Raw genomic sequence first — 57671 nt, forward strand, 5'->3', positions numbered from 1 at the left:
CACACCTTTTTGGTGCCAAAAAGTCTCTGTTTCCTCATCAAAAGCCACTTCTATCGCCTCTTCAGGGTAGGTCAACTCCCCCCGCACATACCGTGGATAAAAAGCAGTGCCAGGCTCAAAAGTGAGTTGATAGCATGACACGTGCGTGGGGGCAAAATCCCAGGCTTGCCTCAGCTCATGACGCCACATAGTACATGTCTGATCACGCAACCCATACATGAGATCAAAAGACATACGGGGAAAGATATCGCGCGCTTGTGCCAAGGCATTTTTTGCTTCGGCAGCGCTGTGTCCCCGGCCTAAAAAGGCAAGATGATCATCGGAAAAAGATTGAACACCCAGCGAAAGACGGCGAATGCCTGCATCATAAAAAGCTTGAAAACGACTCCTTTCAAACGTGGTTGGGTTCGCCTCCATCGTAATCTCTATGGTGTCATCAAAAGCAAAAAGCCTCTGCGCAACATCAATCAGACGAGCCACACCTTCAGGGGGCATCAATGAGGGGGTGCCGCCCCCAAAGAAAATGCTGACAAGATGGGCGGGGCAATCAAAACGCTGCGCTGCGCTTTTCATCTCTGTGATCAGTGCGCTGATAAAACGTTGTTCATCCATGTCACGGTTTACATGACTATTGAAGTCACAATAAGGACATTTGGATAAACAAAAAGGCCAATGGATATACAAAGACAGCGGCATGGGGGCAGTAAGTCTATGATGGGATGGGCTAAGGATTTGTTTTGTCATCATCTTGTTTAGTGAAAAAAAACCTTTCTCCCTCAATAACAAAAGGCACACACATTTTCATTACTTCACGAAAAAAGACAAAATGACGTGCCATGCAAGAGCATAACCCGAATTTCTCACGACTGCTGCCTTTTTACCAGAGAGAGATGACTTACCTGCTGAGAGTGGGTCAAGAATTCGCCAAAGCTTATCCACGAGCTGCACAAAGACTTGAGTTAAGTTCAAAAGGATCATCAGATCCTCATGTAGAGCGATTGCTTGAATCCTTTGCTTTTTTGACAGGCCGTTTGCAAATGGAGGTGGAGGATCACCAATCTTTCATCACCAACAGCCTGTTAAGCATTTTGTACCCCCAATTCACATCCCCTTTTCCTTCGTGCGTCATCACAAAGCTTAAACCCAAAGATGGTGCCGGTGAGCTTTTTAAAGGACGCATTGTGCCTGCACGCACCCCTCTCACCACCACATCTGAAGACGGCTCTACGTGTAAATTTCAAACCACCATGGAAAGCAAGGTTTGGCCCCTTGACGTCACACAGGTGACGTATGAACGGGCGCAACGCTATGACATTCCTGCCCATAAACTGAAAACACCTTGGCTTATTCGTGTACGTATTGAATCTACACAAGGTTCTCTTTCTTCTCTAGATGTTGACGATCTTGTTTTCTATCTTGGGGGTGATATCCTCACGGCCTTCACCCTCTTTCGATGGTTTAGCACCTATGATGTGCACCAAAACATGCCCCTCTTTTGGACGTCAGATCAGCCAGGTACCGGCATGTTAGTGGATGCTTTTTCTCCCATGGGGTTTGAGGAAAACCAAGGCATTTTACCCAAAGTGCACAACACATCCATGGCTCAGCAATGGTTATGGGATTTTTTCCATTTCCCACAAAAGTTTTTGTTTTTTAATGTCAACCAGCTCAGGCCCGTTTTCCAGAACACCCATGGCTCTTTTATTGACCTACTGTTTCCGCTGCCGCCTAACAGCTCACCTGAACAGTGGCCCCTTGTGGAACAAAACATTGCACTCGGGTGTGTGCCGGCTGTGAATTTATTCCCTAAAACATCCGAGCCTATCAAGCTTGACCACAAAAAAACACTTTATCGTTTGATTACCGATTATCGTTTTGAGGACACCACAGAAGTTTACAGCATTGAGAAAATCTCTTCTGCCACCAATCTCAACACCCCTGCTGAAACCATTGACCCTTATTTTTCTTATACACACCCCATCAAGAAAAAAAACAAGAGTGCCTTTTGGATGGGACACAGAGTCCAAACCATGCTCCCCAATACCCAGGGCACCGATATGCTCTTATCTTTTCTTGATTACCGGGTGGAAGAAGAGGACGACCAAGAAAAGGTGGTCTATGCCCATATGTTATGCACTAACAGAAATTTTGCTGAAAAAATACCTGTTCATGCCAATTTTGATGTGCAGGGAGATTTTGCAGGCCTGCATGCCATCACGCTTTTTAAGCCCACGCGCGTGGCAAAACCCAACTTATCGGGTGACGTTCAGTGGGATTTGATCAATCATCTGGGCCTTGATCATTTAGGGCTTTGCGCCCACACCAAAAGCATTATCCCCCTCAAGCGTTTGCTGAGCATTTATAACAAAGGTCATACGTCGCTTGGGTTTGCCATTGATGCCATTCAAGATATTCATTTTGAAAAAACACTCTCGGCATGGGGGGAAAAAGCCTGGCGCAGCTTTGTCCCCACCCTGATCGTTACGGTGAAGGTTGATGACCAAAAGGCCAATACCCAAGGCTTTTTTGTGCTGTGCACGATCTTAAAGGAGCTTTTCAAATCAACCAGCAGCTTCAACACATTGCTGGAAACCCGGTTGGTCGGGTTGTCAGATAACCTCATCAAATGCTGGCCTGCAGAACCATGTATCGCCCACGTTCTCTAAAAACCAAGCTTCTCAAAGCCCCCTTCACATTTGAATTTGCGCAAGCTGCTCATATCCTTAACCAACAATCCAATTCATCAGCGCGCACACCGCTTTTCTTTCGATCTGTCACCAACTTTTCACTCAGTGCAAGTGACATTCTCAGCATTAAGCCTGGCTCCTTATCCTCCCCTCATGGTCTTTTTATGACCTCCCCAGACAAAACCCAACCGACACATTCCGAGCTCATACGCACGGATATTTATGTCAACTTTTTTGGGCTTTCTGGCTCTCACGGCCCCCTTCCGCTAGCTTATACAGAAAAAATCATTCACAACACCAAACGGAAAGATACGGCTCTGAAAGATTTTTTAGATCTTTTTAATCACCGGTTGTTGTCCATCTTTTTTCGGATGAAACAAAAATTTTATCCTGTTTTAAGTTGGTCTGAGCCTCAAAAAAGTTTTATTGGTCAATCCCTTTCGGCGCTCACCAGTTATCACCCTATTAAAAAAGAACTCTTCCCAGAGCGATCTTTGCTCATGATGGCACAAGCTTTTTGGAAAAAACCACACACCCCTGAAGGCCTGTGTCGCCTATTAGCGCACCATTTTTCTGTAGCTGTACGCATCGTGCCGTTTCAAGGCGCGTGGTACAACATCCCGCCTCAAAACAGAACTTTGTTAGGAAACAAACACCGATCCATTCTCAGCAAAACCTTTGTGTTAGGGGCGCGCTCATGGTGCCAGGATCATGGCATGTTGATTTGCCTTGACATCCATGACGATGACCTTTTTTTTCACCTCTTACCGGGTGGTAAATATTATCAAGAGGTCCATCACCTGATCACCCTCTATATAGGCACGCGTTTTGACTTTTATTTGTCACTTGCGCTATCTACACCTTGTTCCACATCCCTAGGCCCACAAAAAAGACCCTGTCTTTTAGGATGGACAAGCTGGATTGGAAGAACGCACAAGAAAAAGATGACAAGTGTTGTGCGGGTCAAACCCACCCTTTCCTTCACAGACAATCAAGAATACACATCATCTATTGTGTAAAAACCGGATTGTTGATGAACCAACCAACCCCCAAGACGCAGGGCCCCTTCCGCAAACACCTCCCGGCTGAGCGCTTGATGTGACAACACAAGACGCTCATTATGCGTGACAAACGTAACCTCATGATCCCCAAACACCTCACCTTCACGCCAGGATGTCATGGTAATAGGCAACAGTTCAGACACCCCTTCTTGACTGGTGTTCTCAATGCAAGAAGTGCGGCCTTGTCTCACAGCCTCCGCTAACATTTTGGCGGTCCCCGAAGGAGCATCTTTTTTATGCTGGTGATGGCGGTCTGTAATGGTAATCTCAGCCTCGTGCCCCAAATGCGAGGCCACATGGTAAACGATTTTTTTGAGCAATGCGATGCCCAGCGATGTGTTCGCAGCATATAACAAAGGGGCTGTTGAGGCCAGGGGCTTCAACAAGTGCACAGGATCGTCCTCAAACCCCGTCACACACACAAGAAGAGGTTTTTGATGCTGAGCGGCCATTTTCACATGATCTATCACACAAGAGGCGTGGGACACATCAATGATCACCTGTGCTTTCTCAAACACATGCCTTGGGTCGGTGAAATTTTTGCTAGAGGACGGCGCAGATCGAGACCAACCACCCACCAAGGTGTAATGAGGGTTTTCTTCACATATGATTCTCAGCGCCTGCCCCATTTTTCCTGTGATGCCCAGCACCCCCACCTCAAGCGGGGAAGACGGGCCTTCTGAACTAAGCGGCCTGTGCACAACGTTCCATCCAGTGTTCGAGCCAATGGATATGATAGGCCCCCTCGTGAATCACGGGGTCTTCCACAAGACGACGATGGAGAGGAATCAACGTTGATGGCCCTGAAATGACATATTCCCCCAAGGCGCGTTTGAGACGCTGGAGACATTCCGCGCGCGTATCCCCATAAACAATAAGCTTGGCAATGAGGCTGTCATAATAGGGCGGCACCTTATACCCCTGATATAACCCACTGTCCACACGCACGTGAGGGCCACCCGGAGGCAAATATGCTTCAATCAATCCTGGCGCTGGCAAAAAGGTTTCGGGGTCTTCCGCATTAATGCGACATTCCACCGCATGCCCTTTCACCACCACATCCTCTTGCTTCAACGACAAAGAATCACCATAGGCCACTTTGATCTGCTCTTTGATCAGATCAATTCCTGTAATCATTTCTGTGACGGGATGCTCCACCTGAATACGGGTGTTCATTTCAATAAAATAAAATTCACCGTCCTCAAACAAAAATTCGAGCGTCCCAGCCCCCACATACCCCATGCGTTTCATGGCTGCCGCAGCCTTCTCAGACAAGGCTTCAACCAGAGCCCGATCAATGCCAGGAGCGGGAGCTTCTTCCCAAATTTTTTGGTGCCGCCTTTGGACTGAGCAATCACGCTCACCCAAGATCAAGACATTACCCGCCTGATCTGCCAACACTTGCAGTTCAATGTGCCGCGGCGTTTCTAAATATCTTTCTAAATACACCTCGTCAGAACCAAAGTTGGCAAGCGCCTCTGCACGTGTGAGACTGAGTGTTTTGGCCACGTCATCCCCCTGACGCACAACCCGCATGCCCTTACCGCCGCCACCATGCACAGCTTTCATCAAAAAAGGATAGCCAAGCTTTTTGACACATGAGGAAGCTTCGGAAGGAGAGGTCACATGGCCCTCGGAACCCGGGACCAGCGGCAAACCCATGTCATGAGCTGCTTGTTTGGCCTTAACCTTATGCCCCATCATCATCATGTGTGCAGGACTGGGCCCAATAAAGGTGATGCCATGGTCTTCGACCATACGCGCAAAATCAGCATTTTCTGACAAAAAGCCGACACCCGGATGAATCGCGTCTGCGTTGGTCAGCTCTGCAGCTGCTAAAATCGAGGTGGCATTGAGATAGCTCTCACGACTTAAGGCAGGTCCAATACACACACTTTCATCCGCAAGGCGCACGTGCATAGCATCCACATCGGCCATCGAGTGAACAGCGACAGAGCGAATGTTCATCTCCTTAAGGGCCCTTAAAATACGCAGGGCGATCTCACCCCTGTTGGCAATGAGCACTTTTTGAAACATCAGGATAACTCAATCTTCACAAGCAGCTCTCCAAATTCAACGGGCTGTGCATTATGCACAAGGATGTCTTGAATCACCCCACTTTTTTGTGCCCGCAAGGGGTTCATCACCTTCATGGCCTCAATAATAAGAAGCGTTTGGCCTTCTTGCACCACATCTCCTTTTTGCACAAAAGGCTTCGCATTCGGTTCAGGCGCAAGGTAAACCATACCCACCATAGGCGAGGTGACCGAAAAGCTATTGTCAGTTGCCTCTTCTTTAGACGAGGCGAGCTCAGGCTTTGTAGAGCTGACCACCTGTGGTGGCTGAACGGTCACGATCTCAGCAGCGGGAGCCACGGTCATGGATGTCGGTGATGGACGCACAAGGCGAATCCGTGTATCTCCTTTTTGATATTCCACCTCCACAAAGTCAGAATCGTCGAGGATCGTTTTCATTTCTTTAAATAGACTGCCAGGAGAAGACATCTTGTGCACCACGGATATACGCTTTTTCTTGTAGTTTATATTCTTTTGTGTCAAGATGCCAGCGTCTTGTTTTCTCTTGTCTTTCAAATGGTTGCCGCAATCAGAGGTATCTATGCTGCGCATCTTTTTCTTTGTTGTACTGGGAAAGATGGCTTTCTTTTCCTTTATGGCACCCTTGTCAGCGAAGCAGGTACCAAAACAGACACCCTCTCCCCCCCCCATCCAAACCAATCATGGCCATGCACGTTCTGAGTTAACGCTTGTGTTGGAAAGTTTCATTTTTATGGACAGCGAAACGTGGGGGTTTTAGCTGAACGGTGTTTATATTGATTCAACAGCAGAAGGTAAGCACTGGCTGAAAAAGCAAAGGCTCGAGGTGATCCGGGTTGAAGAAAAAGGCGTGTTGATTGGTTTTTGTGACAGCAGGAAAACGTGTTTTCTTAAGCCTTGCGCCCACAACAAACGGAACATGAAAACAGAAAGATCCGATAAAAATAAAAGAAAGGAAGGCCCGTCCAAAAAGAAGGTAAAAAGAGAAAAAGAGGCAGGGACACTGGGCTTTTAAGCCACGAAAACCAAAAGGACTGGCAACGACCTACTCTCCCACGCCTTAAGACGCAGTACCATCGGCGCTAGAGGTCTTAACATTCGAGTTCGGGATGGAATCGCGTGTATCCCCTCCGCCCCAGTCACCAGCCCATCAGGTTTTCGCCCCGATCGACTTCCCCATATTCACCTAAAATCCCAAACATTGTCAAGCTCTTTTATGCAGGAAAAGATTACTTTTTACACTTGTACAATATATACAGAGTCATCACCGGATTATCATCATTCTTCAGAACTTTTTATTAGAAAAAAATAACAATAATCAAGCAAATAAGTTATTTTTGTTTAATAAAAATAAAAATAAAAAGATTATTAGACAAAACAATCAACCAACGGAACATAAAATAATGAAGAACTGCGCCCTTTTGTGTGCCTTAGGAACCCTTTCTTTAGGGGTCTACAATTTATCTGCAGCTACCAACAAGCCTGGGTTTAACTTTTATGGTGGACTCCAAGCTGGCGGTGCGATGAACATCAATGCCATTGATGAAAAGAACAATCAGACAGATTTATCTTCAAAATACAACGCTGGTGCCAATGGTGGCGCTGCCGGCATTTTTGGTGGCTTTAATTACGTTTTTCAAAATACCCTCTTTGCTGGCGTAGCATTAGAAGCTGATTATTATTTTCTCAAACACAAATCAGACATTCTTGCCCCCTTTAACTTCGTCCAAGGCAGCAAAAGAACCCTGGAAATGCAGGTTAAAGAATCTTTTGGCGCAGACGTCACATTTGGTAAAGTGCTTGATGGCGGATCTTCTGTCTTCCTAGGCATCGGTCCACGCCTCACACATGTTAAGGCACAGCAAAATATGTTTGATAATGCCGACCCCTTGAAGGGCGAGGCCAAAAAAAGGTTGATGGGTGTTTCTGTTTCTGCCGGCTTTGATGTGCCCTTGGACGATCACGTTTCTTTGGGATTGGCCTTGTCACATCAACGCTATGGGTCGATGACATTGGATGCTAAAGGCGCTGGAGGCATTACCACCCAATCCAAAATCTCCCCCTCTATCAGCAAAGCAGCCATTCGCTTGAAATTCAGCTAAGCTTGGCACTGATTGCTTTGAAAGGCGCATTCCTCACCGGGGTGCGCTTTTTTTATGACCCACATCCTAATGCTGTGCGCACACGATCCAACGCTTGTTTCAAAATATCAAGATTATTGCCATAAGAGAGGCGCAAATAGGGCGAAAGGCCAAAAGCCACTCCTGGCACGGTGCCCACATGCGCATAGCGAAGTAGATAGTCTGCCACCTGTGTGTCTGTGGTGAGCGTCATCCCTTGGAAGGTTTTTCCAATCACATGACGACATGAGGCATACACATAGAAAGCCCCCCTTGGCAGCTCACACGCAAACCCCATCTGCCTCAATTCACGCACCATATAGTCACGACGTTCTTTAAGGGTCTTTCTTAAAGACACAAGCCAGTCACTTTGGTCTGCCACAGCGGCTATGGCCGCTTTTTGTGCAATCGAACATGGCCCTGATGTTTGCTGAGATTGAATATTGGTCATATGTCTTATCAAGGCCTCAGGTCCCGCAGCATACCCAATGCGCCAGCCCGTCATGGCATGAGATTTTGAAACCCCGTGAACCACAAGGAGACGATCCCTGAGAAAGGGAGCCACGCGACCCAAAGAGGGAGCCTCTTCATAGGCAATATCTTGATAAATATCGTCACACATCACCCACACATCGGTGTGATTAACCAACACGTCGGCAAGATCAGCCAGCTCTTTTTCTTTATAAACAGCGCCTGTGGGATTGTTGGGAGAATTAAGAATCAACCACTTCGTTTGCGGTGAAATCGCAGCCTCCAGGGCCTCAGGGGTCAGTTTAAAAAAACGTTCTGCCTCCCCTTGGGCCATCTTCACGGTGCCGCCCACAAGCCTGACCATTTGAGGATAAGATACCCAATAAGGCACCGGAATCACCACCTCATCCCCGGGCGAAAGCGTCGCAAAAAAGGCATTGAAGATGGCTTGCTTCGCCCCCACACTCACCATTATTTCGGAAAGGTCATAACAAAAACCTGATGTTTTTTCTAATTTCTGTTGAATAGCCTTCTTCAAATCCGCAATACCGCTGACCGGTGTGTATTTTGTAAACCCTTCTGATAGCGCGCGTATGGCCGCCTCTTTCACAGCATCTGGCGTATCCACATCAAGCTCCCCGGCGCCTAAATCGATCACAGGCACACCCTGTGCACGCAAATATCTAGCTTTTTCAGACAACTCAAGGGTGGGCGACGGTGGCAAATCTTGAACAGTTTGTGTAAAAAACATGATGGTGTTCCTTTTGTGCTTATGACAGGTGTACCCTTTTTGCACCTGACCTGGTTTTTTGTTACCCTAAGTGGCGCAACAAATCAAAGCAAAAATCAAACATCATGAGCAATATTCAATCAGACATCCAAAACCACAAAGTTGTCCTTTATATGAAAGGCACACCTGACATGCCACAATGCGGTTTTTCAAGCTATGTGTGCGCTGTGCTGAAGCATTTCAACGTTTCTTTTTTGGTGCGCAATGTCTTAGAAGACCCCACGCTGCGCGAAGATATCAAAACCTTTAGCAACTGGCCCACCCTTCCTCAACTGTATATAGACAGCCAATTTGTGGGTGGATGTGACATTGTCAAATCCATGCATGAAAGCGGGGCACTCAAAGCTTTGTTGCAGGAAAAAGGATGCCTTACTGAGCCTCGTTCAAAAGAGGTTCTTGAATAACATCAAACATGTGACCTAACGCGTCTTGCACGCTTTGATCGCAAAAAGACAACGCTTCTTTGGCCTGAACGGCACAGGATTTGGCCTTATGAAGAACCTGTTTAAAGGCATCATGCTTTTCCAGCAACGTCAAAGCATGGTGAAAATCGTCGTCTTGCCCTTCCTGTGCTAAGGACGCGGGATCATGGGTCGCATCTTCTAAAAAGACACGCGTCCAAAAGGCTTGCTCATCAGGCGTGCCTTGTTGAAAAGCCACAATCACAGGCAGTGTCACCTTTTTTTCACGAAAATCTTGACCAGGCTTTTTGCCAATCACATTTTCTTGACCCCGATAATCTAAAATGTCGTCAATCAGTTGAAAGGCAATGCCCAGGTGATGACCAAAGGTCTGAAGCGCTGTTTTTTGATTGATCAAAACAGGGTCACCTAAAATACCGGCTAATCCTGCTGAGGCTTCAAAGAGAGGTGCTGTTTTAAGCATGATCACCTTTTCATAATGTGCTTCTTGTTCACCAATGCTGCCAGGGGGTGGCGTCATCTCTAAAGCTTGACCTTGAATCACATAGGTAGCCGCCTTATGAACCAAACGCACCGCATCCCAATTCTCAATGTCTGTGAGCAGCTCAAGAGCTTTACACAGCAAAAAATCGCCCGTCAAGATGCTGTGACTTTCTGTCCACAGATGGTGCGCTGTGGGGCGACCGCGCCTTACAGAACTGCGATCTAGCACATCATCGTGAAGCAAAGTGGCGTTATGAATCAATTCAATACACATCGCCCCTTTTATGTGATCTTGTGACACATCCCCAAAAAGTTTTGCGCACACAAATAAAAGGGAAGGACGCAAACGCTTGCATCCCCCACCCATCAGGTGAAGACTGACGTCCTTAAACATCGGCAAGGCATCATCAAGATGGTCTGTGAGGAGGCGGTCTAGATCCCCAAGCTCTTGGCGAATGTTGGCAAGCAAATCTGTGAGTGAGGGCTTATCAGAGGGCAGGGAAAACACACTTGTCTTTCTAAAGAAATTTTCGTAATGATTTTGTTTTAAGGTAGAAACCAAGTCAACACGAGGCATCCACATCATGGCGACATATTACGACCTTATCATCTCAGGGAGCGGTCCTGTCGGGTGTCTTTTGGCATATCTCGTGGCTCATGAAAACGTTCGCGTTGGCATTATTGAAAATAAGAAGCCTCAAAAAAATCTTAAAAATGGCCGATCTTTTGCCATTTCTTATGCCCATGGCCAAGCCCTTGATGCCGTCAAGCTGTGGCAAGGGGTGGCCACCACAAAAACAGACATTAAGGACATTGTCGTCTCAAAAGAAGGCACACGCAAAGGCCTGATTTACCGGGCCCAAGACATGGGCGTCAGTGCCTTGGGGTTTCTTGTGAACGAACACGCCCTGAGAACAACGTTGTTCCATGCCATCACCCAGCACCCCCGCATTGATTGGCTTTGTCCCCATGAAGTTGTACATCATACGCAGCACCCATCTTATCTAGAGCTCCACCTCGACACAAAAGAAACGCTGCGCACTTCCCTATGGATTGGTGCTGAAGGCAAAAACTCACCTATGCGCCAGCACATCAGCCCACACACATGTTCATGGTCCTATGATCAAAAGGCACTGGTTTTTACTGTGCACCACACACAAGACCATAACGGGCGCGCCTTTGAACACTTCACATCCAAAGGGCCCCTGGCTTTTTTGCCTCTTCACAATCAATCATCTGCGGTGATCTGGAGCTTGGAGGCGCCCATGGCAGATGCGCTTACCACCTCACCCACCACTCTTTTGCATGCCTTGTTGCACCATTTTGGTTGGGGCCTTGGAGACATGACATTGGCCTCTCCAGTGGCCGCCTATCCCTTGGATTTAATCATGCCATTGCATCACGCGCAGGGACGACAACTGCTCGTAGGAGACGCCGCGCACAGCATTCATCCGGTGGCTGGTCAAGGCCTTAATTTAGGGATACGGGACGCTTTTATTTTGGCAGACCATCTCAAAAACCGTTATCAGCTTGGCCTAGACTTAGGCATGGGACTTGAGGACTATCTGAAGCGGCGGCGCGCAGATTATCGCTCAATGGCAGGAGCTACGCACGGCCTTGTGCTGGGCCTGCAACAAAAGTGGACCTCACCTTTATGGGCGTTCGGCACCAACTTTGTGGACATGTGCGCGCCCCTTAAAGAGGCCATCACACGTCACGCCATGGGTCTGGGCATTGATCCCACCATTGATAATCTGAGCCATGGTGAACCCGACCACGCGCATCTCTAAAACAGGCGCGCAAAGCGACACTTAAATACGCTTTGCAATACGTACGGCGAGCCTTGTGCCTAAGCGCGTCAACAACATCCACCCATCCAGCGACAGGGAACGATTCCGCGTTTGCGCGCCCACAGCTTTGTGATGGTGTTCATCTTCTTGGCACTTTTTAAGGGTGGTGCGAAAGTCTCCTGGCGGCACGTGATCGATTTGCTCTTGATAGTGCTGTTCAATCACGGTTTCCACCGCCTCTGTTTGCGCCATGGCATAAGAAGGTCCCAGCTTCCCGGCCACCCATCCCAGCCCATATCCTGCCCATCGCCACAACACACCAAACAAAGAGGGGCGCACGTGATGCTGACGCACAAGCGCTAAAAAGAGAGCTTCGTGCTCTTCTTCATGAACCTTCATTTCTTCTATCACCGGTGCGATCGCATCGTCACCTAAGGCGCGCATTTGTCCCTCATAAATGGTGACGGCGCTCTGCTCACCGGCAAGATTGACACGAATCATGCTGGAAAAATCATCTTCTACGGGGCATGGAAAAGGGTGCGCAGGCAGAAAAGGAGAACCCGACGCCTTATGCTTTGTCATGCCGCAAAAACCCCCAAAAGCACAGGCCAACCATCACCACACATAAGGCTAAGAGATACACCGTAGGCGGCAGCCCTAGAAAGAGAAAGTCCATTTGATCGCACGAGGCTTGAGGTTTGTGGCTTAAAAAACGTTCCATCTCTAACACATTATGGGACGGAAGTGTCCCCAGGCACGCCTTGGGCAGTGAGAAAAGACGATACTGAATCCCAATATGGCGCACAAATAAAACGCACAGGGCCAACCACATAAACCCCACGACTGCCAACAGATCACGGGTATATTTTTTACCCCCCTGACCTAACAATACTGTGAGCGCCACCAGGGCAAGTAATGTTCTTTCTAATTTGCAAAAGGCGCAAGGTACCGCACCCAACCATTCCCATACCATAGCGGCGATAAAACCTCCCCCAGCGGTCATGCCGATGATGAGAAGAAGCTGTGGGTTGCTCCCCACCAGCCACTGCCACCACACGCGTATAGAATTGGCATAACGCATAACATCACCCTCACCTAGGGGTTATTTTAAAGAAAAAAAACGTTAAAAATGTTAAGACGAGAAAAGCCAGTAGAACCAGGCCCAACCCGAGAGACAAGTATCGCTCAAGAAAGAGGCGCAGGCGTGGGCCAAAAAAGCTGAGCACCACCCCTTCCATGGCAAAACGCACAAAACGACCGACAAACGAGGCCACCAAAAACACAAAAAGATTGAGATGGCCAATGCCGGCTACAAGGGCCAATAATTTATAGGGAATGGGCGTGAACGCTTTGATGATAATGATCCACGACCCATAAAGCGCCAGATTCTCTTTCAAAAAATCAAACTGCGCATGCCAATGATAGGTGTTAATAAGCCACAGACCGAGCGTGCAATAAAGGCTATAGCCAATGCCATACATCAAGAGACCACCCAGGGTAACGCTGAGTGCGCCGACGATAGTGAGCAGCCAAATGCGATCTGGGCGGCGCAGCGCAATAGCCACAAACACAGGGTCTACAGGCAAGGGTAAAAAAGAGCCTGAAAGAAAACCAAGGAAACCGAAAACACTCAACATATAAGGGTGTTCGGCATAATAAAGAACTTTGTCGTTCAAAGACTGGAGAAAACGCTTCATGGTGCCTTATGCTTTTTTCGAAAGATGCCCATCACACAGGTCAAAAGCCCCGCGCACAACGGGCCAAAAAAGGAGGCATGCACCTCCTCCAAAAAGAAGACAGAACGCAACGCCCCCCAGCATCAGGTGAAACAAGGTTTGTGCCTTGGTTAGGGATGTCACAAAAAGACCCTCCACAAACGGCCATGCCACACACACAGACCCCACGGAAAGAACCACAATTTTGGCCAGTGCCAGCCACAAGCTTTTTGTGGGCGACCATTCTTTCTGCCACCTCAACAGGCCCATCAACAACGTCACATTCACCCAGGCCGAAGCACTGGTAGCCAACGCGATGCCCACATGACCTAAGGTGCCAATCAGAGCCAGGCTCAGCACAATATCCACCACAATGCCCACCACGCCGGCAATCAAGGGAAACACCACCTGACCGCGCGCAAAAAAGCGCGCTGACAAAATTTTGATCATAATATAGGCCGGTAGCCCCAAAGCATAGGCTGATAAAGCCCGGGCTGTTTGCCAGGCATCATGCGCGGTAAAGCGACCATGCTCAAAAGCAACCTTCACGAACCCATAAGCAAAAAGAATCAGCACACATGTCATCAAAAATGAGATGAAGGAAGACACACCCAAAGCCCGCTCTTGCTGACTGTTAGCCCGCGCCACATTATTTTTATGGAGCTCTTTCACCAGCAAAGGCAGCAGCACAACGCCCATGGCCGTACCAATAACACTGAGCGGCAATTGCACAAGACGGTCAGCATAGTTGAGATAGCTGATATTGCCCGTAGGCAAAAGCGAGGCAATGAGTAGCCCAATAAACAGGTTGATCTGCGCCACCCCAGCCCCCATAGCCGCAGGAAACAGACGACGAAAAAACGAGCGCAGCTCGGGCGTCCACACCAAAGTCGGCAGCGGCAAAAGAAGATCACGCCGCCACGCATCTAAAAACACCACCATAAACTGGACAAACCCAGAAAAAAGAATGGCCCACGCAAAAAGTTCACCGATCTCAACACCATTGGCTGTGTCCGCACCGAAGGCGATGCCTAAAAATACAAACGCAATAATAGAAATATTGCCCAAAAAAGGAGAGGCCGCAAACGCAGAGAAATATTCTTTCGCATTCAACACCGCCCCATAAATGGCTGTCATAGAAATCCACACCACAAAGGGGAAGATGATGCGCGCATAGTAAATGGCATACCCTAAACGATCAGGCGTTTTGAGAAGACCTGGGAACATAAACGTGATGATGTTGGCAGAAAAAAGAAGAAACAATCCTGTCACCACCAGCAACACAAAAAAGAAAATGAAAAAAATAGAAGCCGCAAACACCTTGGCCGGCTTTTCTCCTTTCTTATGCAACACTTCAGAAAAAATGGGCACAAAACATGTGTTCATAGTGCCTTCCGCGCATAAACGCCGCACAAATGCCGGAAACTTGAGAGCCAACACCAAAGCGTCCACCACAATGCCCACACCTAAGAAATAGGCCACCATCATCTCACGCACAAAACCGCCCACGCGGCTGGCGATTGTCCATAAACTGATTTTAGAGACGTTTTTAAAAAAAGACATAAGCCCTCAAAAGGGAAAACCCCGACTCCCCCGACTATATCGAGAAAATCTCCCAAACACCAGCCAGAATGACCCAAGAAACACTGAGGCCAGGAAGAGGAGATTATTCACGCATGGCCTCTTTCTTGAGGGAAAATAACAGATCGAGCGCTTGTTTGGGTGTGAGATGATTCACATCGATCTGGCGCAGTTTGTGAACCACCCCTTTCCCTTGCGCAGGCGGTGTCTCAAGCGCTGTTAAACGTTCTTGCGCCATGGCCAGCACGGGGTCAGGCAGGCCTGCCAAGCGGGCCACATCAAGACCATAGGAACGCTCAGAAACCCCCGGCACCACTTGATGCAAAAACACAATCGTCTCTTCCCACGACTCCACTTTCAGCGTTACACACATAAGATTGTTGAAACAAGAGGCAAGCTCCGCAAGCTCGCGGTAGTGCGTGGCGAAAAAAGTCCGGCACACAAGGGTTTGGGCAAGATAACGCACACAAGCGCTGGCAATGGCCAAGCCGTCATGGGTGCTGGTGCCCCGCCCCACCTCATCAAGAATGACAAAGCTGTTGGGGGTGGCGTGATGCAAAATGTGGGATGTTTCCATCATCTCTACCATAAACGTTGAATGACCGCGCAAGAGATCATCGCTGGCGCCCACGCGACTGAACAAGGCATCCACAAGGCCAATCTCAGCGTGCTTGGCGGGCACAAAAGAACCCAAATGTGCTAACACAACGATAAGAGCATTTTGCCGAAGATACGTGCTTTTCCCTGACATATTCGGCCCCGTCATCAACAGCAAGGTTGCCTCCAGATCCAGGTGACAATCATTTGCCTCGAAAGGCTGACCCGACAAAAGAAGCCCCCGCTCCACCACGGGATGACGGCCTTGCCGCACCAAAAACCTCCGATCACGGGTCATACGCGGTGCGATGTATGCATAGGCCATCGCCACATCGGCCAACCCACAGGTGACATCCAACACAGCCACAGCGTGTGACAACGCTAACAGGGGCATCCGCGCCTCACACACGCGCGCCACCAAGGCTTCAAAAAGAGAAAGCTCCCGGCGCGCCGCTTCTTCCTGCACCCCCTCAAGCTGATTGACCATGGCCAACAAATCGGGCGTCACGTAACGTGCACTTTGGGCGAGTCCTTGTCTCAGTTCAAAATGGACAGGAACCTTGTGTTGATGGCGCGCAGGCACATCAATATAAAAGCCGATCAGATTGTTATTTCTGATTTTCAACGTTTCAATGCCTGTTTCCTGACGATAGGTTGTCTCAAGCGCCTGCATCAACTCGTGGGCATGGTTTGTCTTGTAACGCAACGCATCGAGCTCAGCATCTATACCTTCAGCCATCACCTGCCCCGCCTCAAATTGACGTGGCAACGTGGGCGCCAGAGTGTTCGTCAACGCGTCAAAAAGATGAGGATCAAAATCAAAAGACAGGGACGAAAGTTCACCACATCCCTTCCCCGATTTCACGTGGGTTACATGCGTACTCAACCCATGCACTGCACTAAGGGCTTGACGTATGGCGCCCATATCTTTGGGTGATCTGTGCCCAAGAGAAAAGCGGGTGAGGGGTCTTTCTAAATCGCCATACTGTCTGAGACAGGCGCGCACTTTGGTCAATACATCCGGATGCTCCACAAAAAAGCGCACACTGGCCTGACGCTTTTCAATCTCTTCCAAACACACACTTAAGCCATGCAAACGTTTGATCAAAAGCCGCTTGCCAGGATCTGTGCATGTATGATCAATCACAGAAAGTAAGGTTCCCTTTTTGCCGCCATGAATGCTTTCTGTCAACTCAAGGTTACGGCGCGTGGCTGCATCAATACGCATCCATTTTTGTTTGCTCACAGAAACGGGCGCCTTTAAGAGAGGCAATACACCCAACATAAGCGAGAGATAGTCTGCCACCCCTTCTCCTGCCATTTTTTCAGGTCCAGAAAAATCGCGCCATACATGCGCATAAGCGGGACCATACATTTTTTCTAAGGTGTGATAATGGGTCTTAAACCGACGCAACGGCACGCTCGACAAGCGCCCTTTATATTGTTTGTACACATCCTTCAGGCGCGTATCTTCAAGGCACTCAAACGGCACCACCATTTCTTTAGGATTCCATGTCATCAGGTGGGCATCCAGCACATGACCTTGACAAGATTCCACAAAAAAATCACCCGTAGAGACATCGGCCAACGCCACACCCCACACGCCCTCTTGAGGGGGTGTGATCACCATCAAAAAATTGTTGGCAGGCTCACTGAGAAAATGTTCGTCCAAGGATGTGCCGGGGGTGAACACTTGTGTCACCTCCCGTTTCAAAGGGCCAACCCCTTTTTGTGAAGGCGTTTCTTTCTGCACACAAAGCGCTACCTTAAAGCCTTTGCTCAACAAGCGCGCAATATAAACATCACGCGCATGCACAGGCACGCCGCACATAGGGATGGGGTGATCTCCCACTTTCCCACGTCGCGTGAGGGTGAGATCTAAGAGCCGTGAAACCTCAACGGCATCATCAAAAAAGAGCTCATAAAAATCACCCATCTGAAAGAAAAGAAAACTGTCTTGATGGTTTTTTTTGAGCGCCACATATTGCGCCATCGCAGGCGTCAATGACGCAGCATGTGATGCTAACGCTTTTTGTGCCGATGACATAACCAAGGCGGCTCTTATTCAAAGGGGATTGATGACGTAACCATTGCCTCAACTTTACTCACAGAACCAGATATATCAAAGCTTTTTTCTTGAATGCACTCGTGCTAGCCTTAGAGAAAATCCCACATGGCTCCTTTTATGGCACATGGCTCTTCCTTTCTGCGAGACATACAAAACCGAGGTTTTGTTTTTGATCTTTCTTCCCCGGAGGCGTTAACCGCGCGTCTTGAAAAACCTCTCACGCTTTACATGGGTTTTGATGTGACGGCCCCCTCCTTCCATGCAGGCCATTTGATGCCCATCATGCTGTTAAAGCATTTTCAAGATCATGGTCACCGCATCATCATCATCCTTGGTACGGGCACATCCCGTATTGGTGACCCTTCGGATAAAAAATCAGAAAGGCCCATGATGTCCCCTGAGACGATCCAAAAGAATGCACAAGCCCTCAGGTCGATGCTGATCCGTCTTTTGGGTGAAGAGCGTATCATCCTTCTTGATAATGCCGAATGGCTGGGATCATTAAGCCATCTTGATTTTTTGCGTGATGTGGGGCGGCATTTTTCTGTCAATCGTATGGTGAGTTTTGATTTTATCAAAAACCGTTTGCAACAGAATTTTCCCCTCAGCTTCCTCGAAATGAGCTACCTCTTGCTTCAATCCTATGACTTTCTCTTTTTGAACGATCGTTATGATTGCTGTCTTCAAATCGGTGGGCAAGACCAATGGGCCAACATGATCAGCGGCACCGAGTTGATACGCAAGACACGAAAAAAGGAAGCCTTTGTGCTGACATGTCCTTTGTTGTTAACCTCTGATGGTAAAAAGATGGGAAAAAGTGAAACAGGGGCCATCTGGCTAGATCCGGCACTTCTTTCTCCTTACGATTTCTGGCAATTTTGGCGCAATGTATCGGATACAGATGTGATCCGCTTCCTTAAATTATTTACGTTTCTCCCTCTTCATGAGATTGAAAAGGCTGCGCAGGAAACAGGCGCAGGCCTGAACCCATGGAAGGCTTTATTGGCAGACCATGTCACCACTTTTGTGCATGGAGAAAAAGGGTTGCAAGAAGCCCAACAAAAAACGCGGGTTCTGTTTCAAGGAGATCAAGAAACATCTGAAAATGTGGCCGATCTTTCATCCATTGATCAGGATGGGCGTTATGCGCTTCTCGATGTGTTGGTGGCTGTTGGGTTTGTCTCATCTAAGGCACAAGCCAGAAGGGCCGTCCGTGAAGGCGCTGTGCGTTTAGGGGACGATGTGCTTTCCGATGAGAATCACTATCTCACCAAAAACACAGCTCAAGACAAACCTCTCAAGCTTTCCTTGGGCAAGAAAAAACATGTGTTGTTAAATGTTCGCCACCTTCCCCATCTGGGGTAAAAGCTCTTCGAGGATGTTTAAACACCCTTGACTGTTGTTGGTCCAGGCGAAATGTTCAAGCTCCTCAAGCTTTTTCAAAAAGTGGTAAGGCACTTGGTGAGAAAGTGTGGATAGCGCAATGTGAGGGTGCTCTGTTTTACGAGCACTCTCGCCTCTGAAAAATAAATCTTCATGCAACTTCTCTCCAGGGCGCAAGCCAGTGAATTCAATTTTGATATCCCGGCCCGGCACAAACCCATGCAACCGAATCAGTGTTTCCGCCATTTCAAGAATGGATATGGGCTCCCCCATATCCAGCATAAACGTGCTTTCTTTAGGCACCAGCGTGTTCATTTTGAGATGCAGTGCATAGATGATTAAGGACGCTGCTTCAGAAATGGTCATAAAATAGCGCGTCATCTCAGGATGTGTCACTGTCACAGGCCCACCCTTGATCACCTGCTCTTTAAACAGCGGCAACACAGATCCTGACGACCCCAGCACATTGCCAAAACGCACCGCCAAAAACTTTGTAGCACTTTCACCAGGATCTGTCGAAGCGTGATGACAATAGAGCTCTGCCAAGCGTTTAGTGGCACCCATAAGGCTTTTGGGCATGACAGCTTTATCTGTTGACACCAACACCATTGCACGCACCTGATGCGCCACACATGCGTCTGCCAAATAACGCGTGCCCAACACATTGGTCAACACACCTTCCACCGGTTGATTTTCCACCACAGGCACGTGTTTTAAAGCCGCAGCATGAAACACAAAATCTGGCTTTTCCTCACCCACCATATCGTGAACAAACTTCTTGTTGCGCACATCTAAAAGAATAGGTTTATGCTGCACATGAGGATGCTTCAGACGCAGCAATTTGGTGGTTTCATAAAGCGCGTATTCGTTATGATCAAGAAAGGATAACTGGGAGGGAAAAAGAGACGCCAGTTGCAATGTGCACTCACGGCCAATCGTGCCGCCAGCCCCTGTAATGAGCACGCGTTTTCCCTGAATAAGCAGTTGCAGGTTCTTGTGATCGGTGGCACGCGCGGGACGCTTGAGAAGTTCCGCAAAATCAAGGCTTCCTAAACTGGGTTTTTCCAGCTGCCCCACTGCAGACGGTGATGGTAAATGTACCATACGCAACCCCAAAGATTGCGTTTTCTGCGACAAAAAAGCCACATCATAGCCCGAAAGCAAGACATGACTTACAATCAGCACCTTAGGATTTTTCTTTCGCTTGCGAAGCGTGCCTAGCAGACGATCCAGATCATGAAACCGTCCCAACACAGGCACACCATGTACATAGCGAGAGACATTGTGTGATTCTTGCTCTAAAAACCCCACAATACGATAGAGCGGCTGCTGGTGATGCAATAACTGGCGCAAAAACTGCTCACTTTGATCGTTAACCCCGACAATGAGCGCATCTAGGCAAGTGGACGATGTTTGATTTTGCAAAGCCTTATACGCAAAAAAGGCACGCGCGGCCAACCGCACAGCAAGCCATCCTCCTCCCAGCAAAAACCCTTGTATCACCAGTGCCGTTAAGGGGAAAGCATGATATTGCATGGAAAGCAACAGATAGGGCACAAAAAGCACTTCACACAAGAAGGTGGTTTTAACCATAGAAAACAAATCAGCCACGGACACATAGCGCCACATGCCCTTAGAAAACCCTGTGATCAGCAGGGTGCCGGTGGCAATACCGCCAAAGGCCAAGGTTTGAAAGAAAAGACACCACAGAGAATAGTCAGAAAACTGAAGCCCCAGCCTTAACACAAGTGCCAAGGGCAAAGACAGCATAGCAACGCCCACATCACACACAAACGCCCTTACGGTAGGGTTTCTGGCAAAAAACCACGTCACCTTCGCAAAAAGCGTATAAATCCACAAGCGGATCTTGAAAAGCGTGTCCATCATCATCGCGCCTTTTTTGAGTCTGCCGGCTCTTGACCAAATAAACGCTTCATATGAAAGTCCACAGTTTTCTGGAGGGATGATGCCAGCGACACCGATGGCGACCATGATAACAATTGTTTGGCTTTATCAATGGAGGGTACCCGCCTTTGAATATCTTGATAGCCGTCACCAAAAACCTGGGTAGGCTCTTTGCACACAATGTTCACATGGCGTGCAGCAGCAGGCGCCAAAGGATGAGCTTGGGCGGTGGCAAGCAATGTTTGCGCAAACGTCACAATAGCGCACTCGTTGCCTGGGTGACCGATGTTGAAAATCTGCTGCGCGCACACAGATTCGCTGGTAAGGATCGTCATCAAGGCATCTAATGCATCCTCAATATCGGTGAAACAGCGCCGTTGCGTGCCATCTCCTGAAATGAAGATGTCTTTACCGCGCACAATCTGACCTAAAAAGGTGGCTAGTGCACGCCCGCGCCCGCCTTGCTTTGCATCCACATTATCAAGGTGAGGGCCGATCCAGTTAAAGGGCCTAAAGATGGTGTAAGAAAGGTCTTCATGCTTGCCATAGGCATAAATCAGACGATCTAAAAGCTGTTTGGATGTGGAATAGATCCAGCGTTCTTTATGAATCGGCCCTTGCACCAACGACGTTGTCTCTTCATCAAAGGCGGCATCCTCTGATATACCATACACCTCAGACGTTGAGGGAAAAACAAGGCGGCATTTATGCTTGACGCACAAACGAATCACTCGAAGGTTTTCTTCAAAATCAAGCGTAAACACCTTGAGTGGATTGTCCACATACACACGTGGATCCGCAATCGCCGCCAAAGGCAACACCACATCAGCCGCCTGAATCTGTTCTTCAATCCACGCCAGATTGTCTTTCATCGTGCCCTTGCGCACCCGCAAACGAGGGTTTTGCAACAACGCACTCAGGCGATCTAGATTCATATCCAGCCCCACAATATCCCAGTCAGGATAACTTTGTATGATGCGCTCTGTCAGCGAGGTGCCAATAAAACCACCGATGCCAATCATGAATATATTCATAAACACTCCCCTAGCGTGACACCTTGCGCTGATCTTTGGGGACGCTTTCTTTATCCCATATATGGCGAATCAAAAAGCGCGGACGATCCTGCAACAATTGATAAGTGCGCCCCACATATTCACCCAAAATGCCAATGCCGGTGATGACAAAACTCAGCAACGAAAAGGTGATCGCAAAGAGAGTAAACACCCCTTCAGCTTCGGCGCCCAACACAAAGCGACGGACCAGCAAATAAACCACCAGCAAGCCGCTGAGAAAGGATATCACCATCCCCACAAACGTAAATAGCTGAAGCGGTACCAACGAAAAGCCTGTAAACAGATCAAAATACATACGCACCAGTTTATAAAACGTGTATTTTGAGGTGTCGTTTTCCCGCGGCGCATGGCGCATGCCCACTTCTGTGAAATTTTTGGCATAGGTATAAGCCAACACGGGCACCAGGGTGGATCTGTCACGAGAGGTGAGAATATGCTCCACAATGGTGTGATGATAGGCACGCAACATACACCCATGATCGCGCATAGAAACATTCGTGACCGAAGAGCGCACACGATTCACAAGCAACGATACATAGGTGCGAAACCAATTATCTTTTCGCTTTAAACGGAAGGTCCCGACATAGTCATGACCTTGCTCTGTTTTTTCGATGACTTTGGGAAGCTCTTCGGGGGGGGTTTGCATGTCTGCATCCAGCGTCACTGCATACATGCCGCGCATGTGAGAAAAACCTGCCATAATGGCCATGTGCTGACCATAGTTTTGTGAAAGCTCCACCAACCGCACATCCGCCTTGCGTGACAAAAACCCCTTCAAAATAGACGCTGTTTTGTCACGACTCCCATCATTGACAAACACAATCTCATATGTTTTACCCAACCCATCAAGCACCTTGGTAAGGCGTGTATAAAGAGCCTCAAGATTTGCTTCTTCGTTATAAACAGGTACGACAACCGACATATAGATAGATTTCATCGACGCAGCTCCTTGACAAGCTTTTTCACCACCTCCACCACACGATCTTGGTCTTCAAAGGTCAAGTCTGGAAAAAGAGGTAAACTCACAGTCGATGCCGCAATAGCCTCTGCATGAGGGAAATCCCCCTCCTTGTAGTGATATTTTTGGCGGTAATAAGAAAAAAGGTGAAGCGCTTGATAATGAACGCTTGCTCCCACATTGTGTTGCTTAAGCGCCTCCACAAAGGCCTCACGGTCCACACGCAGGGTCTCTAAACACAAAAGCGGTGAAAACAAATGCCACGCGTGGCCTTTGTGGTCTTCAGGCAGGATCAACCCGTCCACATCAGCCAAGGCCTCCAGATAACGCTGAGCCAAACGGCGACGTTTCTCTTGAAGGGCTGGAAATTTTTTGATCTGACACAGCCCCAAGGCCCCCTGCATGTCTGTCATGTTAAATTTGAGAGCCGCAACCACCACATCATAGGTGGATTTGCCTTTTTTCTGAAAACGATCCCACGCCAGACGATCCAGGCCATGAAAGTGAAGCGGTTTTAATTGCTCAAAAAGGGCATCATCGCCTGTGACAATGCATCCGCCTTCACCTGTCGCAAGGTTTTTATTGGCATGAAAGCTAAACACCTGGATATCCCCCGTTGAGCCCACAAGCTGGCCCTGATCTGAGGTGCCCAAGGCGTGGGCCGCATCTTCTATGATGCGCACATGATGCTCTTTGCCCAAGGCCTCAAGCCCTTTCAGGCTGACAGGCAGTCCAGCAAAATGGACCGGCAAAATCACACGGGTACGAGGCGTGATCTTGGAGGCCACGTCTTGAAGATCAATATTGCGCGTGTGTGGATCTACATCACATAAAACGGGGGTTGCCCCTACAACCTCAATCACATTGGCTGTAGCCGTGAACGTGAGCGGGGTGGTGATCACCTCATCCCCGGGCCCCACACCCAGGGCCTTAAGAGCCACATACATGCCGGCTGTATTGGATCCCACAGGCAACACATGCCTGCCACCAAAATAGTCTTGTAAGGCCTCACCAAACGCTTGCACACGCGGGCCGGTGCTTACCCAGCCTGACATGAGACAATCACGTACCGCCTCACACTCTTCTTCACCAAAAGAGGGGCGACACAAGGGAATGAATGTATCTTGAAAAAAGGCCTTAGGCGCGTGTTGAGATGAGATAAATGCCTCCTAGAATCATAAGAAACCCAGCTATCCGCGTGGTACATGCCGGCTCGTTAAAAACGATCACACCCATCAGCACCGTCAGAAGATAGGACACAGAAAAAAAGGACGCCGCCATGCTGACTTCCATTTTTGATAAGACAAACACCCAAAAAAAGAGACTCATTCCATAGCATGCCGCCGACATCACAAGCGCTGGTGTCGTGAAAATATGGGTCACAGACCCCAGCCACGAAGTGACCACCATGCCATGGGCCCCTGTTTTGGCAAAAAATTGCCCTAATGTGTTCAGCAGCACACTGGCCACAAGAAAAAAATAAACGGGGTTCACGGATTCACGCTCATATCATTGCTCCAAACAACATAAGGGGCTGTTCTGTAAACAACCCGTGCTGGCTTTAGGATACCTGAATATGTCTGCTGGAACAACTCAAAATCGCGCTCAAGGGCCACGATGAAGCAGGGCCTGTGTTGCCATAAAGACTGAATCTCTGGCGTATTTATCACCACCGTATTCCCTGGGGAGATCTGGTGCCCAAAAGACAACTCGCCTTGATAATCCAACATCCCGACAGTTCGCTTCAAATAGACAGGTAAATCTTGGGGATAAAAACGATACACCACCACACGGGCCTTTGGATTGCGTTGATTGAGCGTGATGGCCACATCTTCTATGGAGCGATAGCGCTGCACCAAAGGATCCAACACGATCAAGAACAAGCACAGCACCAGCTGACACACCAAAACCATCCCCACAAAGACGCGACGTGTCAACGGCACCCAAAACGTCATCAGGGTCTGCACAAGCAAAAGCAACCCAAGCACCCCCACCCCCCAAGACAACACGGTGTTTGCATCAAGACCGGACGTCACCTGGATCCAGTTAGCCCAGCGCCCGACCCATAACCCGACACACAAGATCAAGGAAAACAGGCCGTAGATGCTCCTTACCCATGGGAAAGATCGACTCTGCGGAGACTGCAGAAAATGGTGAATCTCATAGCCTGTCAACACAGCCAAGGGCGGGAATAACGGAAGAACATAGGGCACCAGTTTAGACTGCCCGCAGGAAAAAAACACAAACACCACCATCACCCACACCCACAAAAACGAGAACAGCGCCTGCGGACATGTGGCCTCCACAGACCGTGTGGTGAGTGAACGTACCCAAGCAATCCAGGGGAAAAACCCAAACAGAACAATGGGGACAAAAAAGAAAAAAGGCTGCACACGACTGTGCACCTCTGTGGTATAGCGCAAGACGTGCTCATGAATAAAATAAAACCACAGAAAGTGGCTATTTTTCATTGCTACCCAGACGTGCCACGGGGTTGCTAGCAGAAAAAACATCCCCAAGGCATAGGGGTGAAAGGCATGTATGAGCATCTGGGGCTGGCGCTGCCAAGCGATCCACACAAGAATGATAAGCCCCGGCAGCACGCACCCTACAAGCCCCTTGGTCATGACAGCGGCGGCCATGCACGCCCCATAAGAGAGAAGCCATATGGTTTTGGAAGGACGCATGGTCGCCAGAAAAAAACTAAACAGCGCCCCTGTGATAAAAACGGTCAAAAAGAGGTCAAGGATAAGAAAACGCGCCAACACCACATAAAGAATATTGGTTCCCAAACACACCGCGCCCCACAACGCACATTGCCGCCCGCCCACGCGTTTCATAAAAAAATAAACAATCAGGCACCCCAGCCACGCCATCAACGCTAGCGGCAAGCGCATCGCAAAGGAGCTGTCCCCCAGGCACATCATGGAGCAGGCCTCCACCCAATACACCAGAGGGGGTTTTTCAAAATAAGGCAAGCCGTTCAGATGCGGGACGACCCATTCCCCTGAGTCGATCATTTCGCGGGGAATCTCTACATAGCGGCCCTCGTCAGGTGTCGAAAACGGTCGATGCCCCAGCAACAGCAAAAAAAGAGATAAAAGGGCCAAAAAGAGCCAAAAAGAAGGCTGACGCCTCAAGCCATCAAATACGCGCTTAAACAACATATATCCACGGCGATTGATAACGCTGGTGGGCAGTGACGGGATTGAACCGCCGACCCTCTCGGTGTAAACGAGACGCTCTACCGCTGAGCTAACTGCCCTTCGTCTTTTTTATCATAGTACCCCAGTGAGAGAAAAAGTCTACGCCCTTCAGGCAGATCCACCTTGCTTAACAAAGTTGGCAAGATTCTTGATGCGTGTTCAGGTGACCTCACAAAAAGCATACGCCCATGGATATTCAAACCATCAAAAACAAGTTTTCTATGCCCATCGCAAGCCCCAGCTACCCCAAGGGGCCTTACGAATTTCTTAATCGTGAATATATGATCATCACCTATCTCAGCGATCCAGACGCCATTCGCGAGGCCTTGCCAGAGCCGCTCGAACCCGATGGCAGCAACCAGGTTCTCTATGAATTTATCAAAATGCCTGACAGCTCAGGGTTTGGGGACTATGAAGAGAGCGGCGTTGTCATTCCGTGTCAGTTTCAAGGCACGCCTGTGAATTTTACAGCACAGATGTATCTTGATTGCGATCCACCCATTGCCGGGGGGCGAGAAATATGGGGCTTTCCCAAAAAAGACGCACGCCCTTGCATGCAGGTGATTCATGACACCCTCACAGGACGCCTGTGCTATGCTGATCAATTGGTGGCGCTGGGCACCATGACCTATAAACACAAAAACATGATCCCCACACAAGCGGATAAAGAGGCGATGGAGAAACGTCTTCAAAAAATGCAGGTGAACCTCAAGATGATCCCCCATGTCTCTGGCGAGCATTATGATGTTTTGCAATTGATCGGGTACACCCTTGACAACATCCGCCTCAAAAGCGCCCACACAGGGGACGCACGCCTGCACCTTATCCCGCATGTTAACGCACCTGTGGCCGATTTGCCGGTACGCAAGATTGTCGGTGGGTTACATTTTTTGGCCGATATCACGCTGCCCTTAGGACACGTGCTTCACGATTATCTCTAAACCTTGCCCACACAAACGCTGACACTGTCAATGATATGTCAGGCCGAGGTGACAAGAGAGAGCCCTGCGGGCCTTTTGGGAAAAAGCTTGACACAAAGGCCCGAACAAAAAACACCCAAGGAGAAAAGGGAGTGGACCTTACTGGTACTCAAGTGCCTTGTAACAAACTTTTCCAGCCAGGGACAAACACGGGGTAAAAAGGGCTTTCATGAATGAGTGGAGGTTCTTTTCCCATGTCATCCACAAACATAAACCTTTCTGATAAATGGTTGCTGAGGCTACGTGCAATCATCATACAGGCCTCAGAATTGCCGCGCGCATCTTCCAGGCGCATGCCTAATGCCTGGCAAACACGGTTCAGCTCTTGCCTGGCTTCTTGCTGTTTTGCTTCATCTGACAATTGATGATACTGAGATTCACGTCCTCCAGATCTTAAGGCAAGGGCAGCGAGCGCAAGGGTGCCTTCATTACGTTGCCACGCATGTTCTGGTGTATCTCCGCCTGTCTGACGCCAAAAATCTTCTGTGGCTGCGGAATCGTGAAAAAAACGTGCCTGATATGTGTGCCTGATATGTAGAGTCATGACCTAAGGTCACACACGACTTTGTGCCAGCAACACACACATAACCGCCCTCTTGCATAGCATCCTCCCACCCAGGCTCATGTGAGGACTGCACGGAAGGAATCGCCTCCCGGTCATTATGGCTGTCAGGCGCCTGTGACAAAACACCCCCTTCAGCCGATGACGCTTTTGATGAAAACCAAGACCAAGGATCAAAGGTCATCATGCCCACACCAACGCTTGCAAAACCACAAAAAAGATGCGGGCACACCAAAGCTGCCAAAAGAAAACACCGCGATTTCTTCATACTAACGAACAATCCATTTCAAAAAAGAAGAATACCAAACAAGTTGATATTTTATATCACGATTTTAACAAACGCAACAAAGACAATGGGGGGATAACCTTTTTCTTGCCTCGAGCCACGACACATTGGCTTCGCTCGCACCCCTAACCAGGCTGTTTATAAGAAAAGCTAAGGGTTTGTGCTTTAAAAGGGAGTGCGCTATGATGGGCCAGATTTTGCATGTCACGCCGCTTGCCTATTGTGTTTGTCACCCGTTTTGCCCCGTCCCCCACAGGCCACCTTCATCTAGGAAACGCGCGCACAGCCTTGCTTTCTGCTGCGTGGGCGTGGCAACATCAGGGCCGTTTTCTCCTGCGCATTGATGACACAGACACGGCGCGCAACCAAGATGTTTTTGCACAGTCCATTCAAGAAGACCTTGCATGGCTGGATGTCCCCTATGACGATCTTGTCTATCAATCTAAACGCGCGCACCTCTATCAACAGGCCATTCAGACGCTCAAGGAAGCCGGGCGGCTTTACCCATGCTATGAAACGCCTGACGATCTGGCTCAAAAGCGTGAGGCACAACGTCAACAAAACAAACCACCCCGTTATGACCGCGCGGCCCTTACACTGTCTGACAAAGCACGCAAAGCTTATGAAGCACAAGGGTGCACGCCCCATTGGCGTTTTCACCTCAAAGACCAGCCGGTCATCTGGCAAGATGCTTTTCTTGGTGAGCTTTGCTATGACACCCAAGCCTTAAGTGATCCTGTGGTGGTGAGGGCGGATGGCACGCCTTCTTTTCTGCTAACAGGGAGCGTGGATGAAGTATTATTAGGAGTCACGCATATTTTGCGCGGCGAAGACCACATCAGCAACACAGCCATTCAACAAGAAATCATTCAGGCCTTGGCACCCGACAAAGCGCTTACGTTTGCGCATATTCCTCTACTGAAAGATGAACATGGGCGCCCACTATCCAAACGGTTGGGGAGCCTGACATTAGGTGCCCTCAAACAGCAAGGGTTTTTTGCTGACGCTGTGCGGGATTTTTTGCTCTCCATGGGCACAGCCCACAGCACGCATACCTATACTTCACGCAACGATATACGTGAACACTTTTCGCTCAAGGCTTATGGCAAAGCAAGCCCCAAACTGTCATGGGGCGATTTAACCACCATCCAAACCCACACGACGCAAGCCTTACCCACATCACGCCTTATGGATCTCATGCCCCAAGAAAAAAGAGAAAAAGCCACTCCTGCATTTATCGAAGCCATTCGCCACAACATTGCGACCCCGCACGACCTGGAGATGTGGTATGACATCTGTTTTCAAGACCCGGCGATTCCACCTTCGCAAGATTCCCTGACGCAAAACTATTTCAAAGATGCGCAGGCCCTTTTGCCCCCGGAGCCTTGGGATGAACATANATGGAACACATGGACCCAGCACCTCAAAACGCACACAAAACGCACCGGGCGCGCCCTTTATGCCCCTTTGCGGCAGGCCCTGACAGGTCAAAACCATGGCCCCCAAATGAGCCATGTGTTGCCGCTCATCGGAGAGGCACGGGCACGCAAACGTCTTACAGCGCAAATCACAGCCGGAGATGTCTCATCATGAATCTGCATCTTTATGACACCAAAAGCAAAACCAAAAAATCCTTAGCGCCTCAAGAGCAACGGATAAGCCTCTATGTATGCGGCCCTACCGTCTATGATCGTGCGCACCTAGGCAATGCCCGCTCTGTGGTGGTGTTTGATACGCTTTTTCGCCTGTTAACTCATGCCTATCCTGACGTATGTTATGTGCGGAATATTACCGACATTGATGACAAGATCATTCAGGCCGCCCACTACAATCAAGAATCTATTCATGACCTCACTCAGCGCACCTTAGGTTTTTTTCATCATGACATGGATGCTCTTCATGCCTGGCGCCCTACCCATGAGCCCCGTGCGACAGACCACGTTCAGGATATGATCCACCTCATCAGCACACTCATTGATAAAGGGTATGCCTATATCGTCGCCGATCATGTGATGTTTCACGTGAAACATATGTCACATTATGGAAGTCTATCGGGCAGATCTTTGGATACGCAGCAGGCAGGGGCACGGGTAGCTGTGGATGCGCACAAAAGGGATCCTCACGATTTTGTCCTGTGGAAACCTTCTCATGACGGAGAACCAGGATGGGAGAGTCCATGGGGATGGGGACGCCCTGGATGGCATATTGAATGCTCAGCCATGAGTCACGCCTTTCTTCCGTTGCCCTTAACCATCCACGGAGGTGGGCAGGATCTTATTTTTCCCCATCATGAAAATGAGCAAGCCCAAAGTTGCTGTGGGTTTGATGTGCCAGAGCTGGCTCACATATGGATGCACAATGGCATCTTAACGGTGGATGGCGTGAAGATGGCAAAATCTTTGAACAATTTTATCACGGTGTCCGACGCCCTGAAGCGATGGCCCGGAGAAGTGATTCGCTGGGTTTTATTGAGTGCCCATTATCGCCAACCCCTGGATTGGACAGAAAGCAAACTGGCGCAAGCGAAAAAAAATCTAGACCGCCTGTATGAGGCACTCACCTACATTTCGGATAAAGAGCCCGCTGATCCGCCACAACCACCGCAACCCATCCTCTCGGCTTTATATGATGATCTGAATACACCCCAAGCTTTTAAAGCCCTCTTTGCGCAGGTGAATGCGGTGAACCAGGCAGCGGATTCAGACGAACGGACAAGACGGGCGCAGGATGTGTTGGCCAGTGCGCGCCTGATGGGTTTTGCCCACCACACACCACAAGCGTGGTTCCAAGGAAAAACAACATCCAAATCACTTGAGTCACATGCATTAAGTGCACAAGAGATCGAACAACATATTGAAGACAGAGAGAAGGCCAGACGCTACAAGGATTTTACCAAGGCCGATGCTGTACGCCAACACCTAGAATCACAAGGCATTATCCTTGAAGATCGTCATGGCAAAACAACATGGAAGCGCCGTTAACACACGTTAGCATTGTGCTATGTGAGGACTTTGCTTGGTGTCTCCGAGCATGTGTGCCCCTGTGAAAAGGGGCTGAAAACAGAGATGATACACAGAAGAGGGTCGAGAGCTTACGCCTTACTTTTATCTTATCCCTTACTCTTCTTCACGACATGCGCGCCTTTTACGCTTGGCGCCCAGCTTAGCAACCGCCATGCTCCTCGCATGATCCTTTTCCACGCCATCTTTTTTTTCATTATGCCGTTTTCAAAGAAAACACACCTCCTGGCCCCGACGTGTGTTAGTATAGCCCTGATATCTGTCATGGATGCCATCCTTCATGAAAGCTGTTTTTATCCTTGTTCGCCCCCAGTTGCCTGAAAACGTGGGCACGGCCTTGCGAGCACTTTGGAATTGTGGCATGGATGAGCTGCGCTTGGTGTCCCCCAAACATGCATGGCCTTGTGAAAAGGGGCTGAAAGCCGCGGCAGGTGCCCGGCACTTTCCCCACACCGTCCACACCTTTTCATCGCTGCACGAGGCCGTCTCAGATTTGACCTATGTGCTGGCCACCACCGCACGCCATCGTGACATGACCAAACCTGTATACTCCTTAACAGAACTCACCACCACGCTTTCTCCCCACCCCAAGGTAGGCATTATGTTTGGCCCGGAAAGAACAGGTCTCACCTCTGAAGACGTCTCTTGGGCGCAAGGTATTGTGACCATCCCGCTGAACCCTGCCTATACCTCCCTCAACCTGGCTCAGTGCGTGCTACTTGTGGCCCACGAGCTGTGGCGTCATGCGCATCCTCACACACCTACGCCGCCTTCTTCACACAACCAGCCAGCGCTCGCAACACACCATGACGTTCAGGGCATGCTAGCTCATCTTGAATCTGTGCTGGATGCCGCTGGCTTTTTTTATCCTCCTGAAATGAAGGAAAAAATGAGTCGCAATATACGCAATGCTTTTACCCGCACGTGTTATACAGATCAAGAAATTCGAACGCTACGGGGCGTCGTCAATCATTTTGATAAAATATTACAAGGCAAAATGAATCCCTCACGTTCATCCCGCTAAGCCTGTTACCAACACACACCCCACCCACGCAATCGGGGGCACAAGCGCAGAGGCAAACAGTATGCACCCCTTCATGTGCTCATCCTCAACACAAATGCAGGCAAGGCTGCAGGCCATATTTTAACGAGAAAATCGATACCAATGACGAAAAACTTTTTGTTGATAGGGGCGATAATAATGGGGCGTTTTTGAATGATAAAAAGCCACCGCTTGATCCCACGACCCTGAGCGCCCATAAAGCTTTTTCAAAAGCGTGCCCCCATAACGAATGTTAATGCGCGGATCAAACGCCTCTTCCAAGGTGCGAAAAGCATGACCATGATGATATAAATTGATCTGCATACATCCCACATCAATATTGCGCAGGCCTTGCTTTTGTTTTTGCCTCACAAAATGAACAGCGGCACGTCGTGTGGGAAATGAATAGGATTTACCCGCCACATTCACGCTCCACGGCCATGGATAACGCTTGGCAGCGACAAAAATCCCCGACTCCACATGCGCCATGGCCACCAATAACTTATCGGGAATGCCTTGCCTTTTTTCCTCTTGCTCAATGAACAATACGCACATCTCTCCCACGCACGGGTCTAAGGCACACAGAGGAAGGGACGCAACCCTCCACAAATACAAAACAAGAGGCACACACACAGCAAGAAGCCTGCATCTCATCACAAAACATCGTCCAACAGATTGCACACAGTGGAGCGGATGAAGGGAATCGAACCCTCGTCGATAGCTTGGGAAGCTACAGCTCTACCATTGAGCTACATCCGCCTTTGATACACCTTAGCAAAGAAATAGGCCCCTTAAAAGCCTCACTCAGTTATGGGGATGAACATACGGACGCAATTGTGAAAAAATTTGTTTTTTAAACAGCTGTTGATAATGATCATGGGCCTGCACATCCTCGGGCGGTCCTGAACAACAAAGAGTTTTGTTGATACACACAATATGAGCACTTTCCCGAAACACCGTGTGCAAATCATGAGAAGCCATAATAACAGTCAGACTCTGTTGGGTTAGAAGTGTTCGTAAGGCCTTATAAAACTGCGTTTCCCCTTCAATATCCAACCCTTGCGTAGGCTCATCTAGGATCAAAATGTCTGGCTGTTGCATCAATGCTTTCACAAAAAGAACCCGTTGCTTTTCACCCACCGAAAGGGCATGCATGTATTTTTGTGTAAGGGAGGTATCCCACCCATAAAATGCAAACACGTCACGACCACGGCGGTGCCCAGAGGGCGTGAGTTCAAGAAATGTCTCCACCGTTAACGGCAGAAAGGGGGATGTCACCAACGTCTGCGGCATATAGCCTATTTTTTTACCCTGAGGACGTGTGATGACCCCTTGTGTCGGCACCAAAAGGCCCGACAACAGGTTGAGCAACGTGGTCTTTCCCGCGCCATTGGGCCCAATAATGGTGGTAAGGGCGGCCTCAGGCACATCAAAGGATAGGTGCTCTAAAATCGTTTGTCCCGCACGCGCAAACCCCACATTTTTAAGTGACAACATAGGCTACCTAAACGAAACTGTCATCACACACGTCCCTGCCATGTGCTCATAAAAGCGCCTCAACTCTTGGCCCAACACAATCAAGGGGGATATATCCACAAACGAAGCACTACGAACGTCTTCTAACAGCGTGAGATAATCTTCAAACACGCCCCCTGCCTGCGCACGCCATTCGGTCACCACATCACCAGGATGATCGCCTTTCACATTGGATAACACATACAAAACAAGCTGTTGGTGCACAGAAAAAGCTTGCTCAATAATTTCTTGTAACCCCTTTTTTTGCCAATAGGTGTGGACAGGAAAATACGCCACCTTATCGCGCAGCCAACGCACACCACACAAATCACCCAGCTCATAATAGACCTGACTCACAAAAGCCAATGGCTTGCGCACAAATCGCTGAACCTGAATGATGTCTGTGGCAAACATTAAAGGATCCAGGGGAAGAATATGTTGCTTCCAAAAATCTGAGGCCGCTTCCTGACCCCACGTTTCACTGAGTGTGGTTTGGTATTCATGAGGCAACCACGCATGCACATCACGCCTAAAAGAACAAAAGCCTTTTTCATAACGACCAATCAGCTCTTTGATGGGCACATCCATCTTTTCATGGCGCAAGAACCACACCACCAACCTTTTGATGGTGGTATCCATCTGCCAAAGCAGAGATGACAGCGTTTCTGCATCCATGTCTTGCACCTCAAGTGCATCAAACTCGCTGGCTGCCAGCAAATGCCGCACTACCAAAATGGATTTGGCAATATGGGCAGGCGTCACCCGGGTAAGCTCAAACACTTCATGCACAAAAGAAGGACCTAAGGTGTCGCAAATCAAGTTCGACAACACGGTGGCAACAATCTCTTTTTTAAGAGGGTGTTGGCCATAGAAGCTCGAAAAACGCTGAGAGAGGGTGGGGGGAAAGTAATCTACAAGAATGGCCATAAGAAAGGGGTCTTCAGGCAAGGCAGAATCTAAAATGTCTTTATGAAGGTCAATTTTGCTTAAAGCCATCAGGGTGACAATTTCGGGTCGTGTCAGACCTTTTTCACTGCTGCGTCGCCTTTGGAGCTCGTCAGGTGCAGGCAAGGCATCACGTTCACGGTCAAGCGCCCCCACTTTTTCTAAACGCTGTAGTAAACGCTCATGCTCTTCTAATAGCTCAACCCCGCGCACATACACAAAATAAACGCCCTGATTTTGCCAATAAAGACGCCTGAGCACCAAATCGACCACCTCGGCCGTCATGTCCTTGAGAAGCGTATTGCGTGCCTCCTCAGAAAGCTTACCGCGTTCCATCAGTTGCGCACACAATATTTTGATGTTCACTTCATAATCTGAACACATAACGCCCGCAGCATTATCAAGCGCATCTGCATTGATCGCTCCACCTGCAAGGGCATATTCCACACGCCCTTGCGGCGTAAATCCTAAATTGGCACCTTCCACCACCACTCGCGCCCTCACATCTGATGCATTCACACGCACATGGTTGTTCCCACTATCGGCAATGGTGATATCAGGTTCTTTTTCCCCCTTAACAAATGTGCCAATGCCACCAAACCACAATAAATCTACTGGTGCCTTCAGCAATGCCCGAATCAGTTCATCGGGCGTCATTTTATCTTGACCCACCTTAAGCCAAGCCCGCACGGCTGCCGAGAGGGGAATCATACGCAATGACCGAGAAAAAACCCCCCCACCTTTGGAAATAAGCTCAGGGTGATAATCTTTCCAGGATGAGTGTTTTTTCTGAAACAGGCGCTTACGCTCTTTAAAGGACACCAGCGGGTCAGGATGGGGATCTAAAAAAATATCCCGGTGATCAAACGCAGCCATCAGCTGAATCGATTGTGACAACAACATGCCATTACCAAAGACGTCCCCTGACATATCCCCAATGCCGACGGCTGAAAAAGGCTGAGAGAGATCCATAGCCAGGGTGCGAAAATGATGTTCTGTGGATTTCCACGCCCCGCGGGCTGTGATACCTATTTTTTTATGATCGTATCCTTGGGCACCACCAGACGCAAACGCATCCCCCAACCAAAAATGATATTCTGCCGAGAGCGCATTCGCCTCATCAGATTTGGTGGCCGTGCCTTTATCTGCAGCCACCACAAGATAGGGGTCAGGATCATCAAGACATTGCATATCCTGCGGCCTCACCACCTTTTTTTTCTGGAGGTTATCTGTCAAATCCAAAAGGCCTCGCACATAGATGCCATAGGCATCAGGCATGTGGTTAAGTGACATCCGATCACCCAACAAGCCTCCTTCTGTTTTTTTCGTCACAAACCCACCCTTGGCGCCCACAGGCACAATCGCAGCGTTTTTGATAATTTGTGTTTTCAGCAAATCCAAAACTTCATCACGATAATCTTCCTGACGATCTGACCAACGCAACCCCCCACGCGACACACGGCCACTGCGCAAATGAACCCCCTCCATAAAGGGAGCATACACAAAAATTTCAAACATCGGACGGGGCGGGGGCATATCTTCGATCACCTGGCAATCAAATTTAAGCGCCACATAACGCTTAGGCTCGCCATGATCTCGTTGATATACATTAGCCCGCACCGTAGCCATCACCAGATAATAAAGCGAGCGAAACAAGCGCTCTTCATCATAGCGACTGATCCCAGAAATATCGTGAAGCAACGCCTCAGGATCTACAGTCACAGAAGATTTATGAGAAGGCGAGGGGGTAAGCCTGGCATGAAAAAGAGCCAACAATTGCGTCACAAGGTCAGGATGTTTCAGCAGCGTGCTCTCCACATACCCGCGCCCATAAGGCACCCCCAATTGCTTGAGATAACGCACATACGCACGCAAAAGGCGGCACTCCTCCCAGCTAAGCCCTGCTGCCGGAATCATTTTTTGAAAATCATCACTCTCCTCCCCATAGGCAAACACGGCACGCAAGGCCTGCTCTAAAAGTGTTTCAAGAATAGAATAGTCGAAAAAAGGTAATTTTTTTAACGTGATATGGTGCAAGGAGGCGCGATGAGCTGCATGGGCAAAAGAAAAGGAAGATTCTGACAACACACAAAGACCCATATGCCCGAGCACTCGCACCAATGTGTCAAGAGGAATGGGGTCATCCGCACAATACATGTTCATGAAAAGCACGTCGTTCTTCACAAAAAGACGTACCTTAAGTTCTTTAGGCGCGCGCGTCTCTTTTAAGTGAAGAAAATCCTTAAGCGCTTCTTCTGGCGTATGGCGCACGCGATAATCAGCAGGCAAAGATGTTAAAAAGGAGGTCAGCGCCTCTTGAGAGGCTGGATCTTGAAACGTTTTATGGGCACACGCATAAAAATGATGCACCCATGACAAAAAATGATCCCCGACAGCCGCTTCTTGAGCTAATGCCTGCGTGGCAAGCACACCTTCTGAAGAAGAAAAGAGGGCCACAAAAGTGTCGATCTTTTTCTCAAGGCCGCGTTTTTCAGAAGCGCTCAGCTTGTTGTGAAAAAAGAGACAATAACAATCCTCTGGCAGGGAAGGTTGTTGACAATGGCCGCCAGCACTCAAAGATGTCAGCCCGCCTTTTTTTCTTTCCACGCAAAAGCGCGTGTAAAAACAATGGTGGCTGTGTGCTTCTTTTGCCAACAATGACATGATCACGGCGTGCGGGACACGGTTGTGAGAAAAAACCATCATAAGACAGGTGGATTCAGCCGTCTCATCCTCTACAAAAGAAACACCGTCCTTTCCGCCCTGGTATCGATAGTGCTCCCATAGTGTCTTTAAGCGTGTTTCCCCAACAGCACTCTCAGCAACCTTACAAGCAGTGAGCTCCTCAGAAAAGAGGTTGAGGCAAAACAAGCGAAACCAGTCTTGATGCTTTTTATCCACTGTGTCACTGACACGACCCACAAGATCATGAAATACAGCAGAAGAGAGAATCATAAGGACACCCGAACGTAAAACAGACAACATGGAGCGGGCGAAGGGATTTGAACCCTCGACCCCAACCTTGGCAAGGTTGTGCTCTACCCCTGAGCTACACCCGCAATACTCTGTGATGGTATACGGAAGCGCTTTTTTTGAAAAGAGCAAAAATGGTCACAACGTCATCGTATCTCTTTTTACTACGTTAACGTCTCATTTTTCATTTCTTAGGTTGCCTTTCTTAGCGTTAATGCTTTTTTATACACAACATCGCGCGGTGCACCTGTGACATCACAAACTTCCCGCACAGCATCACGCAATGACATGGTTGTGATCGCTGTTTTCAGCAAATCATCCATAGCCTGCGCATCCATCGCCTTTTTTTCCTGTTCTTCGCGTCCTGCCACCAAAACTACAAGCTCTCCTTTAAGCTCTGACGGCAACGTGGGAGAAGGGGATAACGTACCTTCAAAACGCGTTTCAAACACTTTTGTCAGTTCACGCACCACCACAAAAGAACGCTCTCCCAACACGTTATACAGTTTTGTTAATGTCCCGACTAAACGTGGCACAGACGCAAAAAAAACAAGCGTGGCCTGAAGGGGTTTCAGCTCGTCAAGCACCCTTCGCCATCCTTTGAGGGGAAGAAACCCTTGAAAGAAGAAGCGGTCCGTAGGAAGCCCTGATAGCACCAAAGCAGACAACGATGCTGAAGGTCCGGGCACAAGCGTCACAAACAACTGATGTTCATAAAAAGTACGCACCAATTTATAGCCAGGATCTGAAATAAGAGGCATCCCTGCGCTGCTTATCAGCGCCACGCGCTTTCCAGACAAAACGGCTTCGATAAGACGAAGCCTCATCGCTTGAGATGTGTGGTCATGATAAGTATGCAGAGGTTTGCGGATGTGATAACAATCTAAAAGTTTGTGGCTATGCTTTTTGTTTTCACACACAATCATGTCCACAGATGACAACNNNTCAAGCGCACGCAACGAGATATCTCGCCGATGACCAATGGGTGTGGCAACAATGTAAAGCCCCGGAGGAAGCGGGGAGGCTTGGAGCGTCTCATTCATCATCATCACCGGGGGTTACGGGCCTCACCGCCAGCTTGCCATCGTGAAACATCATTGTGAGGCGAGAAAGGCGCTTTCCCCGCGCCTTAGATGTGACCACACGACCCTCAGGCGAAAGAGCCACACAAAACCCACGCGCAAGCGCTTTTTCATGAGATGTTTGTTGAAGACGCTGGGCGAGATGACGCAGGTCTTTCGTGTTCTGCGCCAGCATTTCATACGCCCGTGTGGTTAACGCCTTTTGGGTGTAACGAAAACGTGTTTCCTGCATCGTGACGAATGTCTGAGGTTCTGTTAATCGAGCTGTTAGCCACGCAAGACGCTGTTGCTGACGACCCCAAAAATCAACATATCCTTGCAAGCGCCCTTCTAAATCATCAAGACGCTGTGCATACAAAGGAAAAAATCCATAGCCACGACGCAGGCGCTGCTGAAAAAAGTGGAGGCGCATACACCAAGGCTCCAGCACCTGACGCCACGCTTGATCAATAAGCCTGACATAGGTGGTGAGCGTGTGAGCAAGCGATGCCCGATGAGGGGTGGTGATTTCTGCCGCTGCCGTGGGGGTGGGGGCTCGCTGATCAGCCACATAATCAGCCAAGGTGGTGTCTGTTTCATGGCCAATCGCTGACACCACAGGCAAAGAGCACCGGGCCATGGCGCGCACCAGGGCCTCTTCATTAAACACAAACAAGTCTTCAAAACTGCCCCCCCCGCGTGCGAGGATAATCACGTCAGGCGTCATGCTTTCACTTGCAAACTGCCCCAACACATCGAGCGCTTCCACCATAGAGGCCAGCGCCCCTTCGCCTTGAACATTCACAGGATAAAAAAGAACATCCACAGGAAACCGATCCGCCAAACGGTGAAGAATGTCTTGAATCACCGCGCCCGTGGGGGAGGTGATCAGGCCGATACAGCGTGGAAAAGGGGGAAGGGCCTTTTTTCGTGACGCCTCAAACAACCCCTCTTCACGCAATTTTTTCTTCCGCGCTTCCAGCAGTTGAAACAAATCACCTTGGCCCGCCACACTCACCTCTGTCACAACCATTTGATATTTAGAGCGACCTGGATAGGTGGTGATTTTGCCGCGACACACCACCTGAGTGCCATGACTAAGGCTGTCTTTAAAACGGTGGGCCAAGGGCCGCCAACACACAGCATCCAACACCGCTGTATCGTCTTTGAGAGAAAAATAAAGGTGACCCGATGTGTGAAGCTTGGGGGCAGAGACTTCGCCTTGGATGCACACGTGGTCAAAATGCTGCTCCACATGTTTCTTGATCAAAAGAGAGGCCTGGCTCACCGAAAAAACAGCTTCAGATACAGCGGCAACATCTGTGGATGCCCTTTCTATAAAGGCTTTGGCTTTCTCTGGTGACACGTCAGGCCCCCTTTCTCTCTTTGGGCAGGGATTTGATGGTGCGCATGTGCGTTTTGGCAGGCTTTGAGGTTGTCAGGGTGCTCAGCGCTTGGGCTTCAGGCATCACGTCATCTTCAAGGGAGGCTAAAAAGGCATTATAACCCTTGACCGAACTTCCCAAGGACTTTCCCACATCATGAAGCTTGGCCAAGGTTTTCTCCAACATCTGAGAAAGGCGCTTGCCACAATCACTAATTTCTTGCGCATTTTCAGAAAGCACCTCCTGCTGCCACCCCATGGCAATCACTTTTAACAGCGCAATCAATGTCATGGGCGTTGCCAACAAAACAGACTTTTCGGCACTATAGTCCAACAAAGAGGCATCCGCTTCTAAAGCCTTAATCAACAGGCTCTCTGTGGGCAAAAACAGAAGGATGAAATCCGGCGTTTTCTGGATATAGGTCGTATAATCACGGCGGCTGAGCGTATAAATATGATGCTTTATTTTCTGCACATGATCGCGCATGGTGTCGGCAGAAAGGCCAGTGTCAGATGCTTCCGGCAAACATGCCGCCAACGGGGCTTTGGCATCCACCACCACGCATCGTGCTTCGGGCATGCGAATCACCAGATCTGGGCGCAACGTTTTATCGTCAACATGAAACGATTTTTGATCAAAAAAATCACAAAAAGGCAGCATCCCCGCCCATTCCACCAACCGTCTGAGCTGCATCTCCCCCCATTTGCCCCGAATGTTGGGGGTTTTAAGCGCCTGCGCTAACTGTGTAGTTTGATGATGAAGGTGCGCATGCACTTCGGATAGATTATGTATTTTTTCATGAAGCCCTTCATAGGCCCCTACGCGTGCTTTTTCAAGAGTTTGGACTTGATGGCGTATGGCCTCTAATGACTTTTCAAGCGGCTGGATCATGTGCTGAAGGTTTTGCGCATGACCTGTGAGCTTGCCATCAGTGCTTTGAGAAAAGGTACGGAAAAAAGATTCAGACTGCTTCATCAAATGCTGGGAAGCGTTTTCTAAAGATTGTGAACACACATGTTTGATGTGGTGATCCACCAGCTCTTTGACGTTAAGATGAGCTTTCTTTTGCTCTTCATACACAAGAATTTGTGTGTGAAGCGAGGTCACCTCACGGGCAAGACTGCGTGCTTTTTGCGTTGCCTTTGCCCAAAAAATCAAACAAAAACAAAGTGATAGAGAAAGTAAAATCAAGATTGTCACAACAACGTTTTCCTCTATGGGCTTACCACAAAATACAACGAAGATACGCCCTTTGAACAGAAATTTCCTTTTACAGATGAAATAAAAAGAAATAGACTGTTCGGGATTTTTACATCATTGTTTTGATCCCTTATGGTCCTAAAACGATCCCTTATTTTATGCAGCCTTGGCCTGATGGTACTGACGCCCCTGTGGGCAGATGCGTCAAACACCCCAGCTGCTGCCAAGCCGCGCACATGGAAACAGGCTCTTCAAGCCGCTCATGCGTTTAACCCGCGCATCAAAATTGCCGAAGCTGCGGTCAAGATTGAGAAGGATAAAAAGAGACAAGCCCAAGGGGAGTGGGTGCCCACGGCCCGCGGCACAGCGTCTTATGGCGTCAACAAAAAAACCTATGACAAGCCTGTTGAAAACCCCAGATACACAGATACGTTGGGCAAACCCTCTGATTTTGGGGTGGCCGCCGAGCAAAACTTGTTTGCCAGTTTTGGCTCCGTTGCCAGGTGGCAAAAAACAGAAGCCGGCTATCAGGCTGCCTTGCTGGATTTAGAGGCTGCTGAATCTGCGGTGTTTTTTGATTTGATGCAGGTGATTCTTGAAATGATTGTGTCTCGAGAGCTCAAAACCTTTTATGAAAGCAACATCACCCTTTCTCAGACCCTGTTGGCTCAAACTCGTGCGCGGGCACGCGTAGGTGAGATCAGCCGCACTGATGTGTTTATGGCAGAGGCCAAATTAGCTGAATCTGAAGCCAAATATGTGGAAGCTGAATCGCGTCTCACGGTGGCCAAAACCCAATTTTATGAAATCACCGGGACAGAACCCAGTGAAGATTTTTCCTGGCCTGATTTGCCCATCAAAATACCTGAGAATGAGCAAGAGCTGATTAAGTTGGCCCTTCATCAGAACTTTTCCATCAAAGCAGAAGCGTTTCGTGAAAAAAGCGCCCGCAAAGAGGTGCAGTCTCAGCTGTCAAATCAGATGCTTCCCAGCGTCGATCTTCAGGCGCGCGCTTATAAATCAACAGACAACACCAAATATTACTCTGAACCCCGCACCGAGCATTATAAAGACCGCTCTGTGGATTTGTCGGGCACATTGAGCCTTAAGGTCCCCATTCCTCTGGGTAAGGAGCAAGCGGTTGTCAGGCAGGCCGAACAAACTTTTAACCAAAGCCGTTTAAAAAGACAACAAACGCAGCTCAATGTTTATCAAGCCACCCTTCAAGCACGTAACCAGCAGAAAGCCGCGCAAAAAAGCGTGATGCGTTATGAAATTGAGCTGAAAGCTAACAAGAAAGCTTTGGATGCGATGCAGGCAGAATATGCGCATGGAGGAAGAACATTTATCAATGTCTCAGAAATTCAAAACCGTAAAGAAAGCTCCTACCAAAACTGGACGGAAGCGCGTAAACGTGAAATGATCGAGCGGTTGCGTATTCTTTCCCTTACGGGTCAGCTGACGGCCAGAAGTCTTAAGTTGGATGTACCTTCTCATGACGCCCGGAGCTATGGTCCTTGGATTAGGCTGGCGCCTAAAGTTTCCGCACCTGTTCTACTTACACGTGGAGGATAAATCATGTCTGATGAAGAAGCGACATCCATTGAAGATATTTTGGCCTCCATCCGCCGCGTTATCGGCACGAATGAGGGCCCCGTACTGGGGAAAGAGGGAGAAGGCCAAGGGGCTTCTTCAAATGTCTTAGAGCTTCAAGAGGTTGTAGAAGGCAAGGCCAGCGAGAAGGATGAAGCGCAGATGGCATCGGCCCCTGCTATGGCGGCGGGCATGTCACCTAACCACGCGTCTTCTCATACTTCTTCTCATATGTCTGCTGGCGCTTCTTCCACAAAGCCTGTGAAAAATAATGTATCGCCGCTGATGTCCACCCTATCACGACAGGAAAAATTGGCTGAGGGCTTTGAGGTTTTTCTTGAGTCTACCCTTGAAAAAATTGTGAGAGAGTTTCTGTCTTCTTGGATTGACAAAAACATGCCCACCCTGGCTGAAAAAATTCTAAAGGACCAAATGAGGGCTGCCTTTGAAGCCCGGTGCCGCAAGGAAGGATAAGCGCTGAAGCGCTGTCCGCACATCTTCTAGCTTTTTTTCCTCCTGCCTCATGACGTGAAGCATGTGTTCGCGGACTTGACGCTCTTGTATGGTTTCGTGGCGCTTAACCTTTTCGAAAAGGGTGCGCATGTCTTGAAGAATCTCTTTGATGGCGCTCTCAAGACGCACAAAGCTTGCTTGCGCCTGCTGTCTTTCGTGGTCAAAGTGTTGCAAAAACCTATGGGCCATCCCAGAAAGCGCTGCATCATGCCGCATGATCTTCCACTCTTTCTTAAAGGCGGTTTCTAGGTTGTGTAGGGTGGACCTCATCATGGTTAGCTCTTGTTCTTTTTGCTTTAAGAGATAGGTTTTTTGCTTAAGCTCATGACGCAGCAACGAAGCCAACCGTTTGTGAATGCTCGCCTTCATGGATTCACGATGGCCTTCAATTGAGCAAAACCTTCTTCTAAGGAAACTGCCGTATCTTTGTCTTGACTGAGGAAAGATTCTATTTTGGGATAATCGGCAATGGCTTTATCCACATCAGGTGATTGACCTTGTTGATAGGCGCCTAACTGAATCATCTCAGCCATATTTTCATAGGTGGACAACACACGCCTGACGTGTTCAATACATTGCTCATCTTCTGGCGATCGTTTGATGCGCGCGCGCGAAACACTTTTTAAGATATTGATGGCAGGATAACGACCCCTTTCTGCAATGGACCGATCCAAGACGATGTGGCCATCGAGAATGCTTCGCACAGCGTCAGCAATAGGCTCATTATGATCATCGCCTTCGACCAAAATGCTGAAAATACCTGTAATAGACCCCGCATGGTGGGTGTTGCCTGCGCGCTCTAAAAGGCGGGGCAACTCAGAAAAAACGGTAGGAGGAAACCCGCGTGTGGCAGGCGGCTCTGAAACAGAGAGGCCAATTTCCCGCTGTGCCAGCGCAAAACGCGTGACACTGTCCACCACGCACAAGACATTGAGTTGTTGATCGCGAAAATATTCAGCTAACGTAAACGTAATATACGCCGCTTGGCGCCTTAACAAGGCAGGCATGTCTGATGTGGCCACCACCACCACAGCTTTCGCAAGACCCTCATCGCCCAGTTGATCTTCAATAAATTCTTTCACCTCCCGGCCGCGCTCGCCCACAAGGCCTACGATAATAATGTCACAATCAGTAAAGCGTGTAATTTGCCCCAACAAAATTGATTTGCCGACACCTGCAGCTGAAAAAATACCCATGCGCTGACCTCTATAGCATGTGGTAAATGTGTTCATGGCCTTAATGCCCAAATCTACGGGCGTGGTGGTTCGCGCACGCTGATGGGCTTCGGGGGCTTTTGATTTCACAAAATAAGGCGTGGTGCCTTGCAAGAGGGGGCCTTTGTTATCAACAGGCCTGGCCAACCCATCCACAATGCGCCCGCGCCACGCATCACAAGGATATATGTGCATGTCTTGTTCTATGACATTCACTTTCGCTTTGGGGCCAATGCCATCTAAAAAATCATAACCCATCACCAACACCACATCCTGACGAAACCCTACCACTTCGCCCAACAAGTGGTGATGATCATCGCGCCAAATACGCACCATGCTGCCCAAACGCACGCAATGTGTAATCCCCACCACCTCCACCAACAGGCCCACAATAGAGCGCACATGTCCCACCCAAGACACTGAAGAAATACGGTTCAAGTTGGACAAGAAGGTCTCTTGCACTTGTGCCATATCTTTGATCTTGGCCATGAGGCGTCCTGTCCCTTTTTTATGGAAAGCTAAGATTTTTTAATCCCCAATGTATTAACAATCCTTTTACAGAAACAATGTTGTCATACATGGAAACGAAAAATATGTTAGCGTGCGGCTTGCATACCAATAATCCGGAACACAATGAACAGGCGCCCTTTTCATCTTGGCACACGCAAAACACCGCTTGCGTTAAGGCAGGCTGAAATTGCTCAACAAGCGCTTTTAAACGCTGGCATCGCCACCCTGATCTGCCCCTATCAAACCACAGGAGATCAAATATCAAAGCCGCTTCGCTTTACAGAAGGCAAGGGGCTTTTTGTCAAAGAGCTAGAGCAAAGCCTCCTTGAAAAAAAGATTGATATGGCCGTTCATTCTTATAAAGATATGCCCTACCTCATGACAGAAGATCTTGTGATCGCGTGCGTTTTGCCCAGGGAAGACCCCCGTGATGCTTTTTTATCTACCTCAGAAATGAAGAACCTTCCCCATGACCTATCTTCTTATGGGGGTGTGGTGGGCACATGCTCCTTAAGGCGCCACAATCAAATCAAACATACGTATCCTCATATAAGGCTTCAAGATATTCGCGGCGGCGTAAATACCCGCATACAAAAAATGGATAACGGTGATATTGATGGCTTAATTCTGGCCATGGCGGGGTTGAAGCGCCTTCATCTCACCCACCGCGTGCGCCACATTTTTTCCACAGATGAGCTTATCCCTGCTCCCACACAAGGTATTCTTGCCATACAGTGCCGCAAAGAGGATCTTTTGTTGCAAAAGGCCCTCAAAGCCTGCAATCATGACAACACACAAAAGGAATCTTGTGTGGAGCGCGGCTTTGTCACTGCCATTGAAGGTGATTGTCAAACATCCTTGGGGGGATATGCACATATTCATGATACGCATCTCACCTTTCTCGGCATGCTTTCACAGCCTGATGGCACTCATCTTGTCACCCTCAAAGATGTGGCAGACCTTGCACAGATCAAAGATTTCTTGGCCCACGGCTATGCCTTAGGCCATAAGATCAGAAGGATGCATCATGAAGAGATTGCTCATCTTCAGAGCAGATAATGAGCGTGAAGACACCTTACAAGCCTTAGCTCCGCTCACACAATGGGGGATTCAACCTGTTTTTATCCCTCTGACCCAGGTTGTCTTTTCTGCTCCTCTCCCTGAAGCGATGCTGCGCTGTCCCACCGCCTGTGCCACCAGCCGCAATGGCATCCGTATGCTTCATCAATCAGGTTTTTCCCCAGAAAAAAAGCTGTTTGTGGTCGGTGACGCCAGTGCAGATTTGGCCCGAAAGTTGGGGTTTCATACCATCACCATCTCACCCAACGGTCAAGCATCAGGCCTTGTGTCGTTGCTGAAAAAACAACATCACACGCTGCCACAACCCCTGCTTTATGTGAGGGGACAAGAGATTAAACAAGACATCACCTCACAGCTGCGTGATGTCCACATCTATGTGAAAGAATATATAGGCTATGCCATACACCCCATCCCCGCACAAAAAGCATGCCTGAACCAGACGTTGAGAAACCCTTTTTGGGGGATATGCGTACTCTCTCAAAGCATAGCCCGCACCCTAACCCGCTTTATGGATGAAAAACGATCTCTTTCTTCATTCTCCTCTTCACCTGACTCTTTATCTGATGTTCTCGAAGGTGTGCCTTTTTTTTCTCTAAGCGCCGACATCACACACACCCTGAGAACCCAGGAAAATCTGCACATTATTGATGTTCTGCGCCCCAATCTCTCAACCCTTGTTGACACCATTGTTCACTATGTATCCAGAAAGTAAGCCTTTGTAGGGAAAGATATGCTAGCTTTGACGGTGTGACAAAGAGAGAGCCTATGTCCTGGACATTTATTGTTAAAAATCTTTTTTTCCTCACCCTGCTGACAGCACCCCACATGTGGGAAAAAGCACACACAAACGTGGTGATGGTCATCGATCAGCATCAGTGGACCTTCGAGGCTTACCCTACCTGGGTTGCTTTGATCATTTTTTTGTGGGCCAGTTGGATAGCCTTATTGTTGTGCAAGCGCCTGTTTACATGGCTGTTCAACATAGAATCTCTTGAGATGCGCGTAGCGCGAGCCCTTGTACACCTTGACGGACAAGACACAAAGAAACTACGCAAACTGTGCTCTAAAAAAAATATCAGCCACATCGCTTGGATTTCCATGGTTCACCTCAAAAGTTTGAAAAGCGCAAGCGATGCTCTTTTCCAGGAAGCCATGGCACAAGCAAGCACGTTTGCGTTCTTAAAAACATGGTGCTTTAGGCAACAAGCCAAAAGGTTGCTCAAAAAAAATGAACGCGATGTGGCCCATGAACTTCTCAAAAATCTTTTTGACATGCATGACCACAGCCCATGGACGATTGAAACCCTGTTTTACAGCTCGCTCTCTCAAGGAGAAGTTGAGTTAGCACAAAAAGTTCTCCAAACAGCCCGTCGTGAAGACATCAGCAGCAAAAGTTTTCATTGGGAAGGCGAACTCTTATTTCACAAAGCCCAGCAATGGAAGGGTGATCCTAAGAAAAAAATTTGGCTTTTAGAAAAAGCGTTGGTTTTGTTGCCCAAAAAAGCACACATTTTTTATGAATTGGCGTGCCTTCACCTTGAGCAGCAAGATGATAAACGTGCTGTCCACATTTTAAAAACAGGATGGCAAAACCAACCCGACCCTGCGTTGGTTGAACTTTTCTGCAGAATTTATCACAAAAATACCAAAACTGAACGTTTTGAAGCAGCCAAGCAACTGACAGAAGATGCCAAAATGCATCCGTTGAGTCTTCTGTTGATGGCTTTTGTGGCGTTGGATGCCAACCTTAAGCCCTTTGTGCTACAGGCTATTGATCATCTCAAAAAACAGGGCTATACATCGTGGTGCTTTTATTTACAATCTAAAATTGAGATTCGCAAAGAGCAAAGGTATGATCCGGCGCTGTCTGCCAGCTATCAATGCATTTACGCGCTGGATCCAACATTGAGAGTTTTTGTCCAACACTTCACCCACGACGCTCGCGCTGCATAATTGGCAAAAAGGATCTTTGCTTGAACGCTATAAACGTTTTCTTGCCACGATTCAGCTTGAAGAAAATCAGCAGATCATCACAGCCCATTGTCCCAACACAGGGGCCATGCGTGACCTGTTGACCCCAGGCAGCACAGTCTATGTCTCTCACACAATCTCTCAAACCCGCAAAACACCCTATACGTGGGAAAGTGTGATGGCGGGTGACACGATGGTGGGTGTCAACACACACAGGCCCAACAAACTTATTCATGAGGCCCTCCTCAAGAAAAAGCTCTCTCCCTTTTGTGATTATGACCATGTGGCGTCAGAAAAAATGATTGCCCCCCACACGCGGGTTGACTTTAAGCTTTCTTGCCCCCAAAAAACGTGTCTTGTGGAAGTCAAAAACGTGCACTATCGAGAAGGTGACACAGCCCTTTTCCCTGATTCACCCACCACGCGCGGGGCCAAACATCTTGAGGTGCTCACCCATCTTGCACAACAGGGGCAACGGTGTGCGCTCATTTATGTTGTGCAGCGCGATGATTGTAAAAACTTCGATTTTTGTCATCATTTTGACCCCAATTATGCTAGACTCGCAGAAAAAGCGCTTTCGGCAGGGGTTGAGATGTATGCCTATGACTTCGTGTTGAGCTCTACGTCCATAGCCCTCAAAGGCTCTCTTCCTTTCAAAGGACGGATGTCATGAACGTTTGCTGCAAGCTTGAGGCGCCTCATGTGCATTCGCCTGAGGGCCCCATTTTGCTTCATGACGCATCCGCTTTTGAAAAAATGAGAAAAGCAGGCGCTTTGGCTGCCAGCATTTTGGACCGCATCACCCCTTTTGTGAAAGCCGGCACCACCACGGGTGAGCTTGACCGTCTTTGTGATGATATGATTCGCGCGAGTGATGCTATTCCCGCGCCCCTTCACTATAAAGGTTATCCAAAATCTATTTGCACATCCCTTAATCATGTGGTGTGCCACGGTATTCCCGGTGAAGCGTGCCTCAAGAATGGGGATATTCTTAATATTGACGTCACCGTGATTTTGGATGGATGGTATGGTGACACCAGCCGCATGTTTGTGGTGGGTCATGTCCCGCCTCACACCCAAAAACTGATCGATGTGACCAAGCAAGCCCTTCACGAAGCCATTCATCTTGTGCGGCCAGGATGTTATTTAGGCGATATTGGCCACCATATCCAAACCCTGGCTCAGCAGCATGGTTTTTCTGTAGTGAGAGATTATTGTGGTCATGGCATTGGTCAATTTTTTCACGGACCTCCCTCGGTGCTTCATGTGGGCGAACCCGGCACGGGCGTAAAGCTTGAACCGGGCATGATGTTTACCATCGAACCTATGCTGAATATGGGCAAACCGGGCACCAAACTGTTGAGCGATGGTTGGACAGTGGTCACCAAAGACAAAAGCCTTTCGGCGCAGTTTGAACACACCCTGGGTGTCACCCAAGATGGGTGTGAAATTTTTACACAAAGTGTGTGATGGATGGATACCAAAGATCCTCACTATCTTGGCCATCGCATGCGGCTGAGAGAACGGTTTCTCAAAGGTCCCGAAAGCCTTGCTGATTACGAAATTTTAGAGCTGATTTTGTTTGGAGCTTCTGCGCGCAAAGATGTCAAACCCTTGGCCAAAACGCTCCTTAAAGAGTTTAAATCCTTAGCTGGCGTATTTTCAGCCTCCCCTGAGAAATTGAAGAAAATACCAGACGTGGGGGACACCACCTTAAGCACGCTTTATGTGATCAAAGAATCTCTGGCCCGTGTGTTAAGAGAAGACCTGCAAAAGTCATCTCTGATCGACAACACCCATAAAGTCATTAACTATTGCAAAACGCTGATGGCGCACCTGGATGTGGATCATTTTCGTCTCTTGTTTCTCGATACCAAAGGAGGTCTAATTGCAGATGAACTCCAGCAAAAAGGCACTGTGGATCATGCCATTTTATATCCAAGAGAAATTGTCAAACGGGCGCTCGAGCTGGGCGCGGCTTCGCTGATTATGGTACACAATCACCCATCAGGCTATACCACACCTTCTCAAGGTGACAAGGACATCACACAGCGCGTTAAAAGCATCGCGCATGACATGGGCATTCGCCTGCTTGACCACTTTATCATAGGCAAATATGAGTGGTTTTCTTTCAGGGGTCAGGGCTGGCTTTAGGGCATAAAATGCTTTAAACTTGCTCAAATTCTGTGCGCCTTCTTTTGGTACCCTCATGCGCATTTTGCGTTCTATGACACTGCACCTTTTGGGCACAACTGTCTTGCTTTCTCTTTTTATTGCGAGCTTGCTGTGGATGAAGCAATCGTTTCGCTTTGTCTCCATCATCGTGGTACAAAGATTATCTTTTTTAGACTTTTTTTTGTTTGTGACATGGTTATTACCCGAGCTTTTTTCGCTAGCGCTCCCCTTTGCTTTTTTCATTGCCGTCTTATTTCTCTATGGTCGCTATCGCGATGACAACATTTTATCGGTACTCAAAAATGCGGGTTACAGCCAAGCTCGTATCCTGCGCCCTGTTATCTACGTAGGCATGGCTGGCACGCTTTTTTTATATCTCATGACACTTTATTTTGTGCCACTTTCCTTTCAAAAATTTCGTAAACAAGAATTGTCGATGCGCTCTCACTTTTCAGAAAAATCTTTTCAGGTGGGGGCGTTTAAGTCTTTGGGTCCTTTCACGGTCTATGTACGCAATAAAAGAAAAGACGGTTCCCTTGATGGCCTTTTTATTTATGATCAACGCCATCTCGATAAGCAGGCCTCTATTCTCGCATCACGTGCGCAAGTGATCAACGATGGCGAAAGGATAGGGCTGTGCCTCCAACAAGGGGTCAGGCAAACACGTGAAGATGCGCGATATAGTTTTTTTGATTTTGATCGTTATATTTTTTACGCTAAAGATGCCCATGAAAAAACAGCCGCGCCCATAAAATCTTATGAGCTTTTTTTGAGTGAATTATTCACCACCTATCAAACGTTGGAAGAAAAAATCAAATTCCATTTTGAAGCCTTCCAAAGACTCCTTCTCCCCCTTTATTTTCTCTCTTTTGGCATGGTAGCTGGCCTTTTTATGTGTAAGACACACAGCAAAAAATGGAACATCACCGCCGCCGTTTTGGCTTTTTTATCCATACAATTTGGCAGCCTGGTCCTTCTTCAGCTTGAGGGTCATCTCGGACTCATGGCGCCCATACTTGCTTTTACAGGGGTTTTGTCGCCACTTTTTTATGTGATGTATCAACACCTTAAATATGAAACTCTTTCCTCTCAATTACAGCTGTCTTAGGTATGCCCACATTTAGCCGCTATGCGTTTCGCCTTTTTCTGACCTATTTCCTCATCACCTTCTTGGCTGTGTGGTGTTTGATTCTTTGCGCAGAATTTATTGAACTTCAACGACGCGCCTTGCTCGATTCTTCCTTGCAAGCTTTTTTTCTGGCCTTTTTAAAAGCACCGTTGACAATACACCAACTCTTTCCTCTTCTTATTTTGGCCAGCGCTCTCATTGTCTTTAGCCGAGTCACACAATCTAATGAATTTCTGGCCCTCAGCAGCACAGGAACCTCCCCTTGGAAAAGCCTTGCCCCTTTCTTTGCCTGCTCACTTTTTTTAGGTGTGCTCAACGTGGCTCTGCTACAGCCCCTAAGCATCACAACGCTCAGGCATTACCACCTTATCGACATTGGCCGGGATGTAGACAACAAAAATGCCTTTCAAATGTTCTCGTCAGGCGTGTGGATTAAGCAAGAAACATCTGAAGGGTATGTGCTGGCCCACATGAAAAAAATAAAAAATTCATCCAGGGCCTTTCACCATGCGTTCATCCATGTGCTTTCGCCACAAAGCAAACTCAAAGCCAGTTTTTATGCCAACAAAATTGGCCTATTAAACCAGGCCATTGTGATGAAACATGGCTGGATGTATGACCCCCAAAACAAGCAACAAACCTTTTTTGAAAAAAAAATACTTCCCTATCGCATCGATTTAGAGGGCCTTTTTCTCCAAAATTTTAAACCTGATCTTCTTTATTTTTGGTCTTTGCCGCGTCTTATTGCCTTGGCCCACGAAGCACGAATTCCCAGTCATGTGTATGAACTTAAATGGCAAGAGTTATGGGCGTCTATTTTTGAATGTCTGGGTCTTACCATGTTTGCAGCGGCTATTGGTCTTCAGCTTCATCAACGCTATGGGTCCATTATTCTTTTTCTCACAGGATGCTTTATTGGTTTTGGATTCTATTTTTCCACGCAGATGACCCGAGCCTTTTGTCTTGCAGGGGTTATTTCCCCCATGATTGCTTCGTGGGCCACGGTTTTTTTCATTATTCTTACGTCCCTTGTTTTAATTGTCTTTTTAGAGGAAGGTCACAAAAGAAACTATTAGGAATCCAACCTCTCTTGTTTTCACGTCTTTGTCTTATTATTTGCTTATGTATGATCATGAGGCCTTGTGGAGCAAAGGCAAGACAGGCGTGTTATCCAACATTGGCACAAGCAGATCAAAACACCATTGTTTTCTATGCAGATCATGTGTTTTATAACCGCACCCTCAAGATATGGAAGTTTTCAGGACATGTGACGGTTCAAAACGACACACAATATATCAGAGCCCAAGAAATTACCTATCACGAACAAACAGCCCTGCTCACAGCCACAGGAAATGTGCGACTTAAAGAACAGGGCCAAGATTGTTTGGTGGCCGATTATGTGGAGGTCACTGGCAATGTCAAAAAAATGGTTTTGAAAAAAATTCGCTTCCTCACCCAAGACAAAAGCCGTTTTGCAGGCGCATCTGCGGCGTATGACAAAGATGATGATCTCATTGTCATAGAAAACGGTGTTTACACACCCTGTCAACCATCGGCCACAGATCCAGAGGCGCCGCCCTTTTGGCAAATCAAAGCACGGCGCATTGAAAAAAGGAAAAAAAAGGCAGAGGTACGCTATATTGACCCCCAGCTTGAGCTTCTCAATGTTCCCATTTTTTATTTTCCCTATTTAAGTTTTTATACCAAAAGATCTAGCGGATTTTTGCGTCCTCGATATGGCAACTCATCTTACTTAGGATATTTTGTAAGTGTTCCTTATTTTCTGACTTTCGAACACGCTGACGTCAAAATTTTTCCCTTTGTCACCACCAAAAGAGGAGGCATCGCCGGCTTCCAATATCGTCAGAAAGGGCGCACGTCTTATCTGGAAACAGCGGGAAGCTTGAATGCCTCAAAACCTGTTTCTTATTATAAGGACAATCAGGAAGAACATATTTCCTCCCCGCGCGGCAGTTTATCTATTAACCTGACGCAAGAAATCAATGATCAATGGCGTATAAAAGCTGTGGGGCAGGGCGTCAGTGACAAAACATACCCACGCTCTATTGCGGAACTCAGGCTCCCTGACAGCATGTCTACAGCCCCTTTTTTGGAGTCAAAAGTGGAAGGAGAGCGCTTTTCAGAAAGAGACTACCTCCATATAAGCACCAACGCTTACCAGGGTTTGTATGACGTAGACAAAAAAAATGTTTCTCTTATGCTCCCCACAGCGACATATACGATAACCTCTGACCCCATCGATTCAGGCGATTCCTTTACCCTGCATCTCCATACATCAGCCATTAAAAATTTTGAAAAAAATAATTATGAACGTATGGTTGCCATGGGTGAGTGGAAACGATCCCATATAGCCCCTTGGGGACAGGTGATTAGCCCTTTTGCCTCATTGAGAGGTGATTTTTATCGATCTCAAGATATCTCCCATCAAACAAAAAGCGCTTACACCAACACCTTCCGCGGTTTTCCCCAATGCGGACTTCAGACCAGTTGGCCCCTCGCCATGAACAACGCACCGGCCATCATAGAACCGTTTTTTCACGCTATTTTAGCACCCTATATCGACAAAGTTGAAGCCATTCCTGTGGGGGACAGTCAAGGGTTTGAGTATAATGATGCGGTTCTTTTGAGGAAAAACCGCTCTCCTGGGTATGATAGAATCGACTCAGGTTCTCGTTTTGTGTATGGAAGCCACTTTCTTATGAATGCGCCTTCCATCAATGATATCCACATTTTTCTGGGGCAAACCTACATGCCTTCAACACCCAATCTTGTGATGCGTGAAGGCGGCCTTCAAAAAGGGTTTTCTAATATTGTGGGTTCATTGATGGCATCCCCTTGCTCTTGGCTATCAGCAGATTATCGTTTCAGCGTAAACAAAGAAACATTTCAGCCTCATTTCAGCGAGCTTATAGGACACATAGGCGATGATTGGATGCGACTGACGTTGGGGTATACAAAGTTAAAATTCATAGGACAAACTCTTTATCTTGGCAAGCAAGAAGCTGCTGAGGTCACACTTTCATCTCACTTTCACGAAAACTGGGGTGGCAAGGTTGAAACACACTATGACATAGCTCGACACAAACTGCTTAATGCACGCGTGGATCTCGTTTATCAAAACGACTGTTTTAAAATACACATTCATATAGGAAGAACGCAGTACCACAGTAAAGACATCAAGCCCAAAAGATATTGGGGTATTTCCTTGGGCTTTAAAAACTTTGGATCCGGACTTTCAACCATCAGCCATGACCTCAAAAAACATAACAGCCCTGTGGGCACCATGCTATCATCTCAAAAAACGCTCGATGATGGCGCAAGAGGAAGAATGTCCACCTCCCCATAGAACCTAGGGACACCTTAACTTTAGCCCACAAAAAAGGAACGATGTTAGACCTTATGATCAAAATTTTCTATAAATGAATAAAATGTCACGTGTGGCTGTGCCTATGGTAGCAAAAAAACGTCTTGTTTATGGTTGGTATGTTTGGGGATTGGGCACAGCCTTTTATCTCTATCAGTTCATCCTGCGTGCTTCACCCTCTGTGATGGCTGACCACTTGATGTCTACGTTTATGATCCAGGCGTCGTCTTTGGGTGTGTTGACGTCTTTTTACTACTATGCTTACTCCACACTCCAGATACCTATCGGTATTCTCTTAGACAAGTGGGGACCCAACCGCGTGATATACACAGCGATCCTTGTGTGTATTGTGGGTACGATTTTGTTTGCACTCGCCCCCACCTTTTCTATGGCCTGCATAGGCCGCATCCTCATTGGCGCAGGGGCTTCAGGCGCCTTCTTGAGCACCATTACGCTGGCGCGCACATGGCTTCCTGAAGCCAAAGTAGCTTTTGCCGTAGGCACCACCATCACCTTTGGGAAACTGGGTGGCATTTTATCGGGTGCACCCTTAGCAAGCCTTATTCAAGTTTCTTCTTGGCGCACGAGCCTTATTTTTCTCTTCTTTGTGGGTTTAATCATCGCACTGCTCATATGGACAACCTTGAAAACCCCCGTACACACACAACATACGCTTTCTAAGATCCCTATCAAAAAGAAGATTCTCTTCGTTTTTAGAAACAAAGACATCTGGAGTATTGGCCTTTATGGCTGCTTTATGTATGTTCCGCTCTCTGTCTTTACTGATATCTGGGGTGTGTCTTTTTTGATGAAATACTATTGCATCAGCAAGGGCGTTGCTTCTTTGGGGATTGGCATTCTTTTTATTGGTACGGGATTTGGAGCCCCTCTCGTGGCGCTCTTATCAGACAAGATGAAAAGAAGAAAGCCGGTGATGACCCTCTCGGCCTTGGCTTCTTTTATTGTCTGCTCTTACCTGATGTTTGCTGACAACATCCCGCTTGCGGGTGGGTTTGTCCTTTTGTTCCTTGTCGGCTTTTTTATGACGGGCCAAACACTTGTCTTCACGGTGGGTGCAGAGATTGTTTCACATAATGTCAAGGGGGTGACAACGGGGTTTGTAAACACCATCGTCATGATCGGCGGGGTTGTCTTTCAACCTTGTGTTGGGTTTATTCTTGACTCTATGTGGGACGGACGCATCCAAAACGGCGTGCCGTTTTATACGCTCGAAAACTATAAAATTGCCCTTGGCCTCATCCCTGTGTGTATGTTTTGTGCGCTGATCACACTTGTTTTCATGCCAGAGACCCACCCTGGATCAGGCAGGCGGGGGCGAGTTGCGAACCCTGAAACAGATGATCGCCTTTGATGAGTCATAGGGAGACATTTTCATAGTCACCTGATCACCGGGTACGATTTGTATGTTGTTTTGTCGAATTTTTCCCGAAATGGTGGCGATTACCACATGGTCAGAACCGTTAAGCTTGACCTTAAATTGGGCGCCACGCAAAGATTGCTGAACGACCCCCGAACACTCAATATTTTTTTCTTTTGACATAGCTCCTCATAAAAAAGCATTTACTATCCCTAGGTACCTACTTTAAAAAAAGCAAACATACAACGATTATATCACACACAGCAAAACATCTATGAAATTTCTTGATCGTGCCAAAATTTTTATCAAAAGCGGAGATGGGGGTGACGGCTGTGTCAGCTTTCGTCGAGAAAAGTTTATTCCCATGGGCGGCCCTGATGGCGGGAACGGGGGGGATGGTGGCGACATCATCATCCATGTCACACCTGATTTGAACACACTCATTGATTTTCGCTATCAACAACACTTCAAAGCGGCGAAAGGCGAAGGAGGAAAGGGCAAAAACCGTACAGGCAAAAAGGGGAAGAGCTTAACCCTCAGGCTGCCCCCAGGCACCCAAATCTGGAATGACGATGAAACCGTTCTTTTGAAAGATATCACCGCCTCTCAAGAAGATTTTATCCTATTAAAAGGAGGTCAAGGAGGGCTTGGCAACCAACATTTTAAGTCTTCTGTGCAAAAGGCGCCTCGCTTTTCTCAACAAGGGTTCCCCGGCGAAGAGATGTGGGTTTGGCTTCAGCTAAAACTTATCGCGGATGTGGGCCTTATCGGGCTTCCGAATGCAGGAAAATCCACAATGATCTCTTCATTTTCACGAGCTGGCCCCAAAATCGCTCCTTATCCTTTTACAACATTAATCCCCCATTTAGGCACCGTTACTTGGAAAGAAAAGCGATTTGTCATGGCAGATATTCCTGGCCTCGTGAAAGATGCCCACGCAGGGAAAGGCCTGGGGCACCGCTTTCTGGGCCATATTGAACGATCTTGCTTACTGGTGCATTTGGTGAGCGCTGAAGGGGATGACGTGGTGCAAGACTATGAAATTATTCAATATGAGCTCAAGCAGTATGATCAAACCCTGTGGGAGAGAAAGCAAATTCTTGTTCTCAGCAAAGCCGACACGCAAGACCCTTCGGTGCTTGAGAAGAAAAGAGCAAAACTTGAGGCCCATGCCCAAAAAGAAGTGTTTGTGGTCTCTTGTATCGCCCCATCAGGCACAACAGAGCTTCTTGACAGAATGATAGAAGATATTCCTTAACGCTTCAAACTCGTTTACAATGGAGGGGTGTTGTTGAGAGCAGAATGATCACATGGAAGATTTTGTTGCACAATGGGGGTATTGGGCCGTATTTTTGGGCTCTCTCATCGAGGGGGAATCTGTCATTCTGCC

The 57671-nt window shown here is 48.2% G+C and carries 51 protein-coding genes, 3 tRNA genes, 1 rRNA gene and 1 pseudogene (2 of these 56 cut by a window edge); 25 read left to right on the forward strand and 31 right to left on the reverse strand.

Features of this window, described 5'->3' with window-relative positions; translation table 11 throughout:
- Positions 1-696, reverse strand: the 5' portion of a protein-coding gene (gene hemW / locus IG82_RS0103405; RefSeq protein WP_172642874.1) for a radical SAM family heme chaperone HemW. 462 nt of this gene lie to the left of the window's left edge; 696 of the gene's 1158 nt are visible here — the first part of the coding sequence; its start codon is at positions 694-696; its stop codon lies off the left edge, out of view.
- 140 nt (positions 697-836) lie between these two features.
- Between hemW and tssF the strand changes: the two genes are divergently transcribed.
- Complete coding sequence (gene tssF / locus IG82_RS0103415) at positions 837-2666, forward strand: type VI secretion system baseplate subunit TssF (protein WP_082192041.1); 1830 nt, start codon at positions 837-839, stop codon at positions 2664-2666.
- Positions 2645-3706, forward strand: coding sequence for a type VI secretion system baseplate subunit TssG (tssG, locus tag IG82_RS0103420; protein WP_031934208.1), 1062 nt, complete (start codon positions 2645-2647; stop codon positions 3704-3706). Before tssF ends, tssG begins: the two co-directional genes overlap by 22 nt.
- On the opposite strand, the gene dapB is transcribed toward tssG, so the two are convergent.
- The 4 genes from dapB to rrf form a co-directional block, all read right to left on the reverse strand.
- Complete coding sequence (gene dapB / locus IG82_RS0103425; RefSeq protein WP_135957873.1) at positions 3679-4449, reverse strand: 4-hydroxy-tetrahydrodipicolinate reductase; 771 nt, start codon at positions 4447-4449, stop codon at positions 3679-3681. The genes tssG and dapB overlap by 28 nt on opposite strands.
- The gene (accC, locus tag IG82_RS0103430; RefSeq protein ID WP_031934210.1) at positions 4433-5785 is read right to left on the reverse strand and encodes an acetyl-CoA carboxylase biotin carboxylase subunit; all 1353 of its coding nucleotides are present in this window, start codon (positions 5783-5785) and stop codon (positions 4433-4435) included. The genes dapB and accC overlap by 17 nt, the downstream gene beginning before the upstream one ends.
- The gene (gene accB, locus IG82_RS0103435) at positions 5785-6375 is read right to left on the reverse strand and encodes an acetyl-CoA carboxylase biotin carboxyl carrier protein (RefSeq protein ID WP_216476139.1); all 591 of its coding nucleotides are present in this window, start codon (positions 6373-6375) and stop codon (positions 5785-5787) included. The genes accC and accB overlap by 1 nt, the downstream gene beginning before the upstream one ends.
- 459 nt (positions 6376-6834) lie before the next feature.
- Positions 6835-6949, reverse strand: a 5S ribosomal RNA gene (rrf, locus tag IG82_RS0103450).
- Between the two features lie 256 nt (positions 6950-7205).
- Between rrf and IG82_RS0103455 the strand changes: the two genes are divergently transcribed.
- Positions 7206-7904 carry a hypothetical protein gene (locus IG82_RS0103455; RefSeq protein ID WP_031934214.1) on the forward strand — a complete coding sequence of 233 codons (699 nt, stop codon included), beginning with the start codon at positions 7206-7208 and terminating at the stop codon, positions 7902-7904.
- A 52-nt stretch (positions 7905-7956) separates the two neighbouring features.
- Here the strand turns inward: IG82_RS0103455 and IG82_RS0103460 are convergent, their stop codons facing one another.
- Positions 7957-9147, reverse strand: a complete 1191-nt coding sequence (locus IG82_RS0103460; RefSeq protein WP_408605315.1) for a pyridoxal phosphate-dependent aminotransferase — start codon at positions 9145-9147, stop codon at positions 7957-7959.
- Positions 9148-9248: 101 nt separating this feature from the next.
- Between IG82_RS0103460 and grxD the strand changes: the two genes are divergently transcribed.
- Complete coding sequence (gene grxD, locus IG82_RS0103470; protein ID WP_031934216.1) at positions 9249-9587, forward strand: Grx4 family monothiol glutaredoxin; 339 nt, start codon at positions 9249-9251, stop codon at positions 9585-9587.
- Here the strand turns inward: grxD and IG82_RS0103475 are convergent.
- The gene (locus IG82_RS0103475) at positions 9553-10674 is read right to left on the reverse strand and encodes a polyprenyl synthetase family protein (protein ID WP_031934217.1); all 1122 of its coding nucleotides are present in this window, start codon (positions 10672-10674) and stop codon (positions 9553-9555) included. The genes grxD and IG82_RS0103475 overlap by 35 nt on opposite strands.
- Here IG82_RS0103475 and IG82_RS0103480 point away from each other — a divergent pair.
- Complete coding sequence (locus IG82_RS0103480; protein WP_082192043.1) at positions 10673-11878, forward strand: FAD-dependent monooxygenase; 1206 nt, start codon at positions 10673-10675, stop codon at positions 11876-11878. The two genes, IG82_RS0103475 and IG82_RS0103480, sit on opposite strands and share 2 nt — an antisense overlap.
- Before the next feature lie 21 nt (positions 11879-11899).
- On the opposite strand, the gene IG82_RS0103485 is transcribed toward IG82_RS0103480, so the two are convergent.
- The 5 genes from IG82_RS0103485 to mutS form a co-directional block, all read right to left on the reverse strand.
- Complete coding sequence (locus IG82_RS0103485; RefSeq protein WP_052545659.1) at positions 11900-12460, reverse strand: demethoxyubiquinone hydroxylase family protein; 561 nt, start codon at positions 12458-12460, stop codon at positions 11900-11902.
- Positions 12447-12959, reverse strand: a complete 513-nt coding sequence (locus IG82_RS0103490) for a disulfide bond formation protein B (RefSeq protein WP_031934220.1) — start codon at positions 12957-12959, stop codon at positions 12447-12449. The genes IG82_RS0103485 and IG82_RS0103490 overlap by 14 nt, the downstream gene beginning before the upstream one ends.
- A gap of 10 nt (positions 12960-12969) precedes the next feature.
- A complete protein-coding gene (locus tag IG82_RS0103495; RefSeq protein WP_052545660.1) occupies positions 12970-13575 on the reverse strand; it encodes a YqaA family protein in 606 nt (201 codons plus the stop codon).
- Between the two features lie 6 nt (positions 13576-13581).
- Positions 13582-15156 carry a murein biosynthesis integral membrane protein MurJ gene (murJ, locus tag IG82_RS0103500; protein WP_031934222.1) on the reverse strand — a complete coding sequence of 525 codons (1575 nt, stop codon included), beginning with the start codon at positions 15154-15156 and terminating at the stop codon, positions 13582-13584.
- Between the two features lie 103 nt (positions 15157-15259).
- Complete coding sequence (gene mutS, locus IG82_RS0103505; RefSeq protein WP_031934223.1) at positions 15260-17818, reverse strand: DNA mismatch repair protein MutS; 2559 nt, start codon at positions 17816-17818, stop codon at positions 15260-15262.
- Positions 17819-17944: 126 nt separating this feature from the next.
- Here mutS and tyrS point away from each other — a divergent pair, with 126 nt between their 5' ends.
- Positions 17945-19204: a tyrosine--tRNA ligase gene (gene tyrS / locus IG82_RS0103510; RefSeq protein WP_082192044.1), complete on the forward strand. Its 1260-nt coding sequence runs from the start codon at positions 17945-17947 to the stop codon at positions 19202-19204.
- Here the strand turns inward: tyrS and IG82_RS0103515 are convergent.
- The 7 genes from IG82_RS0103515 to IG82_RS0103545 all read right to left on the reverse strand — a co-directional run bounded on the left by IG82_RS0103515 (position 19172) and on the right by IG82_RS0103545 (position 26423).
- Positions 19172-21112, reverse strand: a complete 1941-nt coding sequence (locus IG82_RS0103515; protein ID WP_052545661.1) for a nucleoside-diphosphate sugar epimerase/dehydratase — start codon at positions 21110-21112, stop codon at positions 19172-19174. The genes tyrS and IG82_RS0103515 overlap by 33 nt on opposite strands.
- Complete coding sequence (locus IG82_RS0103520; protein ID WP_082192046.1) at positions 21109-22161, reverse strand: bifunctional UDP-4-keto-pentose/UDP-xylose synthase; 1053 nt, start codon at positions 22159-22161, stop codon at positions 21109-21111. The genes IG82_RS0103515 and IG82_RS0103520 overlap by 4 nt, the downstream gene beginning before the upstream one ends.
- Positions 22162-22171: 10 nt before the next feature.
- Entirely contained in the window at positions 22172-23137 is a 966-nt protein-coding gene (locus IG82_RS0103525; RefSeq protein WP_031934227.1) for a glycosyltransferase, read from the reverse strand.
- Complete coding sequence (locus IG82_RS0103530) at positions 23134-24267, reverse strand: DegT/DnrJ/EryC1/StrS family aminotransferase (protein ID WP_052545663.1); 1134 nt, start codon at positions 24265-24267, stop codon at positions 23134-23136. Before IG82_RS0103530 ends, IG82_RS0103525 begins: the two co-directional genes overlap by 4 nt.
- Positions 24268-24295: 28 nt before the next feature.
- On the reverse strand, positions 24296-24652 hold the full coding sequence (locus tag IG82_RS06935) for a DMT family transporter (RefSeq protein WP_052545664.1): 357 nt from the start codon (positions 24650-24652) through the stop codon (positions 24296-24298).
- On the reverse strand, positions 24649-26325 hold the full coding sequence (locus tag IG82_RS0103540) for a glycosyltransferase family 39 protein (RefSeq protein ID WP_031934230.1): 1677 nt from the start codon (positions 26323-26325) through the stop codon (positions 24649-24651). The genes IG82_RS06935 and IG82_RS0103540 overlap by 4 nt, the downstream gene beginning before the upstream one ends.
- 23 nt (positions 26326-26348) lie before the next feature.
- Positions 26349-26423 (reverse strand) — tRNA-Val (locus IG82_RS0103545).
- A gap of 129 nt (positions 26424-26552) precedes the next feature.
- On the opposite strand from IG82_RS0103545, the gene IG82_RS0103550 reads away from it, so the two are divergent.
- Positions 26553-27305 carry an acetoacetate decarboxylase gene (locus IG82_RS0103550; RefSeq protein ID WP_031934231.1) on the forward strand — a complete coding sequence of 251 codons (753 nt, stop codon included), beginning with the start codon at positions 26553-26555 and terminating at the stop codon, positions 27303-27305.
- 148 nt (positions 27306-27453) lie between these two features.
- Here the strand turns inward: IG82_RS0103550 and IG82_RS0103555 are convergent, their stop codons facing one another.
- On the reverse strand, positions 27454-27888 hold the full coding sequence (locus tag IG82_RS0103555; protein WP_031934232.1) for a hypothetical protein: 435 nt from the start codon (positions 27886-27888) through the stop codon (positions 27454-27456).
- A gap of 505 nt (positions 27889-28393) precedes the next feature.
- Here IG82_RS0103555 and IG82_RS07395 point away from each other — a divergent pair.
- The 4 genes and pseudogenes from IG82_RS07395 to IG82_RS0103580 all read left to right on the forward strand — a co-directional run.
- Positions 28394-29591: glutamate--tRNA ligase (locus tag IG82_RS07395; protein WP_408605312.1), on the forward strand; the 1198-nt coding region annotated here is incomplete at its 3' end.
- Position 29592: 1 nt separating this feature from the next.
- Positions 29593-29785: pseudogene (locus IG82_RS07400) on the forward strand (glutamate--tRNA ligase); the annotation flags it as partial.
- A complete protein-coding gene (cysS, locus tag IG82_RS0103570; protein ID WP_031934233.1) occupies positions 29782-31173 on the forward strand; it encodes a cysteine--tRNA ligase in 1392 nt (463 codons plus the stop codon). The pseudogene IG82_RS07400 and the gene cysS, both read left to right, overlap by 4 nt.
- A 319-nt stretch (positions 31174-31492) precedes the next feature.
- Complete coding sequence (locus IG82_RS0103580; protein WP_172642875.1) at positions 31493-32236, forward strand: RNA methyltransferase; 744 nt, start codon at positions 31493-31495, stop codon at positions 32234-32236.
- 120 nt (positions 32237-32356) lie between these two features.
- On the opposite strand, the gene IG82_RS0103590 is transcribed toward IG82_RS0103580, so the two are convergent.
- From IG82_RS0103590 to IG82_RS0103625, 8 genes are all read right to left on the reverse strand, one after another.
- On the reverse strand, positions 32357-32809 hold the full coding sequence (locus IG82_RS0103590; protein WP_172642876.1) for a lytic transglycosylase domain-containing protein: 453 nt from the start codon (positions 32807-32809) through the stop codon (positions 32357-32359).
- A 130-nt stretch (positions 32810-32939) separates the two neighbouring features.
- Positions 32940-33013: transfer RNA gene (locus IG82_RS0103595), tRNA-Gly, on the reverse strand.
- A gap of 45 nt (positions 33014-33058) precedes the next feature.
- Positions 33059-33751 (reverse strand): metal ABC transporter ATP-binding protein, encoded by a 693-nt coding sequence (locus tag IG82_RS0103600; RefSeq protein ID WP_052545668.1) that lies wholly within the window; start codon positions 33749-33751, stop codon positions 33059-33061.
- A gap of 3 nt (positions 33752-33754) precedes the next feature.
- Complete coding sequence (locus IG82_RS0103605) at positions 33755-37699, reverse strand: NAD-glutamate dehydrogenase domain-containing protein (RefSeq protein WP_082192048.1); 3945 nt, start codon at positions 37697-37699, stop codon at positions 33755-33757.
- Positions 37699-37773 (reverse strand) — tRNA-Gly (locus tag IG82_RS0103610). The genes IG82_RS0103605 and IG82_RS0103610 overlap by 1 nt, the downstream gene beginning before the upstream one ends.
- A 105-nt stretch (positions 37774-37878) precedes the next feature.
- Positions 37879-38629, reverse strand: a 751-nt coding sequence (gene rsmI, locus IG82_RS06640) for a 16S rRNA (cytidine(1402)-2'-O)-methyltransferase (RefSeq protein WP_245591055.1), incomplete at its 5' end; no start/stop codon positions are given.
- Positions 38630-38722: 93 nt separating this feature from the next.
- On the reverse strand, positions 38723-40114 hold the full coding sequence (xseA, locus tag IG82_RS0103620) for an exodeoxyribonuclease VII large subunit (protein ID WP_052545671.1): 1392 nt from the start codon (positions 40112-40114) through the stop codon (positions 38723-38725).
- 1 nt (position 40115) lies between these two features.
- Positions 40116-41333: a DNA recombination protein RmuC gene (locus tag IG82_RS0103625; RefSeq protein WP_156095351.1), complete on the reverse strand. Its 1218-nt coding sequence runs from the start codon at positions 41331-41333 to the stop codon at positions 40116-40118.
- Between the two features lie 132 nt (positions 41334-41465).
- On the opposite strand from IG82_RS0103625, the gene IG82_RS0103630 reads away from it, so the two are divergent.
- Positions 41466-42908: a TolC family protein gene (locus IG82_RS0103630; protein WP_031934240.1), complete on the forward strand. Its 1443-nt coding sequence runs from the start codon at positions 41466-41468 to the stop codon at positions 42906-42908.
- 3 nt (positions 42909-42911) lie between these two features.
- Complete coding sequence (locus tag IG82_RS0103635) at positions 42912-43400, forward strand: DUF2497 domain-containing protein (RefSeq protein ID WP_031934241.1); 489 nt, start codon at positions 42912-42914, stop codon at positions 43398-43400.
- Here the strand turns inward: IG82_RS0103635 and IG82_RS0103640 are convergent.
- Together IG82_RS0103640 and IG82_RS0103645 are read right to left on the reverse strand one after the other, a co-directional pair.
- Positions 43347-43808, reverse strand: a complete 462-nt coding sequence (locus IG82_RS0103640) for a hypothetical protein (RefSeq protein ID WP_031934242.1) — start codon at positions 43806-43808, stop codon at positions 43347-43349. The genes IG82_RS0103635 and IG82_RS0103640 overlap by 54 nt on opposite strands.
- Complete coding sequence (locus IG82_RS0103645) at positions 43805-45142, reverse strand: FliI/YscN family ATPase (RefSeq protein ID WP_216476140.1); 1338 nt, start codon at positions 45140-45142, stop codon at positions 43805-43807. The genes IG82_RS0103640 and IG82_RS0103645 overlap by 4 nt, the downstream gene beginning before the upstream one ends.
- Before the next feature lie 144 nt (positions 45143-45286).
- Between IG82_RS0103645 and hemC the strand changes: the two genes are divergently transcribed.
- The 10 genes from hemC (at position 45287) to IG82_RS0103695 (ending at position 56275) form a co-directional block, all read left to right on the forward strand.
- A complete protein-coding gene (hemC, locus tag IG82_RS0103650) occupies positions 45287-46222 on the forward strand; it encodes a hydroxymethylbilane synthase (RefSeq protein WP_052545673.1) in 936 nt (311 codons plus the stop codon).
- Positions 46191-46955, forward strand: a complete 765-nt coding sequence (locus IG82_RS0103655) for a uroporphyrinogen-III synthase (protein ID WP_031934245.1) — start codon at positions 46191-46193, stop codon at positions 46953-46955. Before hemC ends, IG82_RS0103655 begins: the two co-directional genes overlap by 32 nt.
- Before the next feature lie 53 nt (positions 46956-47008).
- Positions 47009-48196: a hypothetical protein gene (locus IG82_RS0103660; RefSeq protein ID WP_156095352.1), complete on the forward strand. Its 1188-nt coding sequence runs from the start codon at positions 47009-47011 to the stop codon at positions 48194-48196.
- Complete coding sequence (gene sfsA, locus IG82_RS0103665) at positions 48159-48887, forward strand: DNA/RNA nuclease SfsA (RefSeq protein ID WP_052545674.1); 729 nt, start codon at positions 48159-48161, stop codon at positions 48885-48887. Before IG82_RS0103660 ends, sfsA begins: the two co-directional genes overlap by 38 nt.
- The gene (gene map / locus IG82_RS0103670; RefSeq protein ID WP_082192050.1) at positions 48884-49684 is read left to right on the forward strand and encodes a type I methionyl aminopeptidase; all 801 of its coding nucleotides are present in this window, start codon (positions 48884-48886) and stop codon (positions 49682-49684) included. The genes sfsA and map overlap by 4 nt, the downstream gene beginning before the upstream one ends.
- A 3-nt stretch (positions 49685-49687) precedes the next feature.
- Positions 49688-50368 carry a RadC family protein gene (gene radC, locus IG82_RS0103675; protein WP_031934249.1) on the forward strand — a complete coding sequence of 227 codons (681 nt, stop codon included), beginning with the start codon at positions 49688-49690 and terminating at the stop codon, positions 50366-50368.
- Positions 50369-50387: 19 nt separating this feature from the next.
- On the forward strand, positions 50388-51497 hold the full coding sequence (locus tag IG82_RS0103680) for an LptF/LptG family permease (protein WP_031934250.1): 1110 nt from the start codon (positions 50388-50390) through the stop codon (positions 51495-51497).
- A 2-nt stretch (positions 51498-51499) separates the two neighbouring features.
- The gene (locus tag IG82_RS0103685) at positions 51500-52594 is read left to right on the forward strand and encodes an LptF/LptG family permease (protein WP_031934251.1); all 1095 of its coding nucleotides are present in this window, start codon (positions 51500-51502) and stop codon (positions 52592-52594) included.
- A 101-nt stretch (positions 52595-52695) separates the two neighbouring features.
- Positions 52696-54885, forward strand: coding sequence for an LPS-assembly protein LptD (locus IG82_RS0103690; RefSeq protein ID WP_172642878.1), 2190 nt, complete (start codon positions 52696-52698; stop codon positions 54883-54885).
- 82 nt (positions 54886-54967) lie between these two features.
- A complete protein-coding gene (locus tag IG82_RS0103695; RefSeq protein ID WP_172642879.1) occupies positions 54968-56275 on the forward strand; it encodes an MFS transporter in 1308 nt (435 codons plus the stop codon).
- Here IG82_RS0103695 and infA read toward each other — a convergent pair.
- Positions 56225-56464 (reverse strand): translation initiation factor IF-1, encoded by a 240-nt coding sequence (gene infA / locus IG82_RS07345; RefSeq protein ID WP_082192051.1) that lies wholly within the window; start codon positions 56462-56464, stop codon positions 56225-56227. The genes IG82_RS0103695 and infA overlap by 51 nt on opposite strands.
- 91 nt (positions 56465-56555) lie before the next feature.
- Here infA and obgE point away from each other — a divergent pair, with 91 nt between their 5' ends.
- Positions 56556-57539: a GTPase ObgE gene (obgE, locus tag IG82_RS0103705; protein WP_052545675.1), complete on the forward strand. Its 984-nt coding sequence runs from the start codon at positions 56556-56558 to the stop codon at positions 57537-57539.
- A 52-nt stretch (positions 57540-57591) separates the two neighbouring features.
- Positions 57592-57671: the beginning of a DedA family protein gene (locus tag IG82_RS0103710; RefSeq protein WP_052545676.1), read on the forward strand. It continues 475 nt past the right edge of the window; only the first 80 of its 555 coding nucleotides appear in the window; its start codon is at positions 57592-57594; its stop codon lies off the right edge, out of view.

This window comes from Candidatus Hepatobacter penaei (assembly GCF_000742475.1).
In the GTDB taxonomy this organism is placed as follows: domain Bacteria; phylum Pseudomonadota; class Alphaproteobacteria; order Holosporales; family Hepatobacteraceae; genus Hepatobacter; species Hepatobacter penaei.

Excerpts from the sequence above, each read along its gene's own strand:
- tssF (WP_082192041.1), top strand. The coding sequence starts at position 837 with ATGCAAGAGCATAACCCGAATTTCTCACGACTGCTGCCTTTTTACCAG.
- tssG (WP_031934208.1), top strand. The coding sequence starts at position 2,645 with ATGTATCGCCCACGTTCTCTAAAAACCAAGCTTCTCAAAGCCCCCTTC.
- accC (WP_031934210.1), bottom strand. The coding sequence starts at position 5,785 with ATGTTTCAAAAAGTGCTCATTGCCAACAGGGGTGAGATCGCCCTGCGT.
- accB (WP_216476139.1), bottom strand. The coding sequence starts at position 6,375 with ATGCGCAGCATAGATACCTCTGATTGCGGCAACCATTTGAAAGACAAG.
- IG82_RS0103455 (WP_031934214.1), top strand. The coding sequence starts at position 7,206 with ATGAAGAACTGCGCCCTTTTGTGTGCCTTAGGAACCCTTTCTTTAGGG.
- grxD (WP_031934216.1), top strand. The coding sequence starts at position 9,249 with ATGAGCAATATTCAATCAGACATCCAAAACCACAAAGTTGTCCTTTAT.
- IG82_RS0103480 (WP_082192043.1), top strand. The coding sequence starts at position 10,673 with ATGGCGACATATTACGACCTTATCATCTCAGGGAGCGGTCCTGTCGGG.
- IG82_RS0103475 (WP_031934217.1), bottom strand. The coding sequence starts at position 10,674 with ATGATGTGGATGCCTCGTGTTGACTTGGTTTCTACCTTAAAACAAAAT.
- IG82_RS0103485 (WP_052545659.1), bottom strand. The coding sequence starts at position 12,460 with ATGACAAAGCATAAGGCGTCGGGTTCTCCTTTTCTGCCTGCGCACCCT.
- IG82_RS0103490 (WP_031934220.1), bottom strand. The coding sequence starts at position 12,959 with ATGCGTTATGCCAATTCTATACGCGTGTGGTGGCAGTGGCTGGTGGGG.
- IG82_RS0103495 (WP_052545660.1), bottom strand. The coding sequence starts at position 13,575 with ATGAAGCGTTTTCTCCAGTCTTTGAACGACAAAGTTCTTTATTATGCC.
- murJ (WP_031934222.1), bottom strand. The coding sequence starts at position 15,156 with ATGTCTTTTTTTAAAAACGTCTCTAAAATCAGTTTATGGACAATCGCC.
- mutS (WP_031934223.1), bottom strand. The coding sequence starts at position 17,818 with ATGTCATCGGCACAAAAAGCGTTAGCATCACATGCTGCGTCATTGACG.
- tyrS (WP_082192044.1), top strand. The coding sequence starts at position 17,945 with ATGGCTCCTTTTATGGCACATGGCTCTTCCTTTCTGCGAGACATACAA.
- IG82_RS0103515 (WP_052545661.1), bottom strand. The coding sequence starts at position 21,112 with ATGATGATGGACACGCTTTTCAAGATCCGCTTGTGGATTTATACGCTT.
- IG82_RS0103520 (WP_082192046.1), bottom strand. The coding sequence starts at position 22,161 with ATGAATATATTCATGATTGGCATCGGTGGTTTTATTGGCACCTCGCTG.
- IG82_RS0103525 (WP_031934227.1), bottom strand. The coding sequence starts at position 23,137 with ATGAAATCTATCTATATGTCGGTTGTCGTACCTGTTTATAACGAAGAA.
- IG82_RS0103540 (WP_031934230.1), bottom strand. The coding sequence starts at position 26,325 with ATGTTGTTTAAGCGCGTATTTGATGGCTTGAGGCGTCAGCCTTCTTTT.
- IG82_RS0103550 (WP_031934231.1), top strand. The coding sequence starts at position 26,553 with ATGGATATTCAAACCATCAAAAACAAGTTTTCTATGCCCATCGCAAGC.
- IG82_RS0103555 (WP_031934232.1), bottom strand. The coding sequence starts at position 27,888 with ATGACTCTACATATCAGGCACACATATCAGGCACGTTTTTTTCACGAT.
- cysS (WP_031934233.1), top strand. The coding sequence starts at position 29,782 with ATGAATCTGCATCTTTATGACACCAAAAGCAAAACCAAAAAATCCTTA.
- IG82_RS0103580 (WP_172642875.1), top strand. The coding sequence starts at position 31,493 with ATGAAAGCTGTTTTTATCCTTGTTCGCCCCCAGTTGCCTGAAAACGTG.
- IG82_RS0103590 (WP_172642876.1), bottom strand. The coding sequence starts at position 32,809 with ATGTGCGTATTGTTCATTGAGCAAGAGGAAAAAAGGCAAGGCATTCCC.
- IG82_RS0103600 (WP_052545668.1), bottom strand. The coding sequence starts at position 33,751 with ATGTTGTCACTTAAAAATGTGGGGTTTGCGCGTGCGGGACAAACGATT.
- IG82_RS0103605 (WP_082192048.1), bottom strand. The coding sequence starts at position 37,699 with ATGTTGTCTGTTTTACGTTCGGGTGTCCTTATGATTCTCTCTTCTGCT.
- IG82_RS0103630 (WP_031934240.1), top strand. The coding sequence starts at position 41,466 with ATGGTCCTAAAACGATCCCTTATTTTATGCAGCCTTGGCCTGATGGTA.
- IG82_RS0103635 (WP_031934241.1), top strand. The coding sequence starts at position 42,912 with ATGTCTGATGAAGAAGCGACATCCATTGAAGATATTTTGGCCTCCATC.
- IG82_RS0103640 (WP_031934242.1), bottom strand. The coding sequence starts at position 43,808 with ATGAAGGCGAGCATTCACAAACGGTTGGCTTCGTTGCTGCGTCATGAG.
- IG82_RS0103645 (WP_216476140.1), bottom strand. The coding sequence starts at position 45,142 with ATGGCCAAGATCAAAGATATGGCACAAGTGCAAGAGACCTTCTTGTCC.
- hemC (WP_052545673.1), top strand. The coding sequence starts at position 45,287 with ATGAACAGGCGCCCTTTTCATCTTGGCACACGCAAAACACCGCTTGCG.
- IG82_RS0103655 (WP_031934245.1), top strand. The coding sequence starts at position 46,191 with ATGAAGAGATTGCTCATCTTCAGAGCAGATAATGAGCGTGAAGACACC.
- IG82_RS0103660 (WP_156095352.1), top strand. The coding sequence starts at position 47,009 with ATGTCCTGGACATTTATTGTTAAAAATCTTTTTTTCCTCACCCTGCTG.
- map (WP_082192050.1), top strand. The coding sequence starts at position 48,884 with ATGAACGTTTGCTGCAAGCTTGAGGCGCCTCATGTGCATTCGCCTGAG.
- radC (WP_031934249.1), top strand. The coding sequence starts at position 49,688 with ATGGATACCAAAGATCCTCACTATCTTGGCCATCGCATGCGGCTGAGA.
- IG82_RS0103685 (WP_031934251.1), top strand. The coding sequence starts at position 51,500 with ATGCCCACATTTAGCCGCTATGCGTTTCGCCTTTTTCTGACCTATTTC.
- IG82_RS0103695 (WP_172642879.1), top strand. The coding sequence starts at position 54,968 with ATGTCACGTGTGGCTGTGCCTATGGTAGCAAAAAAACGTCTTGTTTAT.
- infA (WP_082192051.1), bottom strand. The coding sequence starts at position 56,464 with ATGTCAAAAGAAAAAAATATTGAGTGTTCGGGGGTCGTTCAGCAATCT.
- obgE (WP_052545675.1), top strand. The coding sequence starts at position 56,556 with ATGAAATTTCTTGATCGTGCCAAAATTTTTATCAAAAGCGGAGATGGG.